The organism is Pseudomonas bharatica (assembly GCF_048586865.1).
GTDB lineage: Bacteria > Pseudomonadota > Gammaproteobacteria > Pseudomonadales > Pseudomonadaceae > Aquipseudomonas > Aquipseudomonas bharatica.
Genome location: NZ_JBMAWR010000025.1, coordinates 1 through 57140, shown reverse-complemented (window position 1 = coordinate 57140; position 57140 = coordinate 1). Strand labels below are relative to the sequence as shown.

Annotated in this window: 50 protein-coding genes and 1 tRNA gene (1 of these 51 running past the window's edge); 30 read left to right on the top strand and 21 right to left on the bottom strand. The window is 64.2% G+C overall.

Annotation, left to right across the window (positions count from 1 at the left end):
- The 6 genes from ACKLLE_RS22665 to ACKLLE_RS22640 all read left to right on the top strand — a co-directional run.
- On the top strand, window positions 1-905 hold the 3' portion of the coding sequence (locus ACKLLE_RS22665) for a sensor domain-containing diguanylate cyclase (protein ID WP_420059117.1). Its footprint begins 583 nt before the window's first position; 905 of the gene's 1488 nt are visible here — the last part of the coding sequence; the start codon falls outside the window, past its left edge; it ends in the stop codon at window positions 903-905.
- Window positions 898-1119, top strand: coding sequence for a cysteine-rich CWC family protein (locus ACKLLE_RS22660; protein WP_064303411.1), 222 nt, complete (start codon window positions 898-900; stop codon window positions 1117-1119). The genes ACKLLE_RS22665 and ACKLLE_RS22660 overlap by 8 nt, the downstream gene beginning before the upstream one ends.
- Window positions 1120-1153: 34 nt before the next feature.
- Window positions 1154-1846, top strand: a complete 693-nt coding sequence (locus ACKLLE_RS22655) for a 16S rRNA pseudouridine(516) synthase (protein WP_420059116.1) — start codon at window positions 1154-1156, stop codon at window positions 1844-1846.
- Between the two features lie 324 nt (window positions 1847-2170).
- Window positions 2171-3055, top strand: a complete 885-nt coding sequence (locus ACKLLE_RS22650) for an alpha/beta fold hydrolase (RefSeq protein WP_420059115.1) — start codon at window positions 2171-2173, stop codon at window positions 3053-3055.
- A 148-nt stretch (window positions 3056-3203) separates the two neighbouring features.
- Window positions 3204-3277 (top strand) — tRNA-Gly (locus tag ACKLLE_RS22645).
- A 124-nt stretch (window positions 3278-3401) separates the two neighbouring features.
- The gene (locus ACKLLE_RS22640; RefSeq protein ID WP_178391950.1) at window positions 3402-3557 is read left to right on the top strand and encodes a hypothetical protein; all 156 of its coding nucleotides are present in this window, start codon (window positions 3402-3404) and stop codon (window positions 3555-3557) included.
- A gap of 45 nt (window positions 3558-3602) precedes the next feature.
- Here ACKLLE_RS22640 and ACKLLE_RS22635 read toward each other — a convergent pair whose 3' ends face one another.
- Window positions 3603-3920: a hypothetical protein gene (locus ACKLLE_RS22635; RefSeq protein WP_420059114.1), complete on the bottom strand. Its 318-nt coding sequence runs from the start codon at window positions 3918-3920 to the stop codon at window positions 3603-3605.
- 584 nt (window positions 3921-4504) lie between these two features.
- On the opposite strand from ACKLLE_RS22635, the gene ACKLLE_RS22630 reads away from it, so the two are divergent.
- The 4 genes from ACKLLE_RS22630 to ACKLLE_RS22610 all read left to right on the top strand — a co-directional run bounded on the left by ACKLLE_RS22630 (window position 4505) and on the right by ACKLLE_RS22610 (window position 10962).
- Window positions 4505-5857, top strand: a complete 1353-nt coding sequence (locus ACKLLE_RS22630; protein WP_420059113.1) for an APC family permease — start codon at window positions 4505-4507, stop codon at window positions 5855-5857.
- A 65-nt stretch (window positions 5858-5922) separates the two neighbouring features.
- The gene (locus tag ACKLLE_RS27160) at window positions 5923-7989 is read left to right on the top strand and encodes a methyl-accepting chemotaxis protein (protein ID WP_474198472.1); all 2067 of its coding nucleotides are present in this window, start codon (window positions 5923-5925) and stop codon (window positions 7987-7989) included.
- Between the two features lie 30 nt (window positions 7990-8019).
- A complete protein-coding gene (locus tag ACKLLE_RS22615) occupies window positions 8020-8967 on the top strand; it encodes a cation diffusion facilitator family transporter (protein WP_009401144.1) in 948 nt (315 codons plus the stop codon).
- A 264-nt stretch (window positions 8968-9231) separates the two neighbouring features.
- Window positions 9232-10962, top strand: a complete 1731-nt coding sequence (locus ACKLLE_RS22610) for a SulP family inorganic anion transporter (RefSeq protein WP_420059112.1) — start codon at window positions 9232-9234, stop codon at window positions 10960-10962.
- Window positions 10963-11052: 90 nt separating this feature from the next.
- Here ACKLLE_RS22610 and ACKLLE_RS22605 read toward each other — a convergent pair whose 3' ends face one another.
- Complete coding sequence (locus tag ACKLLE_RS22605) at window positions 11053-11688, bottom strand: LysE family translocator (RefSeq protein WP_420059111.1); 636 nt, start codon at window positions 11686-11688, stop codon at window positions 11053-11055.
- Window positions 11689-11742: 54 nt separating this feature from the next.
- A complete protein-coding gene (locus ACKLLE_RS22600; RefSeq protein WP_420059110.1) occupies window positions 11743-12810 on the bottom strand; it encodes a glycerophosphodiester phosphodiesterase in 1068 nt (355 codons plus the stop codon).
- A gap of 114 nt (window positions 12811-12924) precedes the next feature.
- Here ACKLLE_RS22600 and ACKLLE_RS22595 point away from each other — a divergent pair, with 114 nt between their 5' ends.
- From ACKLLE_RS22595 to ACKLLE_RS22580, 4 genes are all read left to right on the top strand, one after another.
- Window positions 12925-13947: a DUF4917 family protein gene (locus ACKLLE_RS22595; RefSeq protein ID WP_420059109.1), complete on the top strand. Its 1023-nt coding sequence runs from the start codon at window positions 12925-12927 to the stop codon at window positions 13945-13947.
- Window positions 13948-14022: 75 nt separating this feature from the next.
- A complete protein-coding gene (locus ACKLLE_RS22590; RefSeq protein WP_420059108.1) occupies window positions 14023-14565 on the top strand; it encodes an RNA polymerase sigma factor in 543 nt (180 codons plus the stop codon).
- Window positions 14562-15509: a FecR family protein gene (locus ACKLLE_RS22585; protein WP_420059107.1), complete on the top strand. Its 948-nt coding sequence runs from the start codon at window positions 14562-14564 to the stop codon at window positions 15507-15509. The genes ACKLLE_RS22590 and ACKLLE_RS22585 overlap by 4 nt, the downstream gene beginning before the upstream one ends.
- Before the next feature lie 237 nt (window positions 15510-15746).
- The gene (locus ACKLLE_RS22580) at window positions 15747-18308 is read left to right on the top strand and encodes a TonB-dependent receptor (protein ID WP_420059106.1); all 2562 of its coding nucleotides are present in this window, start codon (window positions 15747-15749) and stop codon (window positions 18306-18308) included.
- Between the two features lie 127 nt (window positions 18309-18435).
- Here the strand turns inward: ACKLLE_RS22580 and ACKLLE_RS22575 are convergent, their stop codons facing one another.
- The 5 genes from ACKLLE_RS22575 to ACKLLE_RS22555 form a co-directional block, all read right to left on the bottom strand.
- Window positions 18436-18678 (bottom strand): hypothetical protein, encoded by a 243-nt coding sequence (locus ACKLLE_RS22575; protein WP_009401152.1) that lies wholly within the window; start codon window positions 18676-18678, stop codon window positions 18436-18438.
- Window positions 18679-19065: 387 nt separating this feature from the next.
- Complete coding sequence (locus ACKLLE_RS22570) at window positions 19066-20277, bottom strand: class I SAM-dependent methyltransferase (RefSeq protein WP_420059105.1); 1212 nt, start codon at window positions 20275-20277, stop codon at window positions 19066-19068.
- A 78-nt stretch (window positions 20278-20355) separates the two neighbouring features.
- The gene (locus ACKLLE_RS22565) at window positions 20356-20973 is read right to left on the bottom strand and encodes a TPM domain-containing protein (RefSeq protein ID WP_064303425.1); all 618 of its coding nucleotides are present in this window, start codon (window positions 20971-20973) and stop codon (window positions 20356-20358) included.
- 127 nt (window positions 20974-21100) lie between these two features.
- On the bottom strand, window positions 21101-21838 hold the full coding sequence (locus tag ACKLLE_RS22560) for a TPM domain-containing protein (protein WP_064303426.1): 738 nt from the start codon (window positions 21836-21838) through the stop codon (window positions 21101-21103).
- Entirely contained in the window at window positions 21838-22434 is a 597-nt protein-coding gene (locus ACKLLE_RS22555; protein ID WP_009401156.1) for a LemA family protein, read from the bottom strand. The genes ACKLLE_RS22560 and ACKLLE_RS22555 overlap by 1 nt, the downstream gene beginning before the upstream one ends.
- Window positions 22435-22619: 185 nt before the next feature.
- Between ACKLLE_RS22555 and bglX the strand changes: the two genes are divergently transcribed.
- The 4 genes from bglX (at window position 22620) to ACKLLE_RS22535 (ending at window position 29658) form a co-directional block, all read left to right on the top strand.
- A complete protein-coding gene (bglX, locus tag ACKLLE_RS22550; protein WP_420059104.1) occupies window positions 22620-24917 on the top strand; it encodes a beta-glucosidase BglX in 2298 nt (765 codons plus the stop codon).
- Between the two features lie 60 nt (window positions 24918-24977).
- Entirely contained in the window at window positions 24978-26735 is a 1758-nt protein-coding gene (locus tag ACKLLE_RS22545; RefSeq protein ID WP_420059103.1) for an ATP-binding protein, read from the top strand.
- A complete protein-coding gene (locus ACKLLE_RS22540) occupies window positions 26729-28063 on the top strand; it encodes a sigma-54-dependent transcriptional regulator (protein ID WP_420059102.1) in 1335 nt (444 codons plus the stop codon). Before ACKLLE_RS22545 ends, ACKLLE_RS22540 begins: the two co-directional genes overlap by 7 nt.
- 269 nt (window positions 28064-28332) lie before the next feature.
- Window positions 28333-29658 carry an MFS transporter gene (locus tag ACKLLE_RS22535; protein ID WP_279900345.1) on the top strand — a complete coding sequence of 442 codons (1326 nt, stop codon included), beginning with the start codon at window positions 28333-28335 and terminating at the stop codon, window positions 29656-29658.
- Window positions 29659-29719: 61 nt separating this feature from the next.
- On the opposite strand, the gene ACKLLE_RS22530 is transcribed toward ACKLLE_RS22535, so the two are convergent.
- Entirely contained in the window at window positions 29720-30472 is a 753-nt protein-coding gene (locus ACKLLE_RS22530) for a COG4705 family protein (RefSeq protein WP_064303431.1), read from the bottom strand.
- Window positions 30473-30805: 333 nt separating this feature from the next.
- Between ACKLLE_RS22530 and ACKLLE_RS22525 the strand changes: the two genes are divergently transcribed.
- Window positions 30806-31210: a heme utilization protein gene (locus ACKLLE_RS22525; protein ID WP_420059101.1), complete on the top strand. Its 405-nt coding sequence runs from the start codon at window positions 30806-30808 to the stop codon at window positions 31208-31210.
- Window positions 31211-31327: 117 nt separating this feature from the next.
- Complete coding sequence (locus ACKLLE_RS22520; protein ID WP_420059100.1) at window positions 31328-31933, top strand: flavin reductase family protein; 606 nt, start codon at window positions 31328-31330, stop codon at window positions 31931-31933.
- Window positions 31934-31940: 7 nt separating this feature from the next.
- On the opposite strand, the gene ACKLLE_RS22515 is transcribed toward ACKLLE_RS22520, so the two are convergent.
- Complete coding sequence (locus ACKLLE_RS22515; protein WP_009401166.1) at window positions 31941-32171, bottom strand: hypothetical protein; 231 nt, start codon at window positions 32169-32171, stop codon at window positions 31941-31943.
- 38 nt (window positions 32172-32209) lie between these two features.
- On the bottom strand, window positions 32210-32503 hold the full coding sequence (locus tag ACKLLE_RS22510) for an antibiotic biosynthesis monooxygenase family protein (protein ID WP_420059099.1): 294 nt from the start codon (window positions 32501-32503) through the stop codon (window positions 32210-32212).
- Window positions 32504-32808: 305 nt separating this feature from the next.
- On the opposite strand from ACKLLE_RS22510, the gene ACKLLE_RS22505 reads away from it, so the two are divergent.
- Complete coding sequence (locus ACKLLE_RS22505; RefSeq protein ID WP_064303435.1) at window positions 32809-33708, top strand: AraC family transcriptional regulator; 900 nt, start codon at window positions 32809-32811, stop codon at window positions 33706-33708.
- Here ACKLLE_RS22505 and ACKLLE_RS22500 read toward each other — a convergent pair.
- Window positions 33705-35342, bottom strand: coding sequence for a 5-guanidino-2-oxopentanoate decarboxylase (locus tag ACKLLE_RS22500; protein ID WP_420059098.1), 1638 nt, complete (start codon window positions 35340-35342; stop codon window positions 33705-33707). The two genes, ACKLLE_RS22505 and ACKLLE_RS22500, sit on opposite strands and share 4 nt — an antisense overlap.
- A gap of 116 nt (window positions 35343-35458) precedes the next feature.
- On the opposite strand from ACKLLE_RS22500, the gene ACKLLE_RS22495 reads away from it, so the two are divergent.
- Window positions 35459-36331, top strand: a complete 873-nt coding sequence (locus ACKLLE_RS22495) for a LysR substrate-binding domain-containing protein (protein ID WP_420059097.1) — start codon at window positions 35459-35461, stop codon at window positions 36329-36331.
- A gap of 87 nt (window positions 36332-36418) precedes the next feature.
- On the opposite strand, the gene ACKLLE_RS22490 is transcribed toward ACKLLE_RS22495, so the two are convergent.
- A complete protein-coding gene (locus tag ACKLLE_RS22490; RefSeq protein ID WP_420059096.1) occupies window positions 36419-37033 on the bottom strand; it encodes an NAD(P)-dependent oxidoreductase in 615 nt (204 codons plus the stop codon).
- A gap of 123 nt (window positions 37034-37156) precedes the next feature.
- Here ACKLLE_RS22490 and ACKLLE_RS22485 point away from each other — a divergent pair, with 123 nt between their 5' ends.
- Together ACKLLE_RS22485 and ACKLLE_RS22480 are read left to right on the top strand one after the other, a co-directional pair.
- A complete protein-coding gene (locus ACKLLE_RS22485) occupies window positions 37157-38065 on the top strand; it encodes a LysR family transcriptional regulator (RefSeq protein WP_420059095.1) in 909 nt (302 codons plus the stop codon).
- A 430-nt stretch (window positions 38066-38495) separates the two neighbouring features.
- Entirely contained in the window at window positions 38496-39896 is a 1401-nt protein-coding gene (locus ACKLLE_RS22480; protein ID WP_420059133.1) for an MDR family MFS transporter, read from the top strand.
- On the opposite strand, the gene ACKLLE_RS22475 is transcribed toward ACKLLE_RS22480, so the two are convergent.
- Both ACKLLE_RS22475 and ACKLLE_RS22470 read right to left on the bottom strand, forming a co-directional pair.
- Window positions 39897-40781, bottom strand: a complete 885-nt coding sequence (locus tag ACKLLE_RS22475) for a DMT family transporter (RefSeq protein WP_064303440.1) — start codon at window positions 40779-40781, stop codon at window positions 39897-39899.
- A gap of 156 nt (window positions 40782-40937) precedes the next feature.
- Window positions 40938-41570 carry a TetR family transcriptional regulator gene (locus ACKLLE_RS22470; RefSeq protein ID WP_420059094.1) on the bottom strand — a complete coding sequence of 211 codons (633 nt, stop codon included), beginning with the start codon at window positions 41568-41570 and terminating at the stop codon, window positions 40938-40940.
- A 266-nt stretch (window positions 41571-41836) separates the two neighbouring features.
- On the opposite strand from ACKLLE_RS22470, the gene ACKLLE_RS22465 reads away from it, so the two are divergent.
- From ACKLLE_RS22465 to ACKLLE_RS22445, 5 genes are all read left to right on the top strand, one after another.
- Window positions 41837-42988, top strand: a complete 1152-nt coding sequence (locus ACKLLE_RS22465) for an efflux RND transporter periplasmic adaptor subunit (protein ID WP_009401176.1) — start codon at window positions 41837-41839, stop codon at window positions 42986-42988.
- Window positions 42989-42991: 3 nt separating this feature from the next.
- Window positions 42992-46144, top strand: a complete 3153-nt coding sequence (ttgB, locus tag ACKLLE_RS22460; protein WP_420059093.1) for a multidrug efflux RND transporter permease subunit TtgB — start codon at window positions 42992-42994, stop codon at window positions 46142-46144.
- A complete protein-coding gene (adeC, locus tag ACKLLE_RS22455; RefSeq protein ID WP_420059092.1) occupies window positions 46141-47574 on the top strand; it encodes an AdeC/AdeK/OprM family multidrug efflux complex outer membrane factor in 1434 nt (477 codons plus the stop codon). The genes ttgB and adeC overlap by 4 nt, the downstream gene beginning before the upstream one ends.
- Window positions 47575-47937: 363 nt before the next feature.
- Window positions 47938-49194 (top strand): OprD family porin, encoded by a 1257-nt coding sequence (locus ACKLLE_RS22450; RefSeq protein WP_064303444.1) that lies wholly within the window; start codon window positions 47938-47940, stop codon window positions 49192-49194.
- 193 nt (window positions 49195-49387) lie between these two features.
- Window positions 49388-50317 (top strand): LysR family transcriptional regulator, encoded by a 930-nt coding sequence (locus tag ACKLLE_RS22445; RefSeq protein ID WP_009401180.1) that lies wholly within the window; start codon window positions 49388-49390, stop codon window positions 50315-50317.
- Here the strand turns inward: ACKLLE_RS22445 and ACKLLE_RS22440 are convergent.
- Window positions 50303-50992, bottom strand: a complete 690-nt coding sequence (locus tag ACKLLE_RS22440; RefSeq protein ID WP_064303445.1) for a Crp/Fnr family transcriptional regulator — start codon at window positions 50990-50992, stop codon at window positions 50303-50305. The genes ACKLLE_RS22445 and ACKLLE_RS22440 overlap by 15 nt on opposite strands.
- Window positions 50993-51080: 88 nt before the next feature.
- Here ACKLLE_RS22440 and ACKLLE_RS22435 point away from each other — a divergent pair, with 88 nt between their 5' ends.
- Window positions 51081-51605: an Mpo1 family 2-hydroxy fatty acid dioxygenase gene (locus tag ACKLLE_RS22435; RefSeq protein ID WP_420059091.1), complete on the top strand. Its 525-nt coding sequence runs from the start codon at window positions 51081-51083 to the stop codon at window positions 51603-51605.
- Window positions 51606-51695: 90 nt separating this feature from the next.
- Here ACKLLE_RS22435 and pcaC read toward each other — a convergent pair whose 3' ends face one another.
- The 5 genes from pcaC to pcaF form a co-directional block, all read right to left on the bottom strand.
- Window positions 51696-52088, bottom strand: a complete 393-nt coding sequence (pcaC, locus tag ACKLLE_RS22430) for a 4-carboxymuconolactone decarboxylase (RefSeq protein WP_009401183.1) — start codon at window positions 52086-52088, stop codon at window positions 51696-51698.
- A 12-nt stretch (window positions 52089-52100) separates the two neighbouring features.
- Complete coding sequence (gene pcaD, locus ACKLLE_RS22425; RefSeq protein WP_420059090.1) at window positions 52101-52892, bottom strand: 3-oxoadipate enol-lactonase; 792 nt, start codon at window positions 52890-52892, stop codon at window positions 52101-52103.
- Between the two features lie 11 nt (window positions 52893-52903).
- A complete protein-coding gene (locus tag ACKLLE_RS22420; protein ID WP_420059089.1) occupies window positions 52904-54268 on the bottom strand; it encodes a 3-carboxy-cis,cis-muconate cycloisomerase in 1365 nt (454 codons plus the stop codon).
- Between the two features lie 45 nt (window positions 54269-54313).
- On the bottom strand, window positions 54314-55603 hold the full coding sequence (locus ACKLLE_RS22415; protein WP_420059088.1) for an MFS family transporter: 1290 nt from the start codon (window positions 55601-55603) through the stop codon (window positions 54314-54316).
- Window positions 55604-55725: 122 nt separating this feature from the next.
- Complete coding sequence (gene pcaF, locus ACKLLE_RS22410) at window positions 55726-56931, bottom strand: 3-oxoadipyl-CoA thiolase (protein ID WP_170394296.1); 1206 nt, start codon at window positions 56929-56931, stop codon at window positions 55726-55728.
- Window positions 56932-57140: the final 209 nt, after the last annotated feature.

Sequence of the window (57140 nt, the reverse complement as noted above, 5' to 3'; positions counted from 1 at the left end):
TGATCGATGCCTACCAGTTGCGCTACAAGCGTTCGGTGTATTTCGTCGACCCGCGCGGACAGATCGTTCTTACCGGCTCGACCGGCGGGCCCGAGGGGGCGCGCCCTGGCACCACGCTGCAGAGCATCCCGTCGCTGGCCGGGCTGGTCGAGCGCATGCCCACCCCGAGCACCGGCAGCCGCGAATACCAGCGTGACGATCAACTGCACTTTCTCAATGTGCGCTTCATCCCGGAGCTGGACTGGTACCTGTTCGTCGAAAAGCCGGTCGGCGCCAGCCTGGACGGAGTGAAACAATCGCTGTACCTGAACCTGGCGATCTGCGCGATCATCTCGGCGGTGGTGCTGGCAATGATCAACGGCATGGTTCGTCGCCACCAGGACGGCATCCAGGAACTGGCGACCCTCGACAGCCTGACCCACCTGCACAATCGCCGCGCCTTCGATCTGCTGGCCGCCCAGGCACTGCTCGACGCCGAACGCGGCGCGCTGCCGCTGACCGCAGTGCTGATCGACCTCGATCATTTCAAGGAGCTCAACGACACCCACGGGCACCTGGCCGGCGACGAGGTGCTGCGCCAGTTCGCCCGCCTGCTCGAAGGCAGCCTGCGCCAGGCCGATATTCTGTGCCGCTGGGGTGGCGAGGAGTTCGTCGTGCTGTTGAAGGACACCGAACTGGCCAAGGGCATGGCGGTGGCGGAAAAGATCCGTCAACGCACCGAGCGCAGCGAATTCACCTTCGACGCCAGCCGCGTGTCGCTGACTGCCAGTTTCGGCGTGACCGGGCTGGCGCCCGGCGATACCCTGCGCAGCCTGATCGCCCGCGCCGACCAGGCGCTGTACCGCGCCAAGCAAAGTGGGCGCAACCGTGTCTGCAGCGAACCCGCGAGCCCCGAACATGCCTGACCCGCGTCTATGCCCCGCCTGTGGCGCCAGCAACCACTGCACCCTGGCCGATCCGCGTACTGCCGATCGTGCCTGCTGGTGCTTCAGCGTCAGCATCGACCCGGCGCTGCTCGAAGCCCTGCCTGCGGAGTTGCGCAATGCCGCCTGCCTGTGTCCGGCCTGCGCCCGGGTCGATGAGCAATTGAAGGCTGCCGCGGACACGCCGAACGAGTAGACTGCGCCCCCTTCCTTGCCCCTGCCTCACTGCCATGCGCCTCGACCGCTTCCTGTCCAACCTGCCCTGCTTCAATCGTCAGCAAGTGCGCCTGCTGCTGGCAGGGCGGCGCGTGCGAGTGGACGGGGTGGCGGTGAGCGATCCCAGGCACGAAGTGCGGGTCTTCAGCCAGGTGGAGGTGGACGATCAGGTGTTGCAGGCCGGCCGACCGGCGCGCTACTTCATGCTGCACAAGCCCGTAGGCTGCGTCAGCGCAACCCGCGACCCCGAGCATCCAACGGTGCTCGACCTGATCGACGAACCGGACAGGCACGAGCTGCATATCGCCGGACGACTGGATTTCAACACCACCGGCCTGATGATCCTGACCAACGACGGCCAATGGTCACGACGCCTGACCCAGCCGCAGACCAAGCTGCCCAAGGTCTATTACGTGGAAACCGAACAGCCGATCCTCGAGGAGTACGTGGCGCGTTTTCGCGAGGGCTTCCACTTCGCTTTCGAAGACCTGGTCACCCAACCGGCTGAATTGATTCTTCTCACCAGTCACACGGCAAGATTGAGCATTATCGAGGGACGTTATCACCAGGTGAAACGCATGTTCGGTCATTACCAGAACAAGGTCATGCGCTTGCACCGTGAGCGCATGGGGTCGCTGGTCCTCGATCCAGGACTTGCCCCGGGGCAGTACCGGGCCCTGCGCGCCGACGAGATCCTGTCGGTCTGACATGGCCGACGGGCCAGACAAAAATTTTCCATCAATTGCCCGAACGGCACTTGCGACATCGCGGCCGGGCTGCTTGAATCGAATCGTCGGTCTTCATGTGACTCTACGGTCACAGCTTTAGTCCAAGACACCTTTTCCTTGGCGACCCGCCCCTCGATGCGCGGGCGACCAACGGAATCGCCCGCCTAGAACAACACCCGTCGACCAGCGTGCAGCGGATCGACAAGGGCCCCTCGATTCACTTCAAGGCGTATGCCTACCTGTCACATAGAACGTGCAAGCTTGCTTGGACGGATACCCTTTTTTGCGCCAGGAGTCGATGACATGAGGCCAGAAACCGCTGTGCTGGATATTCAGGGGCAGTACCGGGTTTACACGGAGTTCTACCGTTCGCAAGAAGCCGAGAAGACGATCATCCTGATCAACGGCTCGCTCGCCACCACGGCGTCGTTTTCCCAGGCGGTGCGCAACCTGTACCCGCAATTCAACGTGGTGCTCTACGACCAGCCGTACGCCGGCAAGTCGAAGCCGCACAACCACCACGAACGTTTGCTGACCAAGGAAACCGAGGGGCAGATCCTGCTCGAACTCATCGACCACTTCGCGGCCGACCAGGTCATGTCCTTTTCCTGGGGTGGCGCCTGCACCCTCATGGCCCTGGCCCACAGGCCGCGGCGCATCGAGCGGGCGGTGGTCAGCTCGTTCTCGCCGGTGATCAACGAACCGATGCGCGACTACCTGGAGCGTGGTTCCAGGTACCTGCGCGAGTGCGATCGCTACCAGGTGGGCAACCTGGTCAACGAGACCATCGGCAAGTACCTGCCGCCGCTGTTCAAGCGCTTCAACTACCGGCACGTCAGCAGCCTGGACAACCACGAATACGCGCAGATGCACTTCCATATCCACCAGGTGCTCGACCACGACCTGGAAAATGCCCTGACTGCCGCCAGGGCCATCGATATTCCGGTGCTGTTCATCAACGGTGAGTGGGACGAATACACCACCATCGCCGATGCACGGCAGTTCAGCCGGCACGTGCGCAACTCTCAGTTCAGCGAGATCCGCAGCGCCGGGCACTTCCTCGACATGGAAAACAAATCGGCCTGCCGCGACACCCGCGCAGCGCTGATCGACTTCCTGAAACCGACGCAGCGTGAACAGCGTGCGCGTTACCAGTACATGCAGGGCCAGCATGCACTGGCAGTCTGAAGAAAACGGGCGCCTGTAGCCCGGCCAACTGGATCATCGGCCCCACGGGCAGAAGGAAGATCCACGCCCCGGCGCTACAGGCCGCATCGCTGTCCTGCTGATATAAAGCTTCAAATCGCCGCAATGTTCTGGTACAAAGTGGCCCTGCGCGGGTGTCGTATAATGGCATTACTCCAGCTTCCCAAGCTGATAACGAGGGTTCGATTCCCTTCACCCGCTCCAGATTCCCCCCGGTATGTCCCCAGATCGCGCCGTGCGATCCTCTTGTCCGCGTCCCTTCCAGCATTGATCAAAAGAGTGTCATCGCCTAGGATAGGTCTATCGCACACCGCTTCAGGAGGCGGAGATGATCATTCAAACTGCGGCTCCCAAAAAGGTCGTTGCAAAGCGCAAGAAAACCGACAAGCAACTCACGTTCGAAGATGTGCGCACCGCCGCACGTGGTGGTGAGGCTGCGTTCCACTTCTATGTCGAGCACGGAAAGCTTCCGGCCTCCAAGTGAGTATTTTTGTCATCGGTAAAAGTTTCTGACCTGTTCAAAAAGTCCTCAGGCTGGTACGACTTCTTCGTCGATTTCCATAACTACAAGCTCTGTGGTGACCTCCCCGATATCTTCGGCCGGGATGAGGCGCTTGATCTTGAAGACCTCTTTCACATCCATCTCGCCGCCACGGAGGCCGTCCAGGCAAGGTGACGCGCTGCAAAGATCCAATTCAGGCGAACGACAGACCCGGATCGTCCCGACGAAGATTTCTGGCTGGTCTATGCGTATGACCTGCTCCGGGACGAGTATCTGCTGCTGACCATCATGGGGCCTGATGCGCACAGCCGGCAGCAGTGGGGCTCCTATCTCCGGGATATTCACGCCGAAATCGTAGACCCTTGGATCAAGGGGCGGGTTGTCTATTCGGATCCTGATGATGAGGATTAGAGCAAGCGCCCTGATCGACGGCCCCCTCCTACAGCGCTTGCATTCTCAGATTCGTCTGACATCACTGCTTGCGGTTCGCTGCTAGCATCTTCGGCTTGCGCGGTATCGGACTGATAAAAATCCCCTACAAACCGTCAACTTTTACGAACAGAAGAATCGATCACCCGACAAAATCCGTCTTGAAACCCTCCGAAAACGCCTAAAAACTCGATAAATCCCCATCAAAGAAAAATAATGTAACGATTTACTTGACGCACCCCACCCCAATCGTTTCTTATTTTTCCCACCTTGCCCAGCGTCCGATACCCCAAGAACAAGCAGCGCCGCCCCCTGACGCCCGCGCGCGTCGTACCTGCACGCTCGTTTTACCGGTCCGGTCCTTGCCAGTGACACCGGCGCCTCGCCCGCGCCCATTCCAGCTCCAACATAAAAGGTGAACAACATGGAGCCCACCCGTTCGACCCTGTCGTGCCCGTTGCAAACCCCGTCCGTGTTCCCTCATCAGGAGCAGCGCCCGCATGCAGCCTGAGCACAGCACCCACGGCAATCTGCAACTTCGCAAGTCCCTGCGCCTGTGGCAGGTGGTGATCATCGGCCTGGCCTACCTCACGCCCATGACCGTGTTCGACACCTTCGGCATCGTCTCCGGCCTCACTTCCGGGCACGTTCCCAGCGCGTACATCCTGGCCCTGCTGGGCATCCTCTTCACCGCCGTGAGCTATGGCGTGCTGGTGCGGCACTTCCCGCAGTCCGGCTCGGCGTACACCTACACGCAAAAAGCGATCAACCCGCATATCGGCTTCCTGGTGGGCTGGTCGTCACTGCTGGATTACCTGCTGCTGCCGATGGTCAACGCCTTGCTGGCCAAGCTCTACCTGGGCGCGATGTTCCCTGAGGTGCCGGGCTGGGTCTGGGTCACCGCCTTCGTCACCCTGATCACCCTGATCAATATCCGCAGCATCAACCTGGTGGCGAACTTCAACGTGCTGTTCGTCGGCGTGCAACTGGTGATCATGGCGGTGTTCGTCTACCTGTGCCTGCGCGGCCTCGGCCAGGGCGAAGGCCAGGGCACGCCGTGGACGCTGATCCCGTTCAGCGATGACAAGACCCAGCTCAGCGCGCTGATGGCCGGGGCGACCATCCTGTGTTTTTCCTTCCTCGGCTTCGACGCGGTGACCACCCTCTCGGAAGAAACCCACCAGCCGGAGAAAGTCATCCCGCGGGCGATCTTCCTCACTGCGTTGATCGGCGGCGCAGTGTTCATCCTGATCTCGTTCTTCATCCAGGCCTATTTCCCGACCATGGAGCGCTTCCAGGACCACGAAGCGGCGCTGCCGGAAATCGCCCTGTATGTCGGCGGCAAGCTGTTCCAGTCGATCTTCATCGCCTGCACGGTGATCAACACCATCGCCTCGGGCCTGGCCTCGCAGACCAGCGTCTCGCGCCTGCTCTATGTGATGGGCCGCGACAAGGTGATTCCCCAGGGCCTGTTCGCCCGCCTGCATCCGCGCTACAAGACGCCCGTGCTGAACATCATCGTGGTCGGCCTGATCTCGCTGTCGGCGATCTTCTTCGACCTGGTCACTGCCACCTCGATCATCAACTTCGGCGCGCTGGTGGCCTTCAGCTTCGTCAACCTGGCGGTCATCAACCACTGCTACCTTCGCCAGGGCATGAAGCAGGGGCTGGGCAACAAGCTCAAGCACCTGATCCTGCCGACCATCGGCTTTTGCATCATCGCCCTGCTCTGGCTCGACCTGAACGAGCATTCGCTGCTGTTCGGCGGGGTCTGGGCAGCGGCCGGCGTGCTTTACCTGGGCTGGCTGACCAAGTCGTTCCGGGTCGCGCCGCCCAGCTACATCGCCGAGTGAGACCGCCCGTCGAACGCGCCCGCGCAAAGCGCGGGCGCGCTTCATGACCGAGAAGGAAACCCCTCATGCTCCCGCGCCGCCTGTCCATCCAGTGGAAGATCATCCTGCTCGCCGGCCTGTGCCTGCTGGCCATCGTCATCGTCCTGGCGGTCACGTCGCTGACCCAGTCGCGGCGCAGTGCAGCCGAGGTGTTCCAGGCCAATACCGAACTGCTCGATCACAACGCCCGCCTGCGCCTGCAGGCCCATGGCGAGACACAGGCGCTGCGCATCCAGCGCTATTTCATGGATGCGTACCAATATGGCAACGGCTTCGCCCGCCTGGCCCAGGTACTGCGCGAGCGCGGCGACGGCGACCTGCGCAGCGCCCTGGTCACGCAGGCCCGCACCGCGCTGGCCGGTAACCGCGACCTGATCGGCCTGTACCTGGTGTTCCAGCCCGATGCCCTCGACCACCAGGACGCCCGCTTCATAGGGCAGGCCGAGCAAGGCAGCAACGACAGCGGGCGCTTTTCCCTGTATTGGTCGCGCAATGCCGCCGGTGAGCTGGAATCGGAAGCCATGCCCGAATCCATGCTCGCCGACGCCAGCCTCGGCGCCAACGGCTCGCCCTACAACCGCTGGCTGACCTGCCCGCTGGAAACCGCCCGGGCCTGCGTGCTCGACCCGTACTTCGACGAGGTCAACGGCAAGCAGGTGCTGATGACCAGCATCGCCCTGCCGCTGCTGGACCAGGGCAAGGTGGTCGGCGTGGTCGGCCTGGATATCGGCCTGGACAACCTGCAACAGTTGGCCCTCGAAGGGCGCAAGGAAGTCTACGAGGGCCAGGGCCAGGTCAGTATCGTCAGCCCTGCCGGGCTGCTGGCCGGGCACAGCGCCGATGCCTCGCAGTTGAGCAAGCAGGCACCGAAGTCCGTGGAAGACGGAGTGATGCGCATTGCCCGGCCCTTCTCGCCGATCCCGGACGCAACACCCTGGCAGGTCTTGCTGGAAGTGCCGCAAAGCGTCCTGCAAGCCCCGGCCATCCAGCTCAACCAGCGCCTCGACGCCAGCAACCGGAGCGCCAACCTGAGCAACCTGCTGATCGCCCTGGTCACCGCCCTGGCCGGGCTGGTGCTGATCTGGCTGACCGCCCGTGGCGTGACCCGGCCGATCCTCGCGGTGGCCGAGCGCCTGCGCGAAATCGCCAGCGGCGACGGCGACCTGACCCAGCGCCTCGACTATTCCCGCGATGACGAACTGGGCCAGTTGAGCGGCTGGTTCAACCGTTTCCTCGACAAGCTGCAACCGGTGATCGTGCAGGTCAAAGGCTCGCTGCAAGAGGCCCGTGGCACCGCCGACCAGTCCGCCGCCATCGCCAGCCAGACCAGCGGCGGCATGCAGCAACAGCAGCGCGAGATCGAGCAGGTGGCCACCGCCGCCAACGAAATGAGCGCCACCGCCCACGATGTCGCCAACAACGCCGCACAGGCGGCCCATGCCGCGCGCGGTGCGGACCAGGCCAGCCGCGAAGGCCTGGAACTGATCGGCCATACCCGCCAGGCCATCGACCAGCTCGCCGCCGACATGGACCTGGCCATGGAACGGGTCCAGGCCCTGGCCGGACGCAGTGAGCAGATCGGCTCGGTGCTGGAGGTGATCCGCGCCATTGCCGAACAGACCAACCTGCTGGCCCTCAATGCCGCCATCGAGGCGGCCAGGGCTGGCGAGGCCGGGCGTGGTTTCGCCGTGGTCGCCGACGAAGTGCGCAACCTGGCGCAACGCACCCAGGTCTCGGTGGAAGAAATCCGCCAGGTGATCGAAGCTTTGCAGGGCGGCACCCGGGGCGTGGTCGAGGCCATGCACGACGGCCAGCGCCAGGCGCGGGACAGCGTGACCCGCATGGAGCAGGCGGTACCGGCGCTGCAACGGGTCGGCGAGGCGGTCACGGTGATCAGCGACATGAACCTGCAGATTGCTTCCGCCGCCGAAGAGCAGAGCGCTGTGGCCGAGGAGGTCAATCGCAATGTCGCCGGGATCCGCGATGTCACCGAGTCGTTGTCCGGGCAGGCCGACGAGTCCGCACGTATCAGCCAGGCGCTGAATCGCCTGGCCAACCAGCAGCAGGCGCTGATGGAGCAATTCCGGGTCTGACGGCCCGGCGTCTTATTGAGGAGGCCCGTGGTGGCAACCAGGTTTTTCGATTTGAACGACGAGCAGGGCGTATTGCGTACGTCCATTGCCGTCACCCTGTTCATCGCCGCGATCGGCATCGGCTTCGGCCTCGCTTCGGGCTCGTTCTCGATCGTCTTCGACGGCGTCTACTCGATGGTGGACGCGAGCATGAGCGGGCTGTCGCTGGTGGTGGTGCGGCTGATCACCGCCCACACCCGCAGTGCACACCTGTCGCGCAAGCTGCGCGAGCGCTTCACCATGGGCTTCTGGCACCTGGAGCCGATGGTCCTGGCGCTCAACGGCATCCTGCTTACCGGGGTGGCGGTCTATGCGCTGATCAACGCCGTGCTCAGCCTGCTCGAAGGCGGGCGCGACCTGGAGTTCGGCCTGGCGCTGATCTATGCCGTATTGACGGTGATCGCCTGCCTGACCATCGCCGTGCTGGAGGCCCGGGCCAACCGACGGATCGGCTCGGACTTCGTGCGCATGGATGTGAAAGGCTGGGTGATGTCAGCCAGTATCACCGCAGCGTTGTTGATCGCGTTCTGCGTGGGTATTGCGGTGCAGGGCACGCAGTGGGAGTGGATCTCGCCCTATATCGACCCGGCGGTGCTGGGGCTGGTGTGCCTGGTGATCATTCCGCTGCCGCTGTCGGTGATTCGCCAGGCCCTGGCGGATATGTTCCTGGTCACCCCAGGTGACCTCAAGCAGCATGTGGACGACGTGGCGCAGGCGTTCGTCGAGCGGCACGCCATGTTGTCGTATCGGGCCTACGTTGCGAAGGTCGGGCGCTCGCGGGAGATCGAGCTGTACTTCATCGTGCCCAGGACCATGCCGGCGCGGAATATCGCCGAATGGGACGCCTGGCGCGACGAGATCGGCGAGGCCATTGGCGGCGAAGGGCCGGATCGCTGGTTGACCGTGGTGTTTACCGGGGATCCCGAGTGGGCTGAATAATCGAAAGACCAACACAGCCCCTGTGGGAGCGGGTTCACCCGCGATTACGATGGTGAATCCACTACCGCTATCGCGGGTGAACCCGCTCCCACAGGGTTCGGTATGAACCAACGCTCTGTATTTCAACCTCCCCCGATTGGCCTCCTCCTTCTCCAGCGGTTACGATGCTGGCCAAATGCCCAATCCCTCCCGACCTTCTCCCCGAAGCGCCGGGTGCCGGGCTTTTGCGCTAGCGTCTGTCAGATACATCAAAAGGACCTGAACATGTTTCTTTCCCGCTGGCTTCCGGGCCTGGCCAACCTGCTGCATTACCGGCGCGAGTGGTTGCGCGCGGACGTGCAGGCCGGCCTGTCGGTGGCCGCCATCCAGATCCCCATCGCCATCGCCTACGCGCAGATCGCCGGCCTGCCGCCGCAGGTTGGCCTGTATGCGTGCATCCTGCCGATGATCGTATACGCCCTGGTGGGCAGTTCCCGGCAACTGATGGTCGGGCCCGACGCCGCCACCTGCGCCATGGTCGCCGGGGCCATCGCGCCGCTGGCCATGGGCGACCCTGATCGCCTGCTGCAATTGTCGGTGGTGGTCACGGTGCTGGTCGGCCTGATGCTGATCGCCGCCGGGGTGGCCCGGGCCGGCTTCATCGCCAGCTTTTTCTCGCGACCGATCCTGATCGGCTACCTCAACGGTATCGGCCTGAGCCTGCTGGCCGGACAACTGGGCAAGGTGGTCGGGTTCAAGATCGAAGGCAGCGGTTTCATCCTCGCCATGATCAATTTCTTCCAGCGCCTCGACGAGATCCGCTGGCTGACCCTGAGCATCGGCCTGGCGGCCCTGGCCTTGCTGATCTGGCTGCCGCGCCGCTACCCGAAACTGCCGGCGGCGCTGGTGACGGTGGCGGTGTTCACCCTGATCGCCGGCGTCTTCGGCCTCGACAACCATGGTGTCGCGGTACTCGGCCATGTGCCCGGCGGCATGCCTGAGCTGGCCTGGCCGCAGACCTCCCTGGAAGAAATGAAAAGCCTGCTGCGCGATGCCCTGGGTATCGCCACGGTGAGCTTCTGCAGCGCCATGCTCACCGCCCGCAGCTTCGCCGCGCGGCATGGCTATGCGATCAACGCCAACCATGAATTCGTCGCCCTCGGCGTGTCCAACCTGGCCGCCGGGGTGTCCCAGGGCTTCGCCATCAGCGGCGCCGACTCGCGCACCGCAGTGAACGACATGGTCGGCGGCAAGAGCCAACTGGTGGGCATCGTCGCCGCGCTGGTGATTGCGCTGATCCTGATGTTCTTCACCGCACCAATGGCCTGGATTCCCCAGGCGGCGCTGGGCGCCGTGCTGCTGATGGCCGGCTGGGGCCTGATCGATATCCAGTCGCTGCGCAAGATCTGGGCATTGAGCCGTTTCGAACTGTGCCTCTGCGTGCTCACCACCATCGGCGTGCTCGGCGTCGGCGTGCTGCCGGGCATCATCATCGCCGTGACCCTGGCGATCCTGCGCTTGCTCTACAGCATCTACCAGCCCACCGATGCGGTGCTGGGCTGGGCGCCGGGGGTCGAGGGCCAGGTGGACATCAGCCGGCACAAGGACGCGCGCACCGTGCCGGGGCTGGTGGTGTACCGCTTCGACGACGCGATCCTGTTCTTCAATGCCGACTACTTCAAGATGCGCCTGCTCGAAGCGGTACAGCGCGAGGGCGATGCCAAGGCGGTGCTATTCGATGCCGAGGCGGTGAGCAGCATCGATGTCAGCGGCATCGCGGCGTTGCGGGAAGTGCGCGATACCCTCAAGGCCCGTGGCATCGAGCTGGGGATCGCCCGGGCACGCGGGACCTTCCTGCGGATGCTGGTGCGCTCGGGGCTGGCGCGGGAGATGGAGAACCACCTGCTGTATGGGTCGGTCAGGGCGGGAATCCGGGCTTATCGGTTGTGGCGTAACCGGGTCAGGAGGGAGGAGACGGATGCCGGGAAAGCCGCGCCCGTTCCGAATCTTCCTTAGTTCTTGAGGGCCCCTATCGCTGGCAAGCCAGCTCCCACAGGGATTGCATGCACCGCACCTGTGGGAGCTGGCTTGCCAGCGATGAGGCCATCAGCCTTTCCGAGGTATCAGCCCCGGTACGGCATGCATCAGCGCATTCAGCGCAAACCCGATGAACATCACCCCGCAAGCCCGGGTAATCCACAGCTCATAGCGCATATACAAGGTACGCACCTGCTGCGCCCCGACCAGCACGATCAGAATCAGGTACGCCAGCAGCCCGCCGAGGAAACTCAGGGCAATCAACGCCGGCAGCATCGACCAGTCCAGCGCTTCGGCCCGGCTCGACAACAGCGCGGTGAAGGTCGCTACCGCCACCGGATAAGCCTTGGGATTGGTCAGCCCGAACACCACGCCATGCCAGAACGGCCGCCGCACCGCGCTCTGCTCGGCGCCATTGCCCGGCTGGCTGCGCAACGCCCGCCAGCCCAGCCAGCCTAGGTACAGGCCGCTGATTACGCCAAGGATGTCGAACACCGAGCTGCCGATCTGCCGCGCCCCGACGATCGCCACCAATGCAGTGCTGCACCAGAGCACATCTCCCAGCAGATGACCGCAGAGAAACCCGGCGCCGGCACGCCGGCCGCGGGTGGCGCCGATACCGAGCACGGCCAGCACTCCGGGCCCCGGAGTGATGCCGTAGATGAAGCCGGAAGCAAGCACAGCGAGCAGCAGCGAGAAGGTCATGACGCTGGGGTCCCAAAAGGTGGAGGCCGCAGTCTACGCCGCCTCCAGGGAGGCTTACCAGCCGCCGGCCCCGAGCAGCAGCGCTTCATCCTGCGCGACCGGTCGGCCATGGTATTTCAGCAGCGCACCCGGCCTGTTGGTAAAGATGCCATCCACGCCCGCCTCGCTGACCCGCTTGAAATCCACCGGCTCATCGACGGTGTAGACATGCACCAGCAGGCCCTTTTCATGCGCCATGCGATTCATCCACGGCTGGGCCAGGTCGGCATAGCTCTGCTCGCCGCCGGCGGCGAGTGCGGTGGACGGCCCGATGCCGACGGCGCCCGTGTGTTTGGCGATGTCCAGCCAGCGCTCGAATTCGCCACGGTCCTTCGGCTGCTGGCGGGCATACCAGGCAGCCTTGTCGGGCAGGCCGGATTCGGCGAAGGCCTGGCCCGGCGCTGCCTCGACATGGTCCTTGCCCAGCCACAACAGCAAGACCTTCGGCGTTTGCGGCATGGCCTTGTGCAGCAGGGCCAGACTGTTGCGGTCGAAGGTCTGCAACACTACCCGCCCGGGCTGATCGAGCCAGCCGCGCTTTTCCAGGGCCTTTTGCAGCTCCTGTTCGATCCCGGGAAACTGGTTCGGCACCTTGGTCTCGATATACAGCCCCGGCGTGCGCGCCGGATTGGCTTCGGCGATATCCATCACCTCGTCCAGGGTGAGGATCTTCAAGCCAGCGAAGGCGGGTCGCGCGCGGTCCGGGTAAGCACGGTTGAACCAGCTGCCGGCATCCAGCGTCTTCAATTCGGCCAGGGTGAAGGCACTGACCGGACTGGCCTTGCGCTCGGGAAAACGCTCGGCCACGTCGCTGGTGCGACCCAGGTCGTCATCATGCACCACCACCAGCACGCCATCACGGCTGCGTTGCAGATCCAGCTCCAGGTAGTCGGCACCAAGGTCCCGGGCAAGCTGGTAGGCCGGGGCGGTGGATTCCGGGGCGTCATGGGAAGCACCACGGTGGGCGATAACGGCGGGATACGGTATGCCTTGGGCTTTCGCCAGCGCCGCAGTGTCGCTGGCCTGGATCTGGAAAGTGAGGCCGAACAGGGCCAGGCCCAGGCAGATGTCCTTCAATCGCATTGGCTGTCTCCTTGTAAAAACCGGCCCGAAGCATAGTCGCCGTCCCGGATGACAACCCGTAGCGTGCTAAAGTCCCGCCCTGCCGATTTGCAACAGATTCCTACGAGATACGCCATGACCGCCGACCTAGACGCCTCCCTCGCCTCCTGGCCAGACCTTGCCGCCCGCCATCCCTGCACTGGCCTGCTGCTGGGCAATGGTGCCAGCCGGGCGGTCTGGCGGCCGTTCAGCTACTTCTCGTTGTTCGAAATCGCCCAGCGGGTGCGCAACAAGCCGCTCGGGGTCAGCGACCAGGCGCTGTTCAAGTCCTTGGGCAGCGAGCTGTTCGAGCCCGTGCTCAGCGCCCTCAACACCACGGTGCGGGTCAACGCCGCGCTGGCGATCGGCTCGTCGGCGCCGCTGAACCGCTATTACGCGATCAAGGAAGCGCTGATCCATGCCGTACGCAGCGTGCACATCCCCTGGAAGCTGCTGCCCGAGGCCACACTCGCCACGATCAACAGCGAACTGCGCAACTACCGCAGCGTGTTCAGCGGCAACTACGACCTGCTCTGCCATTGGGCGATGAGCCATGACCCGCAAGGCTTCCAGTCGCTGTTCGACGAGGATGGTCACTTCGATGTCAGCCGCACCCACGGCCAAGGCACCCGCCTGCACTACCTGCATGGCGGCCTGCACCTGCTGCGCACCGAAAACGGCGGTACACGCCTGCGCGCCGCCACTGGCAGCCAGTTGCTCGACGGTTTTGCCATCAACACGCCGGGGGACGTGCCCCTGTTCGTCAACGAATGCACCAGCGAGCACAAGCTCAGGGCGATCCGCAGCTCCGACTACCTGACCTGGAGCTACGCGGCCCTGTCCAACCATGCTGAAGGCCTGTGCCTGTTCGGCCATCACCTGGACCGCGCCGACCGCCATCTGCTGCACGCGATCCAGCAGGCCCGGCCGCCTCATCTGGCCATCGCGATCCTGCCGTTGAGCGAGGCCGCCATCATCAGCCAGAAGCAGCATTTCATGCGCATCTTCGGGGAAACGCCGGATATCGCCCTGTATTTCTTCGACGCCACCAGCCACCCGCTGGGCAGTGCCGACCTTAATGTTCCAGCACCGACGGCGATCACTCGGCGACGCCACTGATATCGAGTAGCAAATAGCAATAATTCTCGATAACATTTGCGACCTTTCCCTTCCGGCATTTCCTGGAAAGTTCGCATGCAGCGCACCAAACCCGATCGCTTCGCACAGGACGCCTGCCATGGCTTCTACGCCGATATCCTGCATTTCCTGCGCAAGCGCATGGACAACGCCAGCGATGCCGCGGACATGACCCAGGACGTCTTCACCCAATGGCTGGGCTACCGCGACCGGGCCCGGGTCGAGCAGCCGCGCGCGTACCTGTTCCAGATGGCACGCAACCTGCTGCGCGATCATTGGCGCCGACAGAAAGTCCGCCATGGGGTGATCGACGACCAGGCCGACAGTGGAGAAGCAGGCACCAGCGAAGCTTGCTCGGCCGATCCCCTGGCTGCAGCGCAGCGCATGCAACGCCTGGAACGCTTGAAAATAGTCCTGGCCGAACTCTCGCCGCGCCGCCGCGAAGCCCTTATGCTGCACCGCTTCGAAGGTTTGAGTCAGGCACAGATCAGCGCACGCATGGGGATTTCCGTCAGCATGGTGGAAAAGCACATCGCCGCTGGATTGCTCTACTGCAAACAGCGCCTGGACAGTGACAACGTTGCGGAGCAACCGGAATGACCCTACCTGAAACGGACATCCGTTCGCTCGACGCCCAGGCGGCGAGCTGGTTCACGCGCAACCGCAACGACCACACGCGGGCCTCGCGCAAGGCGTTCGCGCAGTGGCTGGAACAGCCCGGCCACGCCCGCGCCTACCAGCAGTTCGAAGAGCTGTGGGACGATCTCGCCGCGCTGAAGGCCCTGGACAAACCGGTCCAGTTGCGGCCACGCAGGACCGCGTCCTGGCGCCCCGCGCTGGCAACGGCGGCGGCGCTGGTCTGCGCCCTGCTCGCCGGCACTATCGGCGTGCCTGCCACCTCGGTCCAGCGCCAGCTGTCCAGCCAGGACGGACAGCCCGCCAACGTCACCCTGCCCGATGGCACACGCCTGCAACTCAATGCCAACACGCGGCTGAGCATCGACTTCGATGCCGAGCGGCGCCTGGTGCATCTGGAGCAGGGCCAGGTCTATCTGGATGTCGCCCCGGACAAGGAACGGCCGCTCTTCGTCGATGCTGGCACTGCGCGCTTGCGGGTGGTGGGCACGGCCTTCGATCTGCGCCGCGGCGAGCGCGAGCTGGTGCTCAGCGTGTCCCATGGCCTGGTCGCCTTCGAAACCCCGGGGGAACGTCGCCAGCCCTTGCTGGTGGGCGAACGCCAGCGCGCGGTGTACAACCTGGCCCGTGGCGACCTGAGCCGGCAGACCCTGAGCGACGGCGAAGTGGCTGACTGGCGCGGCGGGCACGTGGCGTTCCGCAATCGCGAGCTGGCGAGCCTGGTGGACGAGCTGTCGCTGTACCGGCCGGCGGCGGTGCTGCTGGCCGATCCGGGGCTGGCCGGATACAAGGTTTCCGGCAACCTCGATGTACATGATCCGGATGCACTGCTGAATGCCCTGCCGGTGTTGCTGCCGGTGAAGACCGTGGCGCTGGCGGACGGGCGGATGCGTATCGAGCGCAAGTGAGATTCGCGCAACACCGCAAAACCCTGTGGGAGCGGGTTTACCCGCGATTACGGTAGTGAATTCACCGACGCAATCGCGGGTGAACCCGCTCCCACAGGGTCCGTGTTCTGTCTCAGAAGAGCTTGGTAAGAAATATTTTCATTCGCAGGTGAGGGTTTTCCCCCGCCCCGCGTCTTCCTCCCCGACTGCGCCGTCAACACCGTCTTTTTTTGGCCTTTGGCCGTTCCGGGGGAATTCATGTTTCGAGCTTTCAAGCCGTTGTCAGCCCGCCCATCGCTGCTTGCCGTGTGCCTGGCCCTGAGCCTGCAGGCCCAGGCCGCGCCGGTGCAGTTGCAATTGCCGGCGCAGTCGCTGGCCACGTCGCTGAGCCAGGTGGCGCAGCAGGCCAAGGTGCCATTGCTGTTCGACGAAAACCTGCTGCGCAATGTGTCCGCGCCGGCCATCAACGGCGAGTTCAGCGCCGAGGAAGCCATCACCCGCCTGCTCGCCCGCAGCCGCTTCGCCCTGGTCAAGGTCGGCAACACCTTCGTGGTCCGGGCCCGGGAGAGCGAGACCACGCCTCCCGGCAACGACAACACCAGCCTCCAGCTTGGCGCCCTGAGCATTGTCGGCGACGGCCAGCAGGTCACCCCCGCCACCGTCGGCCGCTCGACCCTGACCCAGCGCGATATCGATCGCGAACAGGCGAACAACGTGCCCACCCTGCTGAGCACCCTGCCCGGTGTGGAGATGGCCGGCTCGATGCTGCCCGGCGGACAGAAGATCAATATCTGGGGCATGGGCGACGCCGAGGACATCCAGCTGACCGTCGATGGCGCGACCAAGACCGGCTTCGAGCGCTACCAGCAAGGCACCATGTTCATCGAGCCGGAACTGATCAAGCACATCGAAGTGGAGAAAGGCCCGCACTCGCCCTTCGTCGGCAACGGCGGCCTCGGCGGGAGTGTCAACATGACCACCAAGGACGCCCCGGACCTGCTCGAAGAAGGTCGCGATAGCGGCGCGATGGTCAAGTACGGCTACTCCAGCAACGATCATCAGCAGGTGTACAGCTCGGCACTGTTCGGCCGCACCGAGGACCGCCGCATCGACGCCCTGGTGTACCTGACCAAGCGCGATGGCGACGACTTCAAGCTGGCCTCGTCGCTGCCCGACCCGCGCAACCAGTACCCGATCAACCCCAAGCGCCTGCCCGACAGCGCCCAGGACCTGGAAGGCGGGCTGTTCAAGCTGAATGTCCAGCTCACCGACGAGCAGTCCCTCGGCCTCTCCTACTCGCGCTCGAAGAACGAGCGCATGACCCGCTATTCGTCGACCAACTATTCGACGCCACCCACCCAGGCCAACATCGACCGCTACGGCTACGACCAGGCCATTCGCCGCTTCCTGGCCGACCGCGAAACCATCGACACCACCTGGTCGGTGAAATACCGCTACCAGCCGGTGGACAACCCGTGGCTCAACCTCGAGGTGAAATACTCGGAATCCGACGTCGACCAGACTGACGAGCGCGGGCCCAACGCCTTCTTCCAGCTCGCCACCGGCGGGCGCAGGATGGATACCGAGTACAAGGACCGCAACGTCGAAGTGCGCAACACCTCGCAGTTCGACACCGGCGTGCTGGAGCACTCGCTGACCACCGGCGTCGAACTGCACCGGCATGCCCGGGACGTCGACATGTGGATGCCCGGTGCCACGTACAACACCCGGAACTACAACTACGGCCATTTCCAACCGGCCTTCATGCCACACGGCAAGGTGGACACCAACAGCGCCTACGTGCAGGACGCCATCACCCTGGGCCAGGTGACCCTCACCCCGTCGCTGCGCTACGACCACGTGCGCAACCGTGGCGAGCAGAACGACGCACCGTTCTACAACGTCGCCTCCGCCGGCCATGACTACGGTGACAAGACCTACACCGGCTGGTCGCCGCGCCTGGCGCTGTTCTGGCGTGCCACCGATAACACCGCCTTCTTCGCCGACTACTCGAAAACCTGGCGGGCCCCGGTGATCGACGAGCAGTACGAAGTGCAGAGCGCCGCGAGCACCCGCAGCGCCACCAGCCGCGACCTCGACCCGGAACGCATCACCGCCTTGCGCGCCGGTAATGTCACCGACTTCTCCGGGTTGCTGTTCAACGACGACAACCTGCAGGTGCGCACCACGCTGTTCCACAACAAGGTCAAGGACGAGATCTTCAAGAACCTCGGCGTCGAGTGCCAGGCGCAGAACCCGACCGGCGCCAGTATCAGCAGGGCCTGCGGCAACTACCTGATCGGCAACTACCGCAACCTCGACGGCGTGACCTACAAGGGCTTCGAGGTGGAAAGCTTCTACGACTCCAGCAGGCTGTTCGGCACCCTGTCCTACACCTGGATGACCGGCAAGCATGAAGGTGCCTACACCAACCCCTGGGCAGAGGATGTCTGGGCGCGGGATGTGCAGGCACCGAAATGGGTGGCGCGCCTGGGCGTGAAGATTCCCGAATGGGACGCGGTGGTGGGCTGGAAAGGCCTATGGGTGCGCCAGACCGACCGCCTGCCCAGCGACAAGTACGGCCCGGGCGACCTGGGCAGCGCCCTCGGCGACAGCGCTTGGGACCATCGCGCCAACGACGCCTACAACGTCCAGGGCCTGTTCGCCAGCTGGAAGCCGCGCCAGCCCTACCTCAAGGGCACCGAGGTCAACTTTGTCCTCGACAACATGTTCAACCGGGATTACGCGCCGATGCTGAGTGACAACAACGTCTACAGCACCGGGCGCAATGCCAGGGTGAATGTGACGCGGTTCTTCTGAGGGGGGTGGAGGCGGCTGTACGAGAGTTAGCAGACCGGTCAACGAGCAAACCCGGCGCACCCTGAGGTGCCCTCGCGTACAGCAGCCATAAACGACAAAGCCGCGGAGCCAGGCCCCGCGGCTTTTTTCATACCGGTATGGTCACCGGCGACGGCGATTGGGCAATCGCCAGCAAGGCCTTGGAGATCCGCATGTTCAGCACGGCGTCACTGAGCATTTCCCGGTGCCGTGCATCGGGCGGGTCGGGAAGGTACGAGGTCTTGAGGATGGCTCTGGTGAGGTGTTCCACCGCGCGGGTGATGGCTTCTTCATGGGAGAGGCCGGGGCCGACGCAGAGGGCGGGAGGTGGATCGGGGACAAGCTTTTTCATGATGTGGTGCTCACTGAAGTTCGAGTGGGTCACATCCGCTGCTAAACGAAGGGTGGCGACTGTACGTGGGTTAGCAGACCGGTCAATGAGCAAACCCGGCGCGCCCAAAGGCGCCCACACGTACAGCCGCCATAAAGCGCTGGCTGATGGTTTGCTCATAGCCGAACTGCTAATCCGGCATCGTCAATATCGCGACGACCGACGCAGACTAGGCAGCGTTTCCACATGACGCAACCACCAGGCGGGGTCGGGGAGTATGCTTGGGAAATTGCCTACAAGAAAGTCGGAAATCGGTGAAGTTCACGACTGATATGCAACAGTTTATGGATGGTTGCCCATCCCGGCCTCATCGCTGGCAAGCCAGCGATGAGGCCATCAGCCACCCCCTCAAATCAACCCATCAGCCCGCAGCAGCGTTTCAAGGCAGTGCTCCGAAACCCCATAGAACGCCTTCAACTCGGCAATCTTTCCGAGCAACACAGCAGGATCCCCCGCCTCCTTGCGCTTGGTCGCCAGGATCATCTTGTTCTTGTTGGTGTGCTCCAACGAAATGAACTCGAACACCTTGGTTTCGTACCCGCACGCTTCCAGATACAGGGCCCGCAGGCTGTCGGTGAGCATCTCGGCCTGCTGGCCCAGGTGCAGGCCGTATTGCAGCATCGGCTTGAGCAGCCCCGGGCTGCTCAGTTGCGGGCGGATCTGCTTGTGGCAGCACGGCGAGCACATGATGATCGCGGCACCACAACGGATGCCGGTATGGATCGCGTAGTCGGTGGCGATATCGCAGGCATGCAGGGCGATCATCACGTCGATGCTGGCCGGCACCACGCTGCGCACATCACCCTGTTCGAACACCAGCCCCGGGTGCTCCAGGTGGCTGGCGGCCTTGTTGCATAGCTCGACCATGTCCGCGCGCAGTTCCACGCCAGTGACCTGCGCCGGGCGCTGCAACGTATTGCTCAGGTAATCGTGGATGGCGAAGGTCAGGTAACCCTTGCCCGAGCCGAAATCCGCCACCCGCACCGGCTGTTCGGCCGGCAACGCCACGCTGCCGAAGGCGTGGGAGAACACTTCGATGAACTTGTTGATCTGCTTCCACTTGCGCGACATCGCCGGAATCAGCGCCTGCTGCTTGTCGGTCACGCCCAGGTCGTGAAGGAAGGGCCGGCTCAGTTCCAGGTAGCGCTTCTTCTCGCGGTCATGCTCGCCTGCCGCAACCTGGCGCACCTGTTGCGCGGCGTTGCGGTGGAGCATGGGCTTGCCCTTCTTGCTGAATTCCAGTTGCGCTTCATCCGCCAGGCTGAGCAGGTGGGCATTGCGGAACGAGCCCGGCAGCCATTCGCCGATCTGCGCCAGGGCCTCGTCCAGGGCCAGGTTGCGGGTGATGTCGCGGGTCTTGTAGCGATAGACGAATTGCAGGCTGGGCGTGCCCTTGACGGTCAGCGGCTTGGCAGTGATGCGCTGCAGGTCGGCTTCGTCGCCGACATGCCGGGCCAGTACCAGCTTGACCAGGGACTGCTGGTGCAGGGCGTCGGCGAGCAGGGCGAGAAACTGCGCACGGGCATCCGGCGCGGCCTGGGTGGAGGGAATAGCAGACATGGGAAAGGGGTGCCTCGGGTTCAATGCCGGGCATTTTACGTGGATGCCCGGCCAGCGCACAGGTTTTCGATCAGCGCGTCACTCCAGCAGGACCAGGCGATTGGGCAGTTCGTTGCGCTGGCTGGTGGCCGGAACATGGGCCTTGAGCAGATCACCGCAGGCAGCGATGCAGGTGAGGAAGCCTTCAAGCACCTGGCCGGCGCGGACCTGGGCGGTGAACGTGGCGACGAGTGCCTCCCAGACCTGGTCTTCAAGGCGCGCAGCGATGCCGTCGTCCACCAGTATCTCCACGTAGCGCTCCGCCTCGCAGACAAAGATCAGCACCCCGGTGCGGCCGGCGGTGTGGTGCAGGTTCTGTTCGAGGAACTGACGGCGGGCCAGGTTCGACGCGCGCCACTGGCGAACCCGGCGCGGCACCAGGCGGCTGGTGAAGACGGGTAACCGCAGGATCAGGACCAGCACGATGAAGGTCAGCCATTGGGTCAGCAGCAGGCCGTGGGCGCTGAACCAGCCGGTGAGGTAGAAGAGCAGTCCCGGCACCAGCAGCGCCAGCAGGCTGGCCCAGACCAGCGGGACATAGGCGTAGTCGTCAGCGCTGCGGGCCAGGACGGTGACCAGTTCGGCATCGGTTTCGCGCTCGGCGGCGGCGATGGCCTCGGCGACCTGGCGTTGCTGGAATTCGTTGAGTAGTGCCATGGAGCTTCCTTAACAAAAATCTAAAGAACAACACGCCTCCTGTGGGAGCGGGTTCACCCGCGATTGCGGTGGTGGGCTCACTATTGCAATCGCGGGTGAACCCGCTCCCACAAGGTCCGCGATCGACTTACCAACTACCGGAGGAGCCGCCACCGCCGAAGCTGCCGCCTCCTCCACCAAAGCCGCCGCCACCTCCGCGACCACCGCCCAGTCCGCCAAACCCGCCACCGAATCCGCCGCCCGGCCCACCGCGCCGGCCTCCGCCACCCAGGCCCTGGAGGTAAAGCACAACCACCACCAGTACGATGAACAAGCCAATCGCCCACAACGACGGCGGCTCGCCCTCGCCGTCCGCGGCACTGGCCCGGGACGGCTGCGCCAGCGGGTTGCCGCCGAGCACCTGGAGGATCGCCGCACTGCCCTGGACGATGCCCTGGCTCATCTCCCCACGCTTGAAAGCCGGGAGAATGATGCGGTTGATGATCACCGAGCTCTGCGCATCGGTGAGCAGCCCTTCCAGACCGTAACCCACCTCGATCCGCACCTTGCGCTGCTGCGGTGCGACGATCAGCAGGGCACCGTTGTCCTTGCCCTTCTGGCCGATGCCCCAGTACCGGCCGAGTTGATAACCGTACTCCTCGATGGGCAAACCCTGCAGGTCAGGCACCGTGGCCACCACCACCTGCTCGCCGGTGGCCTGTTCATGGGCTTCGAGCATCTGGCTCAACTGGACGCGGGTGTGGGCGTCAAGCAGGTTGGCATCGTCCACCACCCGCCCGCTCAACGCGGGAAACACCACGTCGGCACGCACCACCAGCGCTGCCAGCAGCAGCGCCAGCAAGGCAAAGGCCTTGAACGCGCGCATCAGAACTTCACTTCAGGCGCTTTGTCGGCATTGGCGCTGGTGGCCTCGAAGCTCTCGCGCAGCGGCAGGTCGCTGTACATCAGGCTGTGCCAGATGCGCCCGGGGAAGGTGCGGATCTCGGTGTTGTACTTCTGCACCGCCGCAATGAAGTCCTTGCGCGCCACGGCGATGCGGTTTTCCGTGCCTTCGAGCTGGGACTGCAAGGCGAGGAAATTCTGGTCGGCCTTGAGGTTGGGGTATTGCTCGGCCACCACCATCAAGCGGCTCAGCGCACCGGTCAACTGGGCCTGGGCGGCCTGGAACTGCTTGAGCTTTTCCGGATCGTCGAGGGTTTTCGCATCCACCTGGATCGAGGTGGCCCGGGCCCGGGCTTCGATCACCGCGGTGAGGGTGTCCTGTTCATGCCTGGCGTAGCCCTTCACGGTTTCCACCAGGTTGGGAATCAGGTCGGCGCGGCGCTGGTACTGGTTCTGCACCTGGCCCCAGGCCGCCTTGACCTGTTCGTCGTAGCTGGGAATGTTGTTGATGCCGCAGCCAGCCAGCAGGCTGGCGAGCAGGATCAGCACCCAGGTTTTGCCACGGGTGATTGCAACCATCGTGTGAAGCTCCTTGTTTGTCCGTTTGCCGCCGCACTTGAGGCATAATCCGTGACCGCTGCTGGCGAGTACGGGTTCCATCGGCTAAAAACGTGCCCCAGCAAACTACAACAATAGCCGCTCCCCCAATTTCGGCTGGCCGGTATCGCCCGTGAATACCGGTGTGAGCCACGAGAACAGAATTCATGAAGAAACTGTGTTTGCTGGGTCTGCTCGTCAGCCTGGCCAGTCAGGTCGCCCTGGCCGATACCTCCGCCGCCGCCGCGCAGTTGCAGGAAAAGAAGGCTTTCATCGACAAATTGCTGGGCCAGATGACCCAGGACGAGAAGATCGGCCAGTTGCGCCTGATCTCCATCGGCCCGGAAATGCCCCGGGAGAAGATCCGCGAGGAGATCGCCGCCGGCCGCATCGGCGGTACCTTCAACTCGCGCACCGCCCCGGAGAACCGGCCGATGCAGGACGCCGCCATGCGCAGCCGCCTGAAGATCCCGATGTTCTTCGCCTACGACACCATCCACGGTAACCGCACCATCTTCCCGATCGGCCTGGGCATGGCCTCGTCCTGGGACATGCAGGCGATCGCCACCGTCGGCCGCACCTCGGCCGTCGAAGCCGCCGCCGACTCCCTCGACATGACCTTTGCACCCATGGTCGATATCGCCCGTGACCCGCGCTGGGGCCGCACCAGCGAAGGCTTCGGCGAAGACACCTACCTGACCTCGAAGATCGGCAAGGTGATGGTCGAGTCGTTCCAGGGCAAGAGCCCGGCCGAGCCGGACAGCATCATGGCCATCGTCAAGCACTTCGCCCTGTACGGCGCGGTGGAAGGCGGACGCGACTACAACACGGTCGATATGAGCCTGCCGAAGATGTACAACGACTATTTGCCTCCCTACCGTGCGGCCATCGACGCCGGTGCCGGCGGGGTGATGGTGGCGCTGAACTCGATCAACGGCGTTCCGGCCACCTCCAACACCTGGTTGATGAACGACCTGCTGCGCAAGGAATGGGGCTTCGATGGGGTGACCATCAGCGACCACGGCGCCATCCAGGAACTGATCCGCCATGGCGTGGCCCGCGACGGCCGCGAAGCGGCGAAGCTGGCGATCAAGGCCGGCATCGACATGAGCATGAACGACACCCTGTACGGCGAGGAACTGCCGGGCCTGCTCAAGTCCGGTGAAGTCAGCCAGGGCGAGCTCGACCAGGCGGTACGCGAAGTGCTGGGTGCCAAGTACGACATGGGCCTGTTCAAGGACCCTTACGTGCGTATCGGCAAGGCCGAGAACGATGTGCCGGACTACTACGCCGACGCCCGCCTGCACCGCGAGGCCGCCCGCGACGTGGCGCGCCGCGGCCTGGTGCTGCTGGAAAACCGCGCGCAGACCCTGCCGCTGAAGAAGAGCGGCACCATCGCCCTGGTCGGCCCGCTGGCCGATGCACCGATCGACATGATGGGCAGCTGGGCCGCCGACGGTAAGCCGGTGCATTCGGTGACCGTCCGCGAAGGCCTGCGCCGCGCCATCGGCGACAAGGCGAAGCTGGTCTATGCCAAGGGCTCGAACATCACCGGCGACAAGGCGATGTTCGATTACCTGAACTTCCTCAACTTCGACGCCCCGGAAATCGTCAACGACCCGCGTCCGGCCCAGGTGCTGATCGACGAAGCGGTCAAGGCCGCCCGCGGCGCCGACGTGGTGGTGGCCGTGGTCGGAGAATCCCGTGGCATGTCCCACGAATCCTCCAGCCGTACCACCCTGGAAATCCCGGCGGTGCAGCGCGACCTGATCAAGGCCCTGAAGGCCACCGGCAAGCCGCTGGTGCTGGTACTGATGAACGGCCGTCCGCTGTCGATCGCCTGGGAGCGCGAGCAGGCCGACGCCATCCTCGAAACCTGGTTCTCCGGCACCGAGGGCGGCAACGCCATCGCCGACGTGCTGTTCGGCGACTACAACCCGTCGGGCAAGCTGCCGATCACCTTCCCGCGCTCGGTGGGGCAGATCCCGATGTACTACAACCACATGCGCATCGGCCGGCCGTTCACCCCGGGCAAACCAGGCAACTACACCTCGCAGTACTTCGAGGAGCCGAACGGCCCGCTGTATCCGTTCGGCTATGGCCTGAGCTATACCGAGTTCTCACTGTCGCCGCTGACCCTGTCGGGCAAGACCCTGAAGAAAGGCGGCAGCCTGGAAGCCAGCGTCACGGTGAAGAACACCGGCAAGCGCGACGGCGAAACCGTGGTCCAGCTGTACGTGCAGGACGTCGCCGCGTCGATGAGCCGGCCGGTGAAGGAACTGAAGAACTTCCAGAAGATCCTGCTCAAGGCGGGCGAAGAACGTACGGTGACCTTCCGCATCAGCGAGGACGACCTGAAGTTCTACAACAGCCAGTTGAAATACGCCGCCGAAGCGGGCGAGTTCAACGTACAGGTCGGCCTGGATTCCGAGTCGGTGCAGCAGCAGAGCTTCGAGCTGCTGTAAGCGTCGCCACGCCCAAGGGGAAGCGCCCTCCGGCCTTCCCCCTCGTCCGGATGGCCTGCCATGTCGCTTTCCTTTCGCACCTTGCGCCTGGGCCTGATCGTCCTCGCGATCGCCGCCGGCACCCTGATCGCCGCCACCTGGGCGCGGCAGCACGCCGAGCAGCAGGCAATGCTCGAGGACGCCGCCCGCGCCAGCCAGCAGCTCGGGTTGTACGCCAACTCGCTGCATACCCTGATCGAACGCTACCGCGCCCTGCCGGCGGTGCTGGCCCTCGATCCCGAGCTGATCAGCGCCCTGCGCGGCCCGGTCGAGGGAGCCACCCAGGGCCATCTCAACCACAAGCTGGAGCGCATCAACGGCGCGGCCAACTCTTCGACCCTGGAACTGCTCGACCGCACCGGCCTGGCCGTGGCTGCGAGCAACTGGCGGCTGCCCACCACCTACGTGGGTCATAACTATGCGTTCCGCCCTTACTTCAAGCAGACCCGCAGCCAGGGCACCGGGCGCTTCTATGCGGTCGGCGTGACCAGCGGGATTCCCGGCTATTTCCTCTCCAGTGCGGTGACCGACGAACAGCAGGGCTTCCTCGGCGCCATGGTGGTCAAGCTGGAGTTTCCCGAGCTTGAACGGGAGTGGCGCCAGGGCAACGACGTGGTGCTGGTCACCGACTCGCGCGGGATCATCTTCATCGCCAACCAGGATGGCTGGCGCTATCGCAAGCTGAATACGCTGTCGGCCCATGATTTCAACGAGCTGGAACAGACCCGGCAATACGACAAGCAAGCGCTGGTACCGCTGCAGCGCCAGGTGCTCGAACGCTTCGACGACACCAGCAACCTGGTGCGGGTGCAGGGGCCACAGGGATCGGTCGATTACCTGTGGGAAAGCCTGCCGCTGGAAAGCGAAGGCTGGACTTTGCACCTGCTGCGCCAGCCACAGACCGGCAACGACGGCAGGAATGCCGCGCTGGCGGCGGCGGCGATATGGCTGAGCCTGGTCTTCGCCGTGCTCTTCGTCAGCCAGCGCCTGCGCCTGGCCCGCCTGCGCCAGCGCAGCCGCGAGGAGTTGAAGCGGTTGGTGGAAGAACGCACGCGCGAGCTGCGCACTGCCCAGGAAGGCCTGGTGCAATCGACCAAGCTGGCGGCGCTGGGGCAGATGTCCGCCGCCCTGGCCCACGAACTGAACCAGCCACTGACGGCCCAGCGCATGCAACTGGCGACCCTGCGCCTGCTGCTGGACCACGATCGCCTGGAAGACGCCCGCCAGGCCCTGGTGCCGCTGGAACAGATGCTCACGCGCATGGCCTCGCTCACCGGCCACCTCAAGACCTTCGCCCGCAACAGCCCCAGCGGCCTGCGCGAACGGCTGGACCTGGCCACGGTGGTGGACCACGCCCTGCAATTGCTGGATGCACGCATCCGCGCGGAAAACGTCAGCACCGCGCTGTACCTGGCGCGACCGGCCTGGGTGCGCGGCGATGCGATCCGCCTGGAACAGGTACTGATCAACCTGCTGCACAACGCCCTCGACGCCATGCTCGACAAGGGCTTTCGCCGCCTGGAAATCCGCATCGAGGCCGAGACCGATGGCTGGCGCCTGAGCGTGCTGGACAGCGGCGGCGGCATCGCTCCGGAACACCTGGGCAATGTCTTCGATCCGTTCTTCACCACCAAGCCGGTAGGTGAGGGGCTGGGGCTGGGCCTGGCGATTTCCTATGGCATCATCCACGAGGCCGGCAGCCGCCTGGTGGTCGAGAACCAGCCGGGCGGCGCCCGTTTCAGCTTTACCCTTGCCCGTGATCCGGAGCCCGTATGTTGAATTCGGTGATTGTCGTCGACGATGAAGCCAGCATCCGCACGGCGGTCCAGCAATGGCTGGGGCTCTCTGGTTTCCAGGTGCAGCCGTTCAGCCGCGCCGAAGAGTGCCTGGCGCAACTGCCGGCGCATTTCCCCGGGGTGATCCTCAGCGATGTACGCATGCCCGGCATGGATGGCCTGCAACTGCTGGCAGCGCTGCAAGCGCGTGATGCCGACCTGCCGGTGATCCTGCTCACCGGCCACGGTGATGTGCCGATGGCGGTGGAGGCCATGCGCAACGGTGCCTACGACTTCCTGGAAAAACCCTTCAGCCCGGAAAGCCTGCTGGGCAGCCTGCAACGGGCGCTGGAGAAACGCCGACTGATCCTGGAGAACCGCCGCCTGCACGAACAGGCCGATCTCAGGACCCGCCTCGAAGCCACCCTGCTCGGCATGACCCAGGGCATGCAGCAGTTGCGCCGCCAGGTGCTGGAACTGGCGGCGTTGCCGGTCAACGTGCTGATCCGCGGCGAAACCGGCAGCGGCAAGGAGCAGGTCGCCCGTTGCCTGCATGATTTCGGGCCGCGGGCCGCCAAGCCCTTCGTGGCCCTGAACTGCGCGGCTATCCCCGAGCACCTGTTCGAGGCCGAGCTGTTCGGCCACGAGAGCGGGGCCTTTACCGGCGCCCAGGGCAAACGCATCGGCAAGCTGGAATATGCCAACGGCGGCACGGTGTTTCTCGACGAGATCGAAAGCATGCCCCTGGCGCAGCAAGCCAAGCTGCTGCGGGTGATCCAGGAGCACAAGCTTGAACGTCTGGGGGCCAACCAGAGCATCGAGGTGGATCTGCGCATCGTCGCCGCGACCAAGCCGGACCTGCTCGAAGAAGCCCGCGCCGGGCGCTTTCGCGAGGACCTGGTGTACCGGCTGAACATTGCCGAGCTGCGCCTGGCGCCGCTGCGCGAACGGCGCGAGGACATTCCCCTGCTGTTCGAACATTTCGCCCGGCATGCCGCCGAGCGCATCGGCCGCACCGCGCCGCCGTTGAGCATCGCCCAGCTCGGGCAATTGCTCGGACATGACTGGCCAGGCAACGTGCGCGAGCTGGCCAATGCGGCGGAACGCCATGCCATGGGCCTGAGCGATCCCTCGGCGCCGCAGGTGGCGGCGGACTCCTCGCTGGCTGCGCAGAGCGAGGCGTTCGAGGCCAACTGCCTGCGTACCTCGCTGCGCCGGCATAAAGGGGAAATCAAGGCCGTGATGGAGGAGCTGCAACTGCCGCGGCGGACCCTGAACGAGAAAATGCAGCGCCATGGGCTGGTGCGGGAGGATTTTCTCGATAGGCCATGAGCGGATTTCCGCTTGCTTCCTGCATTCCATAGGCGGAAATCCGCTTATTGATCCTTTCATTGTTGTTGCCTGTACCGGCCTCATCGCTGGCAACGCCAGCTCCCACAAGGTCCGTGCCGAGCCCTGATTCCGCGGCCTGCAGCGGACTTGTGGGAGCTGGCGTTGCCACCGATGGGACCACCTTGATCCCCCTGGCACACCTCCTGCTATAGCCCCCGCAGGCCGCGCTCCAACGCGCCACCACAAAAACAACATGAAGGTTCCGTCCAATGGATAACACTTCCACCCTGCCTGCCGGGGCAGCCACTGCCACGGCTGCGCCAAAGACCACCTCCAGCCGCCTCAAATCGATCTTCAGCGGGTCGGTGGGCAACATGGTCGAGTGGTACGACTGGTACGTCTACGCCGCATTCTCCCTGTACTTCGCCAAGGCTTTCTTCCCCGCCGGCGACACCACTGCGCAACTGCTCAACACCGCCGCGATCTTCGCCGTGGGCTTCCTGATGCGCCCGATCGGCGGCTGGCTGATGGGCCTGTACGCCGACCGCAAGGGACGCAAGGCGGCGCTGATGGCTTCGGTGCTGCTGATGTGCTTCGGCTCCCTGGTCATCGCCCTGACCCCGGGCTATGAAACCATCGGCGTCGCCGCGCCGATACTGCTGGTCATCGCCCGCCTGATGCAGGGCCTGTCGGTGGGTGGCGAATACGGCACCTCGGCCACCTACCTCAGCGAAATGGCCGACAAGAAACGCCGTGGTTTCTTCTCCAGCTTCCAGTACGTGACCCTGATCTCCGGCCAGCTCATCGCCCTCGCCGTGCTGATCGTCCTGCAACAGACCCTGACCACCGAGCAACTGTACGCCTGGGGCTGGCGCGTACCCTTCGTGATCGGCGCGCTGTGCGCGGTGGTTGCGCTGTACCTGCGCCGCGGCATGGAAGAGACCGAGTCCTTCACCAAAAAGGAAAAGCCCAAGGCCAAGGAAAGCCTGATGCGCACCCTGCTGCGCCATCCGAAGGAACTCGCCACCGTGGTCGGCCTGACCATGGGCGGCACCCTGGCGTTCTACACCTACACCACCTACATGCAGAAGTACCTGGTCAACACCGTGGGTATGAGCATCACCGACTCGACCATGATCTCGGCGGCCACCCTGTTCCTGTTCATGTGCCTGCAACCGGTGATCGGCGCGCTGTCGGACAAGATCGGCCGGCGTCCGATCCTGATCGCCTTCGGTGTACTCGGCACGATCTTCACTGTGCCGATCCTCTCGACCCTGCACACCGTGCAAAGCTGGTGGGGCGCGTTCTTCCTGATCATGGCGGCGCTGATCATCGTCAGCGGCTACACCTCGATCAACGCCGTGGTGAAGGCCGAGCTGTTCCCTACCGAGATCCGCGCGCTGGGCGTCGGCCTGCCGTACGCGCTGACCGTATCGATCTTCGGCGGTACGGCTGAATATGTAGCGCTGTGGTTCAAGAGCGCGGGCATGGAGACCGGCTACTACTGGTACGTCACCGCTTGCATCGCCTGCTCGCTGCTGGTGTATGTGTTCATGAAGGACACGCAGAAGCACTCGCGGATCGTGACTGACTGAGTCGATCTGCTGAAAAGCGAAGCCCCCGGCCGGAAGGTCGGGGGCTTTTTTGTTCCCGCTGTCAGACGGTTCCAACCACCCGCTGCACACGCCGGGCATTGAAGTAATAAGCCATCCCCACCATCAGCAGCAGTACCCCGCCCAGCACTGCCGACGAGCCCACGGTGCCGAAATCCAGCCCGCCCTTCTCGTAGGGTTTGGTCAGGAAGTCCCCCAGGGTCGCGCCGAACGGCCGGGTCAGGACAAAGGCGATCCAGAACAGCGCCACCGGCGAAATCCGGGTCACGTAGCGTGCGATCACCACCAGGCAGATCGCAGAACCGATCAGCAGCGCACCACCGGCAAAGCCCAGCCCCGAATCGTCCGCCAGATAATCGCCCAGCGCCGTGCCCAAGGTGTTGGAGAACAGTATCGCCACCCAATAGAAGATCTCGCCGCGCCGGCTGCTGATGTGGTTGACGTTGAGGGTGTTGCCGCTCATGCGCCACAGGGCGAAGGTCAACGCGAGGATACCGATCAGGATCGCCGAGCCGGTGGCGTAGCCCAGGCCCAGGGTGCGGTCCATGAAGTCGGACATGGTGGTGCCGGCGGTGCTGGTGGAGAGGATCACCAGCCAGTAAAGCGCCGGGTGGTATTTGCGCGAGACCAACTGCGCCAGCAGCGTGGCGAGGAACAGGCTGATCAGGATCACCGAGCTTAGCGCGTAGCCGACGTTCAGGGTCATCGACAGCAGGTCGCCGGCGGTTTCGCCAAGGGTGGTGGCGCAGATCTTCATGATCCAGAACGCCAGGGTGATTTGCGGAAGTTTATTCATTGTGGGAATCGCTCCAGGGTCAAGTGCCGCGGAGATTGCTCAGGGAGCGATGAAAAAAGCGTGGGTGAAAAATGAAAAATGCGTAGGTGAAAATTCTTTCATTTTTCCTTTGAGCGGCGCAGATCCCTGTGGGAGCGGGTTCACCCGCGATTACGGTGGTGAATTCACTGACGTAATCGCGGGTGAACCCGCTCCCACAGGGATCCGCGAATGCCATTAAATCGATTTAGTCGATACTTATGGCCGATTTTTTGCGCTTTTTAATCAAATTAATCGGCGTAGTATCAAACCCATAGAAACAAGCAACCCACTCACTACCCCGGAGCAACCACCATGAAAAGCAAACTGATCCTGACCCTGGCCTTCTCTGTCCTGACCGCCAACGCCTTTGCCGCCGACGGCTTCGACCGCACTGGCAGCCATAACTTCAGCCACCCGCAAGCCCAGGCGGCCGCAGTCGCCGAAGATGGCTACGATCACACCGGCGCTGCCAAATTCGCCGAAGACGGCTTCGATCGCACCAACGGCGCCAAATTCGCCGAAGACGGCTTCGATCGCACCAACGGCGCCAAATTCGCCGAAGACGGCTTCGATCGCACCAACGGCGCCAAATTCGCCGAAGACGGTTTCGATCGCACCAACGGCGCCAAATTCGCCGAAGACGGCTTCGATCGCACCAAGGGCGCTCAATTCGCCGCCGATGGTTTCGACCGCACCCAGGCCCATCGTTTCAGCTAAGACCTGCGGTTTCACCTTCCACAGCCCGGCTTCGGCCGGGCTTAATCGTTTTCAGGGCCCGCCACTCTTGGCACACTAGGTGTCCTTCCCCCTGTACCCGCCAACAAGGCCCGCCCGATGTACTATTACGAACCCGCCAAAGGCCACGGCCTGCCCCATGATCCGTTCAATGCCATTGTCGGTCCGCGCCCGATCGGCTGGATCTCTTCCCACGACGCCGAAGGCCGCCTGAACCTGGCGCCCTACAGTTTCTTCAACGCCTTCAACTACATTCCGCCGATCATCGGTTTCTGCAGCGTCGGGCGCAAAGACAGCCTGAACAATATCGAGCAGACCGGTGAGTTCGCCTGGAACCTGGCCACCCGTCCGCTGGCCGAGGCGATGAACCAAAGCTGCGCGCCAGTCGCGCCGGAGGTCGATGAATTCGCCCTGAGCCAACTGACCCCGGCAGCCTCGCGGGTGATCGCGGTGCCGCGGGTGCAGGAGAGCCCGGTGTCGTTCGAGTGCAAGGTGAGCCAGATCATCCAGCTCAAGCGCGCCGATCAGGAACCGATACCAAGCTGGCTGATCCTGGGCGAAGTGGTGGCGGTGCATATTGCCGAGCATCTGCTCAAGGACGGTATCTACGATACCGCTGCCGCCGAGCCGATCCTGCGTGGCGGCGGCCCGGCGGACTATTTCGAATTGGGCAACCTGTTCAAGATGGGCCGCCCGCAGCGCTGAAGCGCGCCTACCAGACCAGCTCGGCGTCGGCGCTGACGCCTTGCAGGCGCTGCAGTTCGGCATTCGCCGCTTCGTCGGCGGCGGTGGCGGTCTTGAACACCTGGCCATCGAGTACCTTGTGGAAGGTCGGCGCGCCCACGGCGCCCAGGCCCTTTACCGCGATCGCGGCATGGTAGCCACCCTCGGTCGGCACCATCGCCGCGACCGCTTCAAACCCTACGAATACCCTGCGCGCCATTGTCGTCAAACCCGATGATTGCGAAAAAGGCCGTCATTCTAGCTGAAGGTGTGCAGATCGAGGCTTTCCAGAACCCGTGCCTGCACCAGTTCGCCGAACAGTTGCAGGCTGGGCGAGTGGAAGTAGTCGTTCATCGCCAATGGATCCTGCCACTGGCTGCTGAGCAACCAGAGGTGGCTGTCGCAAGACGAGCGTTGCAGGCTGAAGCCCAGGCAACCCGGGGTGCTGCGGGTCGGCTCGCGCAATTGTTGAAGACGTTCGCCCAGCTCTGCCGAGCGCCCTGCACTGGCGCGCACGAAGGAGAGGTGGCTGACCGGTCGAGATGTCGTCATGTGCGGTGCTCCTTTGAAGCGGTCAGGGGAAACTGCCAGGCTGCCAAGATTAGCCAGCCCGCCGCCATCGCCGTTAGGCCGATGCTGTCGGTAAATTGCCTGATCCTGCATGACGACCATGAGACGGCCGGGCAGTCGATGAAACGCCCAGGCGGTGCCATGAATCCCGCAACACAGTCCAACCGCTTAAGGTGAATAGCGATCCGCCTGTCCCGGCAGGATCGTGCAAGAACCCGACAGCTTTCGGCTAGCGCCGGGACTTGCACAAACCTATGCTGCGAAAATCCTGCTGAGGAAGCTCGTCCATGTCATCCGCCGAACCTCTCGATCCTGCCCTCGAAGCGCTGCGTGAAGCCCTTGCCGACCTGGTCCGCCGGCATGTCGACTCGCCGGCGATCAATGGCCTGTTCCTGGTCCGCCATGAAGAGAACATCCGCTCCATGCCGACCCTGGCCCACCCTGCCCTGTGCATCCTGGCCCAGGGCAGCAAGGCCGTGCACCTGGGCGACGAGCGCTATGTCTACGACCCGCTGCATTACATGGTGGTGTCGGTGGCCATGCCGATCAGCGGCGTGTACCTGGATGCCAGCCCGGAAAACCCGAGCCTGGGCATTCGCCTGGACATCGACCCCGCAGAAATCAACAACCTGATCGCCGATGCCGGGCCCATGGGCGTGCCGGCGGCGTCCGAGCGCGGGCTGTTCGTCGAGCGCCTGGACCCGGCGCTGCTGGACGCGCTGATTCGCCTGATCCGCCTGCTGGATACGCCGAAGGACATCCCGGTGTTGGCACCGTTGATCCGACGGGAAATCCTTTACCGCCTGTTGCGCGGGAAACAGGGCCACCGTCTGTATGAAATCGCCATGTCCAATAGCCAGACCCATCGGGTTTGCCAGGCGATCCAGTGGCTCAACGACTACTACGATAAGCCGCTGCGCATCGAGGACCTGGCCCGCGAGGTGAACCTGAGCGTCTCGGCACTGCATCACCGTTTCAAGTCGGTGACCTCGATGAGCCCGTTGCAGTACCAGAAACAACTGCGCCTCCAGGAGGCTCGTCGGCTGATGCTCAACGATGGCCTGGAGGCGGCGGTGGCGGGTTATCGAGTCGGCTATGAAAGCCCGTCGCAGTTCAGCCGCGAATACAGCCGGCTGTACGGCGCGCCCCCGTTGCGGGACATGGCGCGCCTGCGCAACGCGATTTAATCCAGGGCGTTGTCGGTCCAGCGGCGCTGGTCGATCTCGATCAGCGTCGGTCCCTGGCGGCCGGCAGCGGCGACCAGTGCCGCCTTCAGGGCCTGGACTTCACTCACCGCTTGCGCCGCGCAGCCGAAGCCCTTGGCGATGGTGACGAAGTCCGGGGTGTGGATATCCACGCCCACCGGTTCGATATCGCGGTTGACCATATAGCGCTTGATTTCCTCGTAGCCCTGGTTGTTCCACAGCAGGACGATCAGTGGCACCTGTGCCTCCACGGCACTGGCCAGCTCGGGCAGGGTGAACTGGATACCACCGTCGCCGATCAGGCAGACCACCGGCAGGCGCTGTGCGGCTTCCTGCGCACTGCCCAGCCAGGCCCCCATGGCCGCCGGCAGGGCATATCCAAGGGTGCCGTAGCCAGTGGACGCATTGAACCAGCGGCGCGGATGGTCCAGGTCGAGGGTCAGGTTGCCGGTGTACACCGGCTGGGTCGAATCGCCCACCAGCACGGCCTGTGGCAAGGCTTCAAGAATGGTATCGAGGAACAGGGTCTGGGCAGTTGCCGCCTCGTCCCACTGTGCGGCCAGGGTTTCTTTCAACCGCGCCGCGCGGGCCGGGCCCCACTCACCGGCGCGAACCGGTGACGGCTGGTCGCCAAGGGCATGCAGCAGCGCATCGCAGGCATGCCCGGCATCGGCGACCATGGCCAGCTTCGGCGGGTAGTTGCGTACGGTCTGGTCCGGGTCGATGTCGATGCGCAGCAGGGTGCCAGGGATCTCGAAGCCGCCCTTGAAGGTGACGTCGTAGTCGGTCTCGGCCAGTTCCGTGCCGATGGCCAGCACCACATCGGCCTCGCGCACCAGTTCACGGGTGGCGGCCAGGGACTGGGTCGAGCCGATCAGCAGCGGATGACGGGATGGCAACATGCCCTTGGCATTGATGGTCAGCGCGGTTGGCGCCTGGAGGTACTCGGCGAGGCGGGTCAGCGAGGCGCTGGCGCCGATGGCGCCGCCACCGGCAAGAATCAGCGGACGACGGGCGTTTGCCAGCAGGGCGGCCATCTTCGCCGCAGTAGCCGGGGCTGCGGCAGCACGCTCGACGCGCACCGGCTCGCTGCCCAGCAGGTGATCGGCCGGCTCGACGATCACATCCAGCGGAATCTCGATATGCACAGGCCGCGGTCGTGCGCCATCGAACACGGCAAAGGCACGGGCCAGGACTTGCGGCAGGTCGTCGGCGGACATCAGGGTATGGGAAAAGGCAGCGACACCGCGCACCAGTTCGCTCTGGTTCGGCAGTTCATGCAACTTGCCCCGCCCGCCGCCCAGGGCGCTGCGCGATTGCACACTGGAAATCACCAGCATCGGGATCGAATCGGCGTAGGCCTGGCCCATGGCGGTGGTGATGTTGGTCATGCCCGGGCCGGTGATGATGAAACACACGCCAGGTTTGCCACGGGTGCGCGAATAACCGTCAGCCATGAAGCCGGCGCCTTGCTCGTGGCGCGGGGTGATATGCCGGATAGCGGACGCCGCGAGGCCTCGATAGAGTTCCACGGTATGCACGCCCGGGATGCCGAACACATGGTCCACACCGTAGTTTTCGAGGAGTTTTACCAGCACTTCGCCGCAAGTCGCCATGTTCGTGAGCCTATTGTCTGTGTTCGGGGCCAGGCCTTCATTGGACCGCCGGGTGGCTACCGGCACAAGGCAAAGTTCCTCATACTAGCCATGCGCCCAGATCATGGCTTATTCCGATGAAACGACTCCCTCCCCTTGCCGCCCTGCATACCTTCCTGGTGACGGCCCAATGCTGCAACTTCACCCGTGCCGCCCAGCAGTTGCACCTGACCCAGGGGGCGGTCAGCCGGCAGATCGCCGGGCTCGAGGAACACCTCGGCTATCCGCTGTTCATCCGCCAGGCCCGCGGCTTGAGCCTGACCCGCGAAGGGCAGGAATGGCTGCCCCGGGTACAGCAGGTGTTCAGCCTGATAGAGGACGGCGTGCAGCAGATCGGCGCGCCACGCGGCACCCTGCAATTGAAGGCGCCGACCTGCGTGATGCGCTGGCTGCTGCCACGGCTGATGGAATGGCAGGCGTTGCGGCCGGACGTGCCGGTGGAACTGACCACCACCATCCAGCACGGGGTGGATTTTCGCCGGGAGGGCTTCGATGCGGCGGTGGTCTATGGTGCCGAGCCGGAGGGCGAGGCATTGAAACTGTTCGACGAGCAACTGACGCCGGTCTGCTCGCCACACTTGCTGGCGGGTACCACGCCGCTGCGCGAGGTGGCGGATCTGGCCGGGCACATGCTGCTGCACCCGACTCGGGACGAGCGGGACTGGCAGACCTGGCTGGAGGCGGCCGGAAGCGGGCTGGAGATCCAGGGCCGGCGCCAGCATTTCGAGACGCTGGACATGGCGATGGCCATGGCCTCGCAAGGAACCGGGGTGGCGATCGGGGATTGGGCGTTGATCGGGGATGATCTGCTCGGCGGCAGATTGGTAATGCCGTTTGATTTGAAGGTGCCTACCGGGAAAGGTTACTACCTGGCAATGCCGGGGAAGGTGGCGGCACCGGGATTGGTGGAGCTGGTTGCATGGTTGGGGGAGCAGGCCCGTAGGCAGTGATCTTTCGGGCCCTATCGCGGGTGAACCCGCTCCCACAGAGTAACCTGTGGGAGCGGGTTCACCCGCGATGAGGCCCTGAAGAACAACTCAGTAACCTACAGTGAACCGCTGCCGCGAATGCTTCGGCTGCTCCAGCTCATCCAGCAAGGCAATTGCGTAGTCGGCAAAGGTGATCCAGCTCCTGCCATCGGCACCGATCAGCAGATGATCCTTGCCCAACTTGTACGACCCGGTCCGCGGGCCCTCCACGAACTCCGCCGAAGGCGAGAGGAAGGTCCAGTCCAGGTCCTGCTCCTGCTTCAACGTTTCCAGATAGACCGCACCCGCGCTGGCCTCGGCCTTGTAGGCCTCGGGGAAGTCCGGGCTGTCGATCACCCGCGAATCGTCCGGCAGCAGCAGGCTGCCTGCCCCACCCACCACCAGCACGCGCTTGACCCCGGCCTGCTTTGCCGGCGCCAGCAGGGTCTGCGCGGGGATCCCGGTGAAGTGCGCAGCGCTCAGCACCGCATCGTGCCCGGCCAGGGCCTTGGCCAGCGCCGCGCCATCCTTGATGTCCAGCGCCACGGGGTTCACCCCGGCGCGGCCCTGCAGTTTCGCCGGGTCCCGGGCGATGGCGGTGACGCTATGGCCACGGCGCAGGGCTTCTTCCAGCAACTGGCTGCCGGCACGGCCGGTTGCACCGATGATTGCGATCTTGCTCATGACAAACCTCCACTGAGAGTTGAACCTGTCTCGAAGACGACGACTGAGCACAGCTTAGTTGCGCGATCCGGGGCAAAAAATGCGATTCTTGCGCATAGTTTGTTTCTGAAACCGGACAGATCAATGGACCGTCTCACCGCCATGCGGGTCTTCGTCACCGTGGTCGATCTTGGCAGCCAATCCGCCGCCGCCGATCATCTGGATATGTCGCGCCCGGTCATATCCCGCTACCTGGCGGACCTTGAGGATTGGGTCGGCGCGCGCCTGATGCAGCGCACCACCCGCAAGCTGAGCCTGACTGCCGCCGGCAAGGAAACCCTGCCACGCTGCCGGCAAATGCTGGAGCTGGCCGGTGACCTGCAGGCCGCCGTCGCGACCCCGGACCAGACGCCCCGGGGAGAATTGCGCATCAGCGTGAGCACTTCGTTCGGCCAGGCGCAGTTGCTCGAGGCGATCACCGAATACGTGCGCCGTTATCCCCAGGTCAGGATCGACCTGCAGATGCTCGATCGCACCGTCAACCTGGTGGACGAACGCATCGACCTGGCGATCCGTACCAGCAACGATATCGATCCCAACCTGATCGCCCGGCGCCTGAGCGTTTGCCGCTCGGTGATCTGCGCCGCCCCGGCCTACCTGCGCGAGCATCCGCGGCCACAAACGGTGCAGGACCTGGCCCGGCACAATTGCCTGACCCATTCCTACTTCGGCCATAGCCTCTGGCATTTCGAGGTGGACGGGGAAAACGTGTCGGTACCGATCCAAGGCAATATCAGCGCCAACGAGGCCCTGACCTTGCAACAGGCGGCCCTGGCCGGCGCCGGTATCGCCATGCTGCCGACCTACCTGGCACACCGGCCGTTGCGCAGCGGCGAGCTGGTGCAGCTGCTGCCCCAGGCCCGGCCGAAGACCCTGAACCTGCATGCGGTGTACACCTCGCGCAAGCATATGCCGGCGACCTTGCGCAGCATGTTGGACTTCCTCGCCGAACGCTTCACCGATCCACCGGAATGGGATCGCGACCTGCCATAAGTGAACTAGGCTTGTAGCAGGGTGTGTCGTAGCGGGAGGTCAGCATCATGGGTGTCAAATCCAGGAAATGCGCGGTCGTCTTCGCCATCGCCGCCGTCATGGGGCTGTATGCCACAGCTGCCTGGCGGGTCGAGCAGGCGCGTAACCAGCCCTGGTCCGCGGCGAGTTGTTCGCTGGTTCATTGTGTGCCGCATACGGCCACGCTTAGCGCGTTGAGATAAGGGTCGCCTGTACCGGCCTCATCGCTGCGGTGCGGCGGTCCGACAAGCCAGCTCCCACAGGGATTGTATGCACCGCTGCCAGCGATGAGGCCCGTGAAGACGCTTAGCAAGCTATCGGTTAAACTCGCGTGAAAAAACATCCGAGCCCCGCCGTGACCCTACCCACCACCCCACCGCAACCCGCCATCCGTACCGTGCTCGTCGCCCTGATGCTGGCGATCTTTCTCGGTGCCCTCGACCAGACCATCATTGCCGTGTCCATGCCGGCGATCTCCGCGCAATTCAATGATGTCGGCCTGCTGGCCTGGGTGATTTCCGGCTATATGGTGGCAATGACCGTGGCCACGCCGATCTACGGCAAGCTGGGCGATCTCTATGGCCGTCGGCGAATGATCCTCGGCGGTACGGCGATCTTTACCCTGGCTTCGGTGTGCTGTGCCATGGCCCAGAGCATGGAACAACTGGTACTGGCGCGGGTGATCCAGGGCATCGGCGCGGGCGGCATGGTCTCGGTGAGCCAGGCGATCCTCGGCGATCTGGTCGCGCCACGGGAACGCGGGCGCTACCAGGGCTACTTCAGCAGCATGTACGCCGCCGCCAGCGTGGTCGGGCCGGTATTGGGCGGCTTGCTGACCGAATACCTGTCATGGCGCTGGGTGTTCTGGCTGAATCTGCCACTGGGCCTGGTCGCCTGGTGGGTGACACGCAACAGCCTGCGCGGGCTGGCGACGCCACAACGGGCAGCCAGGGTGGACTACCCCGGTGCGCTGCTGCTGATCCTCGGCCTGACCAGCCTGCTGCTGGCCATTACCCTGATCGGCCAGGGCCATGCCTGGCATGGCGAGGCGGTGCTGGCACTGCTCGGGGTGGCGCTGGTCGGCCTGACCCTGTTCATCCTGTACGAGCGCCGTGCACCGGAGCCATTGCTGCCCCTGAAGCTGTTCGGCAACAAGGTTGCAGTGCTGTGCTGGTGCGCGATCTTCTTCACCAGTTTCCAGGCCATCTCCCTGACCATGCTGATGCCTCTGCGCTACCAGAGCATCACCGGCGCCGGCGCCGACAGCGCGGCGCTACACCTGCTGCCGCTGGCCATGGGCCTGCCGATAGGCGCCTATAGTGCGGGTCGCCTGACCAACCTGACCGGGCGCTTCAAGCCGCAGATCCTGTTCGGTAGTGTGCTGATGCCGCTGGCGATCATCGGCATGGCGTTCAGCCCGCCGTCAGCCACCCTGCTCAGTGGCTTCTTCATGCTGCTGACCGGCATCGCCGGCGGCACGCAGTTCCCGACCTCGCTGGTGGCGGCACAGAGTTCCGTGCAGCCGCAGGATATCGGCGTCGCCACCAGTACCACCAACCTGTTCCGCTCCCTCGGCGGTGCGATGGGCGTGGCACTGATGTCGGCGCTGTTGCTGGCGATGCTGCAGGACGGTGGCTATGCGCTGGCCGGCGAGGCCCTGCTGGGTAGCCTGCGTACGGGCGAGGCGAGTCTTCAGGTACAGGCCGAGCTGTCGGTAACCTTCCGCAACCTGCTGCTGGGCAGCGCCTCGATTTCGCTGCTGGGCCTGGCCGCTGCGGTGGCCCTGCCCAATCGCGAACTGCGTGGGCACTGATCAGCCGCGCCGCTGCACCCAGGCCACGGCCAGGCCGCTGAGGCAGATGATGGCGATGCCGACCACGCCGTAGATATCCGGGCTGTGGCCAAAGACCAGGTAGCCGAACATTCCGGCAAAGAGGATCTGCCCGTAACTGAACGGCGCCAGCATGGCCGGTGCCGCATGTTTGAACGCCGAGGTCAGGAGCATGTGGCCGAGCATGCCGCAGGTGCCCAGGCCAATCATGAACAGGCCGTGGGTGAAGCTGGGCAGGGTCCAGAAGAACGGCACCAGGGCAGTCATGATCAGGCTGTTGAAGATGCCGGTAAGGAAGTTGCTGGTGGTCGGGCTGTCGGTGGCGCTGAGCTTGCGGGTGAGCAACTGGTAGCAGCCGAAACAGAAGGCCGAGCCCAAGGGCAACAGGATGGCCGGGGTGAACAACGCGCCGCCCGGCCGGATCACGATCAGCACACCGATAAAGCCTGCCGACACGGCCATCCATTGCCCTCGGGTAACCCGCTCGCCGAGCAATGGCACCGACAGCGCAGTGACCATCAGGGGCGCGAGGAAGTTGACCGCAGTCGCTTCGGCCAGCGGGATATAGCGCAGGCCGGTGGTGAAAAGCAGGCTGGTGCCGATCAGGCACAGCGCTCGCGCCAGTTGCAGCAACGGCCGCCGCGTACGCACCACCGCCGAAAGCCCGGTGCGCGGCACGAACACCACCAGCATCAACAGGGTGTGAACCACATAGCGCGCCCATACCACCATGACGATGGCGTAGAACCCGGACAGGTACTTGGACAAGGCGTCGTGGCTGGCGAACAGCAAGACCGCCAGACAGATCAGGGCGATCCCCCGCAGCGGTTGATCGGCGCCTTTCAGTGTCGGGGTTTGCGCGGTCATGTGCGGACTCGATGAAGAAAATTTAATTAGCCAGCTAAGTATCCGGACGGACCCAAGCCTACATAATGTTGACGCCGGTCCGACTTTCGTCTGGACCGGCGCCTACACTACCAACGGAATCTGGAAATACAAAGATTCACAAATGCTCACAAAACCTCAATTGCGCAGGGAGGGGCTCAAGCGCAGCATGTCCAGCCCCGCATCGATCCACCGTTCGGCATCGCCGAGCAGGTCGAAGCTGTCCGGCAGCAGCAGCCAGCGCCGGATCAGCCCGTCGATGTAAGCGAACATGGCCAGCGCCGCACGCTGCGGATCGGTATCGGCCGGCAACTGCCCGCGCTTGACGGCATTGCTCAGGCTACGGGTGATGCGCTCGTGACAATCGGTCGTCGCGTTCTGCCGCTGGACGCGGATCTCGCACATTTCATCGGTGAATTCGCACTTGTGATGAAGAATCTCATTGATGCGCCGGGTTTTCGGATCACTGGCCATCCGGTGCATCAACTGCACCAGCAGTTTGCGCATGCAACCCAGCGGGTCGGGTTCGTCCTCGCTTTCGCTGGCGCGGGCCAGGGCGTCCAGCGGTTCCTGCAGGCTGTCGAGCAGCGCTTCGACCAGTTCGGCCTTGTTATCGAAGTGCCAATAGATGGCTCCCCGGGTGACGCCCGCCAGCTCGGCGATATCCGCCAGGGTGGTACGCGCTATTCCACGCTTGTAGAAGGCTTTTTCCGCAGCTTCGAGAATCTGGTTACGGGTTTCCTGTGCTTCCTCTTTGGTTCGACGGACCATGGCAGTACAACCTCATCAAGGAGCCGGTCGCCTGCGTCGGGTAACCGGGTTCTGAGCGGCGGCGGCCTTGTTCAGGGCGCCCGCCGGGAGTTCTGGTATCGCGCCTTGCAGCCTGTGTTTGACAAGGTAGCGGGTATTTACAAACAAGCATGAATGTAAGTATATTCCTTAGCATGCTACTTATCTAGCCGGACCCGTTAATTTTCCTTAATCCGTTTTCCATTATTCTTGAGCGTCTTCAGCTCTATTCTGACCCGAGGATCTTCATGCAACTCAAGCCAGCTGTTACCGCTCTGGTATCCGCCGTCGCCCTGGCAACACTGCTCAGCGGCTGTAAAAAGGAAGAAGCGGCGCCCGTGGCGCAGGCTCCTCAGGTCGGCGTCGTCACCCTCCAGCCGCAATCCTATACCCTCGTCTCCGACCTGCCGGGCCGCACCATCGCGTACCGGGTGGCGGAAGTACGTCCACAGGTCAACGGCATCATCCTCAAGCGCCTGTTCAAGGAAGGCTCGGAGGTGAAGGAAGGCCAGCAGCTCTACCAGATCGACCCGTCGGTCTACGAAGCGACCCTGGCCAGCGCCAAGGCCAACCTGCAATCGACCCGCTCGCTGTCCGATCGCTACAAGCAGTTGGTGGACGAACGCGCCATCAGCCGCCAGGACTACGATGATGCATTGGCCAAACGTTTGCAGGCTGAAGCCACGCTGAAAAGCGCCGAGATCGATCTGCGCTACACCAAGGTGCTCGCCCCGCTCAGCGGCCGTATCGGTCGCTCCGCAGTCACCGAAGGTGCCCTGGTCAGCAACGGCCAGGCCACGGCCATGGCCACCATCCAGCAGCTCGACCCGATCTACGTCGATGTGACGCAGTCTTCGGCCGAACTGCTCAAGCTGCGTCGCGAGCTGGAGAGCGGCAAGCTGAAGAAGGTCGGCGACAACGCCGCCGAAGTCAGCCTGAAGCTGGAAGATGGCAGCGATTACAAGCAGAAAGGTCGCCTGGAGTTCTCGGAAGTATCGGTCGACGAAACCACCGGCTCGGTGACCCTGCGTGCCGTGTTCCCCAACCCGGAGCACAACCTGCTGCCCGGCATGTTCGTGCATGCCCGCCTGAACAACGGCGTCAACGAAACCGCCATCCTCGCGCCGCAGCAAGGCGTGACCCGCGACCTCAAAGGCCAGGCCACCGCCCTGGTGGTCAACCAGGACAACAAGGTCGAGCTGCGCCAGCTCAAGGCCAGCCGCACCGTCGGTAACGACTGGCTGGTGGAAGAAGGCCTGAATGCCGGTGACCGCCTGATTACCGAGGGCCTGCAGTACGTCAAGCCAGGCATCGAGGTGAAGGTCAGCGATGCGACCAACGTCAAGCCTGCCCAGCCAACCCAGGCCAGTGCCGCGAGCGCAGGGGCCAAAGGGGAGTAAACCATGTCGAGATTCTTTATCGATCGCCCGATCTTCGCCTGGGTGATCGCCCTGGTGATCATGCTGGTCGGGGCGTTGTCGATCCTCAAGTTGCCGATCAACCAGTACCCGAGCATCGCTCCGCCGGCGATCGCCATCGCCGTGACCTACCCGGGCGCTTCGGCGCAGACCGTGCAGGACACCGTGGTCCAGGTGATCGAGCAGCAGCTCAACGGTATCGACAACCTGCGCTATGTGTCCTCGGAAAGTAACTCCGATGGCAGCATGACCATTACCGCGACCTTCGAGCAGGGCACCAACCCCGACACGGCCCAGGTCCAGGTGCAGAACAAGCTGAACCTGGCCACCCCGCTGCTGCCGCAAGAAGTGCAGCAGCAGGGTATCCGCGTGACCAAGGCGGTGAAGAACTTCCTGCTGGTGATCGGCCTGGTTTCCGAAGACGGCAGCATGACCAAGGACGACCTGGCCAACTACATCGTCTCCAACATGCAGGACCCGATTTCCCGCACCGCCGGTGTCGGTGACTTCCAGGTCTTCGGTGCCCAGTACGCCATGCGCATCTGGCTCGACCCGGCCAAGCTGAACAAATTCCAGCTGACCCCGGTCGATGTCAAAACCGCTGTCGCCGCACAGAACGTCCAGGTGTCCTCCGGCCAGCTCGGCGGCCTGCCCGCCCTGCCCGGCCAGCAACTGAACGCCACCATCATCGGCAAGACCCGCCTGCAGACCGCCGAGCAGTTCGAGAAGATCCTGCTCAAGGTCAACCGCGACGGTTCGCAAGTGCGCCTGGGCGATGTCGCCAAGGTCGGCCTGGGCGGTGAAAACTATGCGGTCAGCGCCCAGTTCAACGGCAAGCCGGCCTCCGGCCTGGCGGTGAAACTGGCCACCGGCGCCAACGCCCTGGATACCGCCAAGGCCCTGCGCAAGACCATCTCCGACCTGGAACCGTTCTTCCCGCCGGGCATGAAAGCGGTCTTCCCGTACGACACCACGCCGGTGGTGACCGAGTCCATCAGCGGTGTGATCCACACCCTGATCGAAGCGATCGTGCTGGTGTTCCTGGTGATGTACCTGTTCCTGCAGAACTTCCGCGCCACGGTGATCACCACCATGACGGTGCCGGTGGTACTGCTCGGCACCTTCGGCATCCTCGCGGCGGCCGGCTTCAGCATCAACACCCTGACCATGTTCGGCATGGTCCTGGCCATCGGTCTATTGGTGGACGACGCCATCGTCGTGGTGGAAAACGTCGAGCGGGTGATGACCGAAGAGGGACTATCGCCCAAGGAAGCGACCAAGAAATCCATGGGCCAGATCCAGGGTGCGCTGGTGGGCATCGCCCTGGTGCTTTCGGCGGTACTCCTGCCGATGGCGTTCTTCGGCGGCTCCACCGGTGTGATCTACAAGCAGTTCTCCATCACCATCGTCTCGGCCATGGCCCTGTCGGTGCTGGTAGCGCTGATCTTCACCCCGGCGCTGTGCGCAACCATGCTCAAGCCGGTCAAGAAAGGCGAGCACCACACCGCCAAGCGTGGTTTCTTCGGCTGGTTCAACCGCAACTTCGACCGCAGCGTGCAGCGCTACGAGCGTGGCGTGGGCAACATGCTGCGGCACAAGGCGCCGTACCTGCTGGCGTACCTGCTGATCGTGGTCGGCATGGTCTGGCTGTTCACCCGCATCCCTACCGCGTTCCTGCCCGAGGAAGACCAGGGCGTTCTGTTCGCCCAGGTGCAGACTCCGGCCGGTTCCAGTGCCGAGCGCACCCAGGTGGTAGTCGACCAGATGCGCGAATACCTGCTGGACAAGGAAGCCGATACCGTTTCCTCGGTGTTCACCGTGACCGGCTTCAACTTCGCCGGCCGTGGCCAGAGCTCGGGCATGGCCTTCATCATGCTCAAGCCGTGGGGCGAGCGCTCCGCCGAGAACAACGTGTTCAACCTGGCAGCCCGCGCCCAGCAGCACTTCTTCAGCTTCCGCGACGCCATGGTGTTCGCCTTCGCCCCGCCTGCGGTACTGGAGCTGGGTAACGCCACCGGTTTCGACGTGTTCCTGCAGGACCGTGCCGGCGTCGGCCACAACAAGCTGATGGAAGCGCGCAACCAGTTCCTCGGCCTGGCGGCGCAAAGCAAGATTCTCTCGGCAGTACGTCCCAACGGCCTGAACGACGAGCCGCAGTACCAGTTGACCGTCGACGACGAGCGCGCCAGTGCCCTGGGCGTGACCATCGCCGATATCAACAACACCTTGTCGATCGCCTTGGGTGCCAGCTACGTCAACGACTTCATCGACCGTGGCCGGGTCAAGAAGGTCTACATCCAGGGCGAAGCGTCGTCGCGGATGAGCCCGGAAGACCTGCAGAAATGGTACGTGCGCAACGCGGCTGGCGAGATGGTGCCGTTCTCGTCCTTCGCCCACGGCGAGTGGATCTATGGCTCGCCCAAGCTGTCGCGCTACAACGGCGTCGAGGCGGTGGAAATCCTCGGTGCGCCGGCTCCCGGCTACAGTACCGGCGAGGCCATGGCCGAAGTCGAGCGGATCATCGCGCAACTGCCGTCGGGTATCGGCTACTCCTGGACCGGCCTGTCCTACGAGGAGCGCCTGTCGGGCTCCCAGGCACCGGCCCTGTATGCCCTGTCGCTGCTGATGGTGTTCCTCTGCCTGGCCGCGCTGTATGAAAGCTGGTCGATCCCGATCGCGGTCATGCTCGTGGTGCCCCTGGGGATCATTGGTGCGCTGCTGGCCACCAGCCTGCGCGGACTGTCCAACGACGTGTACTTCCAGGTCGGGCTGTTGACGACCATCGGCCTGGCGGCGAAAAACGCCATTCTGATCGTCGAGTTCGCCAAGGAACTGCACGAGCAGGGCCGCAGCCTGATCGACGCGGCCATCGAAGCCTGCCGCATGCGTCTGCGCCCGATCATCATGACCTCGCTGGCGTTCATCCTCGGCGTGGTACCGTTGGCCATCGCCAACGGCGCAGGCTCGGGCAGCCAGCACGCGATCGGTACCGGGGTGATCGGCGGCATGCTCACCGCGACCATCCTGGCCATCTTCTGGGTACCGCTGTTCTTCGTAAGCGTGTCGTCGTGGTTCGGCAGCAAGAAGCCGGAAGAAGACGCCACACCTGAAACTCCACGTTATGAGGCTGGGCAATGACCAAGTCCTTGATGTCCCTGGCGGTGACCGCGTTCATCCTGAGCGGTTGCTCGCTGATTCCCGAGTACAAGACCCCGGAGTCGCCGGTGGCGGCCCAGTGGCCGACCGGCCCGGCGTACTCGCCGGCCGAGTCGGCCCAGGTCGCCGCGGCCGAACAGGGCTGGCGCCAGTTCTTCCATGATCCGGCGCTGCAGCAACTGATCCAGAGCTCGCTGGAAAACAACCGCGACCTGCGTGTCGCGGCGTTGAACATCGACGCCTACCGCGCCCAGTACCGCATCCAGCGTGCCGACCTGTTCCCGGCGGTGTCGGCCGACGCCAGCGGTTCGCGCCAGCGGGTTCCGGCGGACATGTCGCAGACCGGTCGCTCCGGCATCACCAGCCAGTACTCGGCCACCGTCGGCGTCAGCGCCTACGAGCTGGACCTGTTCGGCCGGGTGCGCAGCCTCAGCGAGCAGGCCCTGGAAACCTACCTGTCCAGCGAGCAGGCACGTCGCTCGACGCAGATCGCCCTGGTGGCCAGCGTCGCCAATGCCTGGTTCACCTGGCAGGCCGACCAGTCGCTGCTCAAGTTGACCGAAGAGACCCTCAAGACCTACGAAGAAAGCTTCAAGCTGACCCAGCGCAGCGCCGAGGTCGGCGTGGCGTCGGCGCTCGACCTGAGCCAGTCGCGCACCGCCGTGGAAGGCGCGCGGGTCAAGCTGGCGCAGTACCAGCGCCTGGTAGCCCAGGACCTCAACGCCCTGACCCTGCTGGTCGGTGCCGGGCTGCCGGTGAACCTGCCGGCGGCCAGGCCGCTGGACAGCGACCTGCTTTCGGAAATGCCGGCCGGCCTGCCGTCGGACCTGTTGACCCGGCGCCCGGACATCATGGAAGCCGAGCACCTGCTCAAGGCGGCCAACGCCAATATCGGCGCGGCCCGCGCGGCATTCTTCCCGCGCATCAGCCTGACCGCCAATGCCGGGACCCTGAGCCCGGACATGGACGGGCTGTTCAAGGGCGGTTCGGGCACCTGGCTGTTCCAGCCGTCGATCAGCCTGCCGATCTTCAATGCCGGTGCGCTGAAGGCCAGCCTGGATTACTCGAAGATCCAGAAGGACATCAACGTTGCCAGGTACGAAAAGACCATCCAGACCGCCTTCCAGGAAGTCTCCGATGGCCTCGCCGCGCGCCAGACCTACAACGAACAGTTGCAGGCCCAGCGCGACCTGGTCGCCGCCAACCAGGATTACTACCGCCTGGCCGAGCGTCGCTACCGCATCGGCGTCGACAGCAACCTGGTGTTCCTCGATGCCCAGCGCAACCTGTTCAGCGCGCAGCAGGCACTGATCGGCGACCGGCTGTCGCAACTGGTCAGCGAGGTGAACCTGTACAAGGCACTGGGTGGCGGCTGGTATGAAAAGACCGGCGATGCCCAGGCTTCGCGTTGATGCTGTAGCGCTGTGAACAAAGAGCCCACCTCCCAGGTGGGCTTTTTTATATAAATCCAAAGCATGACGCGGACCTTGTGGGAGCGGGTTCACCCGCGATTGCGGTGGTGGACTCACTACCGTAATCGCGGGTGAACCCGCTCCCACAAGGTCCGCGTCATGCTTTTGAATAAAACTAACTATTCAGTTAGTGTTCGATTATCGCCCAAAACCGCCTGTAACGAATTGATTCACCCCCGCCCCGCACAGCACCATCCTCCCTGCCGCTTGTCCCCAAGCACACCCAAAAAGCACGCAACCCGATCTGCGCCTTTCCAGTCGCAGCGGATGGTTTCGGCTTACATAAAAACAAGAGATACATCGATGAAGAACACTCCGCACACAGCACGGCACCTGCTTCCCGGCGTTCTCGCCATGACCTGCGCCCTCCCCGCCATGGCCGCTGAAAGCGGTTTCCTCGAGGACGCCAAGGCCAACCTCAACCTGCGCAACTTCTATATCAACCGTAACTTCGTCGACCCGGCCAACCCCCAGGGCAAGGCCGAAGAGTGGACCCAGAGCTTCATCCTCGACGCCAAATCGGGCTTCACCCAAGGCACCGTCGGCTTTGGCGTGGATATCCTCGGGCTGTACTCGGTCAAGCTCGATGGCGGCAAGGGCACGGCGGGCACCCACCTGCTGCCGGTGCATGACGACGGCCGTCCGGCCGACGACTTCGGCCGTCTCGGTGTGGCCCTGAAAGCGAAGATCTCCAAGACCGAACTGAAGGTCGGCGAATGGATGCCAGTGCTGCCGATCCTGCGTTCCGACGACGGTCGCTCGCTGCCGCAGACCTTCCGCGGCGGCCAGGTCACCTCCCAGGAAATCGACGGACTGACCCTCTATGCCGGCCAGTTCCGCGGCAACAGCCCGCGCAACGACGCGAGCATGGAAGACATGTTCATGAACGGCAAGGCGGCCTTCACCTCGGACCGCTTCAACTTCGCCGGCGGTGAGTTCACCTTCAATGAAAAGCGCACCATGGTCGGCCTGTGGAACGCGCAACTGAAGGACATCTACCAACAGCAGTACATCAACCTGGTGCACAGCCAGCCGCTGGGCGACTGGACCCTGGGTGCCAACCTCGGCTACTTCCTCGGCAAGGAAGACGGCTCGGCCCGCGCCGGCGACCTGGACAACCGCACCGCCTCGGCCATGCTCTCGGCCAAGTACGGCGGCAACACCTTCTACGTCGGCCTGCAGAAAGTCAGCGGTGACGACCAGTGGATGCGGGTCAACGGCACCAGCGGCGGGACACTGGCCAACGACAGCTACAACTCCAGCTTCGACAACGCCAAGGAACGTTCCTGGCAGTTGCGCCACGACTACAACTTCGCTGTGCTCGGCGTGCCTGGCCTGACCCTGATGAACCGCTACATCAAGGGTGACAACGTGCACACCGCCACCGTCGACGACGGCAAGGAATGGGCGCGGGAATCGGAGCTGGCCTACGTGATCCAGTCCGGCACCCTGAAGAACCTGTCGGTGAAATGGCGCAACTCCACGATGCGCCGGGACTACAGCACCAATGCCTTCGACGAGAACCGCCTGATCATCAGCTACCCGATCAGCCTGCTCTGACCCTTGGGGCGGCGGCGGCCCCTCTCTCGCCGTCGCCCGTTTTTCTTATGCAATACCGACCTAAACAGTCAAGAATTCATTCTTGGACGAAATAAGCCGATAGCTTTACAACACCGGTTTTAGTCGGTGATGCCGGGGGCCGCTGCGCGGCCCCATTGGCAACACTGCCCTTCCTGAAACACCGGTATTTCAAATGGATCTCCGCCAACTGCGCTATTTCATCGCGCTCAACGACCACCGCAGCTTCGTGCGTGCCGCCGAAGCCATGGGCATCACCCAGCCGGCCTTCAGCCGCAGCATCCAGGGCCTGGAACAGGAACTGGGCTGCATCCTGGTAGATCGCGGCAACAAGGACCTGCGCCCGACACCCGAAGGCCAGATGGTCCTGCAGCACGCCTTGCGCCTGGTCCAGGGCGCCAACCAACTCAGCAACGACGTGCGCCGCATGACCAAGCTCGATGCCGGCGAACTGCACTTCGGCGCGGGCCCCGCCCCCGCCGTAGACCTGGTGCCGCGTGCCCTGACCAGCTTCCTCAAGGCCCATCCGCGGGTGCAGACGCGCCTGCGCGTGGACAATTGGGAAAACCTGAGTCGCGCCCTCAGCCGCGAAGAGATCGAGTTCTTCATCGCCGATATCCGTCATTTCGAAGCCGACCCGAATTTCCAGACCCGCGCCCTGACTCCACGTCGCGGCCTGTTCTTCTGCCGCCCGGGACATCCGCTGCTGAGCAAGGACAGCCTGTCCACCAACGACCTGTTCGACTATCCGCTGGCCACGCCACAGATACTCCCCGGCGCACGCAAGCTGCTGGCCAACCTCAGCGGCAAGACCGACTTCTCGCCCCAAGTACAGACCGAGCACCTGCCGACCCTGCTCAAGGTGGTGCTGGACAGCAATGCCATCGGCATCGGTCCGGAAGAAGCCTTCGCCAACGAAATCGCGACAGGGGAGCTGGTGGAACTGCATTGGCGCAACCTGCCGGTGAACCAGGAAAGCCTCAAGGCCCGCTGCGGCATCGTCAGCCGCAGCGGTTATCGGCTGTCACCGGCGGCGCGGGCGATGATCGAAACGCTGGTGCAGCTGGATCACCAGCCGGCGGCCAACGAACTAGCCCTTGGCTAGCTGCTCGAGACGGGCGCTATCGACAATCTCGATCTCGCCGTAGCCCAGGCGCAGCGCACCTTCCTGTTGCAGGTTCTTGAGGATCTGGTTGGTGGTCTGGCGTGACAGCGAGAGCATCAGCGCCAGTTGCTCCTGGGACAGTTGCAGCACCCGCCGAGGGCCGTCCACCTCGCCGTAGCCTGCGGCCATCTGCAGCAGGCGGAAGGCCACGCGAGGCGCGGCCCCCATCAGGCTCTGCTGCTCCAGCGCGACGAAGGCCAGGCGCAGCTTGTGGCTCATGAGCAGGGCGAACTCGCGCCAATAGCGGGGCTGCTCGTCGAGCAACGCCTGTACGCTGGCCTGCGGCACCCGCAACAACCGGGTCGCACCTTCGGCATAGGCGTCGTGGGTGCGCGGCTGGCCGTCGAACAGGCAGATCTCACCGAACCAGTGCGGCGCCTCGACCAGGGTCAGCAGGGCTTCCTTGCCGCCGGCGCTCACCGCTCCGATGCGTATCGCACCGGACAACACAGCATACAGGCCACAGGGCGCATCGCCGCGCTGGAACAGGCGCTCGCCTGCAGCCAGCGCCAAGGGCCGGGCGGCCTCCAGCAGGCGGTCCTGCAAGGCAGGCGATAACTGCCTGAACCAATGGCCGTGTTGCAACTGTTCGCGCCAGGCGTGGGTATCGTTCATCCGGAGCCTCGGAAGCGACTGTCGGGCAGGCGACAGACTGGGACGGACCCGCCGGGCATGCTGGGTCATCCCTGACGGAGGAACAACAATGAAAAACCTCGTTGAACATCTGAGTCAATACGCCAGCTACCACCGTGATCCACGCAATATTGCCACGCACTTCGTGGGGATCCCGATGATCGTGGTGGCGGTGACCGTGCTGTTGTCGCGGCCGGGCGTCGAACTGGGCGGGTTGTGGCTGTCGCCGGCGTTGCTGGTGGCGTTACTGTCGATGGGGTTCTACTTGCGGCTGAGCCTGAACCTGGGCGTGCTGATGACCGGGCTGTTGCTGTTATGCCTGTGGGCCGGGAAAGTGCTGGCGCTGCAGAGCACTGCGGTGTGGCTGGGAGCCGGGCTGGGGCTGTTTTTCGTGGGCTGGGTGATCCAGTTCGTCGGGCACTACTACGAAGGGCGCAAGCCGGCGTTCGTCGACGATGTCAGCGGGCTGATCGTCGGGCCGTTGTTCGTAGTGGCGGAGCTGGCGTTCATGTTCGGGCTGTTGCCAGCGTTGAAGGCAGACATCGAGCGGAATGCGGGGCCGGTTTGTGTTCGGCAGAAGAAGGCGACTGCCTAACTTTGTGGGAGCGGGTTTACCCGCGATTGCAATGGTGAATTCACCGACGTAATCGCGGGTGAACCCGCTCCCACAGGGTACGCGTCGCTCTTAGGTACGCGATTCGACCCCAAGCTCATCCCACACCGACTCAGCCAGGTGGAAGGTGGCATTGGCCGCTGGAATGCCGCAGTAGATCGCGCTTTGCATCAGCACTTCCTTGATCTCGTCGCGCGTTACGCCGTTGTTGGCGGCGGCGCGCAGGTGCAGCTTGAGCTCTTCGTTGCGGTTCATGCCGATGAGCATGGCAATGGTGATCAGGCTGCGGGTGTGGCGCGGCAGACCCGGGCGGGTCCAGATATCACCCCAGGCGTGGCGGGTGATCATTTCCTGGAACTCACTGTTGAATTCGGTGAGGTTGGTCAGGCTGCGATCGACATGGGCATCGCCCAGCACCGCACGGCGAACCTGCATGCCGGCGTCGTAACGTTGTTTCTCATCCACGGGTACAGCTCCTCAACGGGCCAGCAGGAAATCGATGACGCGGCGGCTGAACGGCTCGCCCACTTCGACGTTGGACAGGTGGGCGGCATGGAACTCGGCGTATTCGGCACCGGGCACATGCTCCTGGATGAACAGCCCGCCCGATGGCGGCGTGACCGCATCGGCGGAACCGGAAATCACCAGCAGCGGCGCCTTGATCTCGCCGAGTCGATCGCGGAAATCGGCATCGCGCACGGCCGCGCAATTAGCCGCGTAGCCTTCGGGCGAAGTGGCCGCGAGCATATCGGTGATGCGCTTGGCCGGCTCGGGATTGGCTTCGGAATACGCCGGGGTGAACCAGCGCGCGATGGAGGCATCGCGCAGGCCGACCATGGCCGCCTCGCGGTCACGCAGCACGGTTTCGATCCGCGGGTTCCAGACCTCGGGCGAAGCGATCTTCGCGGCGGTGTTGCACACCACCAGGCGGTCCAGGCGCTCGGGGGCGTTGATCCCCAGCCACTGGCCGATCAGGCCGCCCATGGACAGGCCGCAGAAATGCGCCTTGTCGATCTCCAGCGCATCCAGCAGCGAGAGCACGTCGCGCCCCAGTTGCTCGATGCTGTACGGCCCTTCGGTGACCAGCGACTGGCCATGGCCACGGGTGTCGTAGCGCAGCACACGGAAATGCGCGGCGAACGCCGGGACCTGGGTGTCCCACATATGCAGGTTGGTGCCCAGCGAGTTGGACAGCACCAGCACCGGTGCGCCTTCAGGACCGTCGAGCTGGTAATTCAGAACGCCATCGGCGAGTTGTACGCTTCCCACAGCAGCCTCCTTCAGGCTTTGAATCGTTGATGTTCGGCCACCGCACGCTCGACCCAGGCCTTGGCCTGGCCGAGGTAGTTGGCCGGGTCGAGTAGGCGGTCGAGTTCTTCGGCGGACAGTTCCGCACTCACCTGGGCATCGTCGCCGAGCACGGCACGCAGGTGACGCTGTTCGGCCACCGCACGCTTGCAGCAGGTTTCCAGCAGATGGTGCGCATGGTCGCGCCCGAGGCGCTGGGCAAGGACGATACTGACGGCCTCGGCCAGCACCAGGCCCTGGGTCAGATCGAGGTTGCGGCGCATGCGCTCGGCATCCACTTCCAGGCCCTCGGCGATGATCCGCGCCTGGCGCAGCGCTCCCGAGACCAGGCAGCAGATTTCCGGCAGGGTTTCCCATTCGGCATGCCACAGGCCGAGGCTGCGTTCGTGCTCCTGCGGCATCGCCGAATACAGGGTGGCGACCAGGCCGGGCACGCGGGTCGCGGCACCGATCAGCACCGCCGCGCCAACCGGGTTGCGCTTGTGCGGCATGGTCGAGGAACCGCCCTTGCCCGGCGCCGACGGCTCGAACACCTCACCGGCTTCGGTCTGCATCAGCAGGCTGACATCGCGGCCCATCTTGCCGAGGCTGCCGGCGACCAGGCCGAGGACCGAGGCGAACTCGACAAGACGGTCGCGCTGGGTGTGCCAAGGTTGTTCCGGCAAGCCCAGCTTGAGCTGGTCGGCCAGGGCCTCGGCGATCGGCAGCGCCTTGTCGCCCAACGCCGCCAGGGTGCCGGAGGCGCCGCCGAACTGCAGGGTCAGCAGGCGCGGCTTGAGTTCGGCCAGGCGCTGGCGGCTGCGGTCGAGGGCGCCGAGCCAACCGGCGATCTTCATGCCCAGGGTCACCGGGGTCGCGTGCTGCAGCCAGGTGCGCCCCGCCAGCGGGGTGTCGGCATGGGCGCTGGCCTGTTTGGCGAGCACGTCGGTCAGTTGTGCCAGCTCGTCTTCGATCAGGGCCAGGGCGTCGCGCAGTTGCAGGACCAACCCGGTATCCATCGCATCCTGGCTGGTAGCGCCCAGATGCACATAGCGCTCGGCTTCGGCCACACCGCTGGCGATGACTTTGCCCAATGCCTTGACCAGCGGGATCGCCGAGTTGCCGGCGCTGCCGATGGCCTCGGCCAGTGCGCCAAAATCGTAGCGTTCGGCCTGGCAGGCCATTTCGATGGGCGCCACCGCCACCGCCGGGATCACCCCGACGGCGGCTTCGGCGCGGGCCAGCGCGGCCTCGAAATCGAGCATGCCCTGGACCCGGCCACGGTCGGAGAAGATCTCGCGCATGGCCGGTGCGGTGAAGTAGGCATCGAACAGCTGGTTGCCCGGACGTGGTTGCATGTCTGGTCCTTCAACAGGACGCGCTGCACGCAGCGCGTCGATAGGTCAATGATCGTGGTGCAGGTACGCGGCCTGTTTCGGCAGGCGCAGGCTGAACAGGAAGGCAATCGCCATCATCGCGGTAACGTACCAGTAGAACGCGTTTTCAACATGGGCAGCCTTCAGGCTCAGGGCGACGAACTCCGCCGAACCGCCGAACACCGCGTTGGCCACGGCATAGGCCAGGCCAACACCCAGCGCCCGTACCTGGGGCGGGAACATCTCGGCCTTCACCAGGCCGCTGATGGAGGTGTAGAAACTGACGATGGCCAGGGCCAGGGTGATCAGCACGAAGGCCAGGAACGGGCTGGTCACGGTTTTCAAGGCCATCAGGATCGGCACGGTGAACAGCGTGCCCAGGGCACCGAACAGCAGCATCGAATTGCGCCGGCCGATACGGTCGGACAGCATGCCGAACAGCGGCTGCATGCACATGTACAGGAACAGCGCGCCGGTCATGATGAAGCTGGCGGTCTTGGCGCTCATCCCGGCGGTGTTCACCAGGTACTTCTGCATGTAAGTGGTGAAGGTATAGAAGATCAGCGAGCCGCCGGCGGTGTAGCCGAGTACGGTGATAAAGGCCGCGGCGTGGTTGCGGAACAGGCCCTTGATGCTGCCGGCTTCCTTGTCGCTACGGGTTTCGGCACTGCTGGTTTCCTCCAGCGAGCGGCGCAGCAGCAGGGAGATCACCGCGGCGATGGCGCCGATCACGAAGGGAATCCGCCAGCCCCAGGCGCGCAGTTCGTCCTCGGTCAGCAGCTGTTGCAGGATCACCACCACCAGCACCGCCAGCAACTGGCCACCGATCAGGGTCACGTACTGGAACGAGGCGAAGAAACCACGTTGGCCACGCAGGGCCACTTCACTCATGTAGGTCGCGGTGGTGCCATATTCGCCACCGACCGACAGGCCCTGGAACAGCCGCGCCACCAGCAGCAGCGCCGGAGCCATAACGCCGATGCTGGCGTAGGTCGGCAGGCAGGCGATCACCAGGGAACCGGCGCACATCATCAGCACCGAGATCATCATCGAATTCTTGCGGCCATGGCGGTCGGCAATGCGGCCGAACAGCCAGCCACCGATCGGGCGCATCAGGAAGCCCGCGGCGAACACGCCGGCGGTATTGAGCAATTGCACCGTGGAATCATCGGACGGGAAGAATGCGGGGGCGAAATAGATGGCGCAGAAGGCGTAGACGTAGAAGTCGAACCATTCGACCAGGTTGCCCGAGGACGCACCGACGATGGCGAAGATGCGTTTGCTGCGTTCTTCGCCGGTGTAATAGCTTGAGGTCATGACTGCATACTCCTGGAGTGTATTAACGAGTCTAGACACACCCGGTAACACTCTCGTTCCGCCTGACAATCACCCCGGACGATTGGCCTTGCGTGGAGGCCGCCCGTCCGGGGTCATTGGTTTTACACGCGCTCGATGGCCAGTGCGAGGCCTTGGCCAACGCCGACGCACATGGTCGCCAGGCCTTTGCGGCCGCCGGATTTCTCCAGTTGGTGCAAGGCGGTCAGGATCAGACGCGCACCGCTCATGCCCAGCGGGTGGCCGAGGGCGATGGCGCCGCCGTTCGGGTTGACCTGCGGCGCGTCATCGGCAAGCCCCAGGCCGCGCAACACCGCCAGGCCCTGGCTAGCGAAGGCTTCGTTAAGCTCGATCACATCGAAATCGCTGACCGCAAGGCCCAGGCGCTCGGTGAGCTTGAGCACCGCCGGAACCGGACCGATCCCCATTACCCGGGGTGCCACACCGGCACTGGCCATGCCGAGCACGCGGGCACGCGGGGTCAGCCCGTGTTTCTTCACGGCTTCGGCGGAGGCGAGGATCATCGCGGCAGCACCGTCGTTGACACCCGAGGCATTGCCGGCGGTGACGGTCTTGTCCGGGCCATTGACCGGTTTCAGCTTGCTCAGGATTTCCAGGGTGGTGTCCGCGCGCGGATGCTCGTCATGCTCGACCACGGTCTCGCCCTTCTTGTGGGCAATACGTACCGGGACGATCTCCTCGGCAAAGAAACCGGCGGCCTGTGCCGCTGCGGTGCGCTGCTGGCTGCGCAGGGCGAAGGCGTCCTGGTCGGCGCGGGAAACGTTGTAGTCGTCGGCGACGTTATCAGCGGTTTGCGGCATGGCGTCCACGCCGTATTGCGCTTTCATCAGCGGGTTGATGAAACGCCAGCCGATGGTGGTGTCTTCCAGCTTCATGTTGCGCGAGTAAGCGCTTTCGGCCTTGCCCATGACGAACGGCGCACGGGACATGGACTCTACGCCGCCGGCGATGGCCAGTTCCATCTCGCCGCTGGCGATGGCGCGGAAGGCAGTGCCCACCGCGTCCATGCCCGAAGCGCAGAGACGGTTGAGGGTCACGCCCGGCACGCTCTCCGGCAGTCCGGCCAGGAGCAGCGCCATGCGCGCCACGTTGCGGTTGTCTTCACCGGCCTGGTTGGCACAGCCGAGGAAGACTTCGTCGATCTGGTCCCATTGCACGGTCGGGTTGCGCTCGATCAACGCCTTCAGCGGGACTGCCGCCAGGTCGTCGGCGCGCACGCCGGCCAGCCCGCCGCCGAAACGGCCGATGGGTGTACGAATGGCGTCGCAGATAAATACATCACGCATCAAGGCTTCTCCTGAGTTCCGGCGCTATGGGCGGGGTGGTATGGAGATGAGAGTACGGCGGGGGTTGGGGCGGTTCAATCCGATAATCGGCATAGCGTTCGTTTATCGAACATATTGTCGGGGTATTTAGAGCGACGCTGCCCCTGTGGGAGCGGGGGGGGCCCCCCCCTCCGGGGGGGGTTTAACCCCCCCCAACCCCCGGCTCCCCCCCC

Coding starts and splice junctions, on each gene's coding strand:
- ACKLLE_RS22660 (WP_064303411.1), top strand. CDS start 898: ATGCCTGACCCGCGTCTATGCCCCGCCTGTGGCGCCAGCAACCACTGC.
- ACKLLE_RS22655 (WP_420059116.1), top strand. CDS start 1,154: ATGCGCCTCGACCGCTTCCTGTCCAACCTGCCCTGCTTCAATCGTCAG.
- ACKLLE_RS22650 (WP_420059115.1), top strand. CDS start 2,171: ATGAGGCCAGAAACCGCTGTGCTGGATATTCAGGGGCAGTACCGGGTT.
- ACKLLE_RS22640 (WP_178391950.1), top strand. CDS start 3,402: ATGATCATTCAAACTGCGGCTCCCAAAAAGGTCGTTGCAAAGCGCAAG.
- ACKLLE_RS22630 (WP_420059113.1), top strand. CDS start 4,505: ATGCAGCCTGAGCACAGCACCCACGGCAATCTGCAACTTCGCAAGTCC.
- ACKLLE_RS27160 (WP_474198472.1), top strand. CDS start 5,923: ATGCTCCCGCGCCGCCTGTCCATCCAGTGGAAGATCATCCTGCTCGCC.
- ACKLLE_RS22610 (WP_420059112.1), top strand. CDS start 9,232: ATGTTTCTTTCCCGCTGGCTTCCGGGCCTGGCCAACCTGCTGCATTAC.
- ACKLLE_RS22605 (WP_420059111.1), bottom strand. CDS start 11,688: ATGACCTTCTCGCTGCTGCTCGCTGTGCTTGCTTCCGGCTTCATCTAC.
- ACKLLE_RS22600 (WP_420059110.1), bottom strand. CDS start 12,810: ATGCGATTGAAGGACATCTGCCTGGGCCTGGCCCTGTTCGGCCTCACT.
- ACKLLE_RS22595 (WP_420059109.1), top strand. CDS start 12,925: ATGACCGCCGACCTAGACGCCTCCCTCGCCTCCTGGCCAGACCTTGCC.
- ACKLLE_RS22590 (WP_420059108.1), top strand. CDS start 14,023: ATGCAGCGCACCAAACCCGATCGCTTCGCACAGGACGCCTGCCATGGC.
- ACKLLE_RS22585 (WP_420059107.1), top strand. CDS start 14,562: ATGACCCTACCTGAAACGGACATCCGTTCGCTCGACGCCCAGGCGGCG.
- ACKLLE_RS22580 (WP_420059106.1), top strand. CDS start 15,747: ATGTTTCGAGCTTTCAAGCCGTTGTCAGCCCGCCCATCGCTGCTTGCC.
- ACKLLE_RS22575 (WP_009401152.1), bottom strand. CDS start 18,678: ATGAAAAAGCTTGTCCCCGATCCACCTCCCGCCCTCTGCGTCGGCCCC.
- ACKLLE_RS22570 (WP_420059105.1), bottom strand. CDS start 20,277: ATGTCTGCTATTCCCTCCACCCAGGCCGCGCCGGATGCCCGTGCGCAG.
- ACKLLE_RS22565 (WP_064303425.1), bottom strand. CDS start 20,973: ATGGCACTACTCAACGAATTCCAGCAACGCCAGGTCGCCGAGGCCATC.
- ACKLLE_RS22560 (WP_064303426.1), bottom strand. CDS start 21,838: ATGCGCGCGTTCAAGGCCTTTGCCTTGCTGGCGCTGCTGCTGGCAGCG.
- ACKLLE_RS22555 (WP_009401156.1), bottom strand. CDS start 22,434: ATGGTTGCAATCACCCGTGGCAAAACCTGGGTGCTGATCCTGCTCGCC.
- bglX (WP_420059104.1), top strand. CDS start 22,620: ATGAAGAAACTGTGTTTGCTGGGTCTGCTCGTCAGCCTGGCCAGTCAG.
- ACKLLE_RS22545 (WP_420059103.1), top strand. CDS start 24,978: ATGTCGCTTTCCTTTCGCACCTTGCGCCTGGGCCTGATCGTCCTCGCG.
- ACKLLE_RS22540 (WP_420059102.1), top strand. CDS start 26,729: ATGTTGAATTCGGTGATTGTCGTCGACGATGAAGCCAGCATCCGCACG.
- ACKLLE_RS22535 (WP_279900345.1), top strand. CDS start 28,333: ATGGATAACACTTCCACCCTGCCTGCCGGGGCAGCCACTGCCACGGCT.
- ACKLLE_RS22530 (WP_064303431.1), bottom strand. CDS start 30,472: ATGAATAAACTTCCGCAAATCACCCTGGCGTTCTGGATCATGAAGATC.
- ACKLLE_RS22525 (WP_420059101.1), top strand. CDS start 30,806: ATGAAAAGCAAACTGATCCTGACCCTGGCCTTCTCTGTCCTGACCGCC.
- ACKLLE_RS22520 (WP_420059100.1), top strand. CDS start 31,328: ATGTACTATTACGAACCCGCCAAAGGCCACGGCCTGCCCCATGATCCG.
- ACKLLE_RS22515 (WP_009401166.1), bottom strand. CDS start 32,171: ATGGCGCGCAGGGTATTCGTAGGGTTTGAAGCGGTCGCGGCGATGGTG.
- ACKLLE_RS22510 (WP_420059099.1), bottom strand. CDS start 32,503: ATGACGACATCTCGACCGGTCAGCCACCTCTCCTTCGTGCGCGCCAGT.
- ACKLLE_RS22505 (WP_064303435.1), top strand. CDS start 32,809: ATGTCATCCGCCGAACCTCTCGATCCTGCCCTCGAAGCGCTGCGTGAA.
- ACKLLE_RS22500 (WP_420059098.1), bottom strand. CDS start 35,342: ATGGCGACTTGCGGCGAAGTGCTGGTAAAACTCCTCGAAAACTACGGT.
- ACKLLE_RS22495 (WP_420059097.1), top strand. CDS start 35,459: ATGAAACGACTCCCTCCCCTTGCCGCCCTGCATACCTTCCTGGTGACG.
- ACKLLE_RS22490 (WP_420059096.1), bottom strand. CDS start 37,033: ATGAGCAAGATCGCAATCATCGGTGCAACCGGCCGTGCCGGCAGCCAG.
- ACKLLE_RS22485 (WP_420059095.1), top strand. CDS start 37,157: ATGGACCGTCTCACCGCCATGCGGGTCTTCGTCACCGTGGTCGATCTT.
- ACKLLE_RS22480 (WP_420059133.1), top strand. CDS start 38,496: ATGCTGGCGATCTTTCTCGGTGCCCTCGACCAGACCATCATTGCCGTG.
- ACKLLE_RS22475 (WP_064303440.1), bottom strand. CDS start 40,781: ATGACCGCGCAAACCCCGACACTGAAAGGCGCCGATCAACCGCTGCGG.
- ACKLLE_RS22470 (WP_420059094.1), bottom strand. CDS start 41,570: ATGGTCCGTCGAACCAAAGAGGAAGCACAGGAAACCCGTAACCAGATT.
- ACKLLE_RS22465 (WP_009401176.1), top strand. CDS start 41,837: ATGCAACTCAAGCCAGCTGTTACCGCTCTGGTATCCGCCGTCGCCCTG.
- ttgB (WP_420059093.1), top strand. CDS start 42,992: ATGTCGAGATTCTTTATCGATCGCCCGATCTTCGCCTGGGTGATCGCC.
- adeC (WP_420059092.1), top strand. CDS start 46,141: ATGACCAAGTCCTTGATGTCCCTGGCGGTGACCGCGTTCATCCTGAGC.
- ACKLLE_RS22450 (WP_064303444.1), top strand. CDS start 47,938: ATGAAGAACACTCCGCACACAGCACGGCACCTGCTTCCCGGCGTTCTC.
- ACKLLE_RS22445 (WP_009401180.1), top strand. CDS start 49,388: ATGGATCTCCGCCAACTGCGCTATTTCATCGCGCTCAACGACCACCGC.
- ACKLLE_RS22440 (WP_064303445.1), bottom strand. CDS start 50,992: ATGAACGATACCCACGCCTGGCGCGAACAGTTGCAACACGGCCATTGG.
- ACKLLE_RS22435 (WP_420059091.1), top strand. CDS start 51,081: ATGAAAAACCTCGTTGAACATCTGAGTCAATACGCCAGCTACCACCGT.
- ACKLLE_RS22420 (WP_420059089.1), bottom strand. CDS start 54,268: ATGCAACCACGTCCGGGCAACCAGCTGTTCGATGCCTACTTCACCGCA.
- ACKLLE_RS22415 (WP_420059088.1), bottom strand. CDS start 55,603: ATGACCTCAAGCTATTACACCGGCGAAGAACGCAGCAAACGCATCTTC.